Raw genomic sequence first — 57,102 nt, 5'->3', positions numbered from 1 at the left:
CACTGAAGTATCCATAAGATCTAGACTAAATAACACGAATAATAAGCTACAGGCCATAACAGCCGCGGTGCGAAGCAGTGTTTTATGATTAATAAAAAGAGCTCCAAACCCCAGTACTAGTAATAAACTATTTAGTAACCAGTCAAACTCGTTAGCCATGATCTTAAATTAACTCCATATATGATTAAAAAGGGGCGCCATTATGCGCCGCTTTTTTAGTCATCTCAAACGAGTAATTTTACGTTGTTCGGATTAGTTTTTCTAATTGATTATGAGGTGTTTCAGAGCAGCAATGAATCCCTGAGTTTCGATAATTGCATATTTTTGGCAAGTGTCGGGCTTTGACACATCTTGACACAAATAAAGTGTGTTGCGATCCAGCGCCGGAATAGGTTGTAAAATAGAGTCAAATAAAATGGGTTTTACGCCTGGTAATCCTGGCCAGTAAACGCTTTGAGTGACCATACTTAACTTCTTGTAAGTGATGAGTTGAGGCTTGGGAAATAAAATAGCGGTGAGCGCGAACACGCCAATAATAATCAGCTTTGTAAGCCCTTTTTTAGGAGGGTCAACTTGCTGTTGTTGGAGTCTATGTTGTTGTTCGAGTTGTTGTTGTCTTTTTATTTGCTGGGCTGAGAGACGACGCTTTTTATTTTTGTCGGCTTGTTGCTTTTGAAAGTCGCTTTTATTCAATAGTGATTGTTTTTTTGGATTAATTGCCATGCTTAGGTGTAGCCTTTTGGTTGCAGGACTCTATAATAGTTCTATGCTATAGATGATAGCGCATTTCTAATTACTAGCCCACGGGAAAGGATATGGAACAACAAATCTCTATTCTCATTGTTGATGATGTAGGAACTGTAAGAAGCTTTTTGCATCAGACATTGATGCATTTGGGAATTGACAATGTCAAAGAAGCGTCAACTGCTAAGCAGTGTATTGCTGCTTGTGAAGAGCGACATTTCGATATTGTCTTTTTGGATATTGAATTACCAGATGGAGATGGAAAAGAACTAATAGCTGAGCTAGCTCAGATTAACCCAGACATAAATGTCGTTATGGTCTCTGCCCATTCAACGGTTGATAATGTCAAAGATGCCATTGAGCGCGGGGCTAAAGGGTTTGTCGTAAAACCTTTCTCACCGAAAAAGATTGCCGCTATGTTGAAAAAGTTTTATCCAAAACTGGAAATTGCTTAGTCAGCGTAACCAATCTTAGATAAACAGGCATAAAAAAACCGACTTACGTCGGTTTTTTTATATCCATTTCCACAGATTATAGCGCTTTGATTTTAGCAGCTAGGCGGCTCTTATGACGAGCAGCTTTGTTTTTGTGGATTAGACCTTTAGTTGCGTAGCGGTCTAGGATTGGAGTTGCAACAGCAAATGCTTGCTGTGCAGCTTCTTTATCACCAGCTTCAATAGCAGCGATAACTTTTTTGAAGTATGTACGCATCATTGAACGACGGCTTGCGTTGTGCTGACGACGCTTTTCGCTAGTGATAGCGCGTTTTTTTGCAGACTTGATGTTAGCCAAGGTATGCTCCTAACAATCTTTTAAAAATAAGCTTAGTTTAAAGGCCGAGGACTATGCCTGTTTTATGATCCAATGTCAATAAAAAATAACCTGTCCGGCCTAAGTATTTCAGTGCGGCTCACACACATACATTGACGTCTACAAACTAATTTAGACTTAATAGTGTGCAGCCCTTATACCGTCTGTTAACCATCTCCTAAACCTTTGGCCCTCGGCTATAGTAACAACAGACTACGAATCAAAAGCTAAGTGAGCTAATGATTAATGCGCGCATTGTAGCAAAACACAGAACCCAAGCCTAGCTTTAATGTCGCTTGTTATTTCTCATCAAGGGAACAGGATTTACGGTTATTGTTCGATGTGGTCTGTGGCATACTTGCCGCAGACTGTTTATAGGTAGGATGGGTTTAGTGGCAAAAGGGTTATTTAAGTCGGGCATGATCGTAAGTGCCATGACAATGTTGTCTCGAATTTTAGGACTAGTGCGCGATGCTGTGGTAGCTAATTTACTCGGTGCAGGGCTTGCTGCGGATGTATTCTTGTTTGCAAACCGGATCCCAAATTTTTTTAGAAGGTTGTTTGCTGAGGGCGCTTTTGCGCAAGCATTTGTTCCGGTGCTGTCTGAAATTAAAGAAAAGCACGGAGATGATGAAGTCCGGATTTTTGTTGCACAGGCAGCAGGTACCTTAGGCACAATTTTACTAGGGGTGACCTTGCTGGGTGTTATTGGCTCTCCAGTTATCGCCGCGTTGTTTGGTGCAACTTGGTTCGTTGACTGGTGGCAAGGTGGAGAAAATGCCGCTAAATTTGTACTGGCCAGTGCCCTACTCAAATTGACAATCCCTTATTTATTTTTCATTTCTTTGGTGGCGTTATGTGGCGCAGTGCTCAACGTCTACAATCGATTTTCAGTGGCGGCGTTTACACCGGTATTGTTAAATCTCAGTATAATTAGCAGCGCCGTATTCCTTCATGAGCAATTTGAACAAGGGGCCTATGCACTCGCTATTGGAGTGTTTATTGGTGGTGTTATCCAATTGGCATTTCAAATTCCATTTATGGGGAAGTTGGGTGTGCTTTCTAAGCCAAAATTTGCATGGCGTGCGCCTCATATTGTCAAAGTACGCAAATTAATGCTACCAGCTATTTTTGGTGTATCAGTCAGTCAGATTAACTTATTACTTGATACTATTATCGCGGCAGCCCTGATGACAGGTTCAATAGCATGGCTTTACTACTCAGACCGCTTAATTGAGTTCCCCTTAGGTTTGTTTGGCATCGCCATTGCGACGGTCATATTGCCCACTTTATCTAAATTACATGCAACAGATAAAGCTGAAAACTTTCAACACACTATGGATTGGGGGGTACGCTTTGTTTTGTTACTCGGGATCCCCGCGATGGGGGGGCTGATGGTGATCAGTCCTTTGATCATCTCGGTTTTATTTGGCCACGGAGAATTTAAAAATAGTGATGTTGATAACATCGCAGCGGTGAGCGCAGGTGTTGCTGCATATAGTGTGGGGTTAGTGAGCTTTATGCTTATTAAGGTGTTGGCTCCTGGGTTTTACGCCCGACAAGATACTAAAACGCCCGTTAAGATAGGAATCAAAGCGATGGTTTTAAACATGGTATTTAATTTAGCCTTAGCGCCTTTTATTGGGTATCTCGGCCTTGCGCTGGCGACTTCTTTGTCTGCAACGTGTAATGCTTTTTTACTTTACCATGCGCTAAAAAGGGAGGGGGTATACTCGGTATCTAGGTTTACTCTATTTTTCGCCGCCAAGTCTGTTCTAGCGACGTTGGCAATGGTCGGTACGGTATATTGGCTGTCACAACAGCTGATTTGGCGAGATGAGGGTCTTTTCACACAGCTATGGGTGTTAGGCTTCTTATTGGTATGCGCAATGTTTATGTACTTCTTGGTGTTGTTTGTTTTTGGGGTCAGGCTCTCAACTATCAAGGAGATCCGGGCTGTAGAAGAATAAATCGGCGCGAATGAGGGGTTTCATGGCTCGCATTTCTAACTAACTTGGGTATAATCGGGCTTTTTGAAGACTCGAGCAAAGGCACGCGTTGTATGCAATTAATCAGGGGTATCCATAATATTCGACCACACCATTATGGATGTGTATTGACTATAGGGAACTTTGATGGTGTTCATTTGGGCCACACTGAAGTACTAAAGGGGCTCAAAGCCGACGCTAAAAAATACAACTTACCCAGCACTGTGATGTTGTTTGAGCCTCAACCTCAAGAATTTTTTGTCAAAAATAAAGCGCCAGCCCGTTTGACGCGGCTGCGTGACAAGCTTGCACTGTTAGCAGAAAACGGCATTGAAAGGGTCATATGCGTAAGTTTCAATGATAAGTTTTCAAACTTAGAAGCGGAATACTTCGTTCGAGAAGTACTTGATCAACGGTTAGGTGTGAAAGCACTAACGGTTGGTGATGACTTTCGTTTTGGCAAAGCCAGAAAAGGCGACTTTGCAATGTTGTCTACGATAGGCCAAGAGCTAGGCGTGCATGTCAAAGATACTCAGAGTTTTAGGCAACAAAATAGTCGAGTGAGCAGTACACTTATTCGTACAGCACTGGCACAAGGCGATCTACATAAAGCACATGAAATGTTAGGTCATACTTACGCTATCTCTGGACGAGTTATTCACGGTTGGAAAAAAGGGCGCGAGCTTGGTTTTCGAACCGCCAATGTAGCGTTAAAAAGGCAGGTTAGCCCAGTTCAAGGGGTATTTGCTGTCAACGTCTACATTAAAGATAAGATTTATAACGGTGTTGCTAATGTGGGTACGAAACCAACTTTAAATGGTAAACGTGCTTTACTTGAAGTACATCTGTTTGATTTTGACCGGGACATTTACGGTCAATTTATCAAAGTGGAGCTAATTCATAAGCTCCGCAATGAGCAAAAATTTGAGTCACTGATGCATCTGACAAAGCAAATCTCGGCAGATGTCGATGCAGCAAGAGCAGTATTTTCTAAAATTTAGGTAGCCGAGCGGGTAGTAAGTTAAATGAGCGATTACAAACATACTTTAAATTTACCGGAAACTTCATTTCCGATGCGTGGCAATTTGGCACAACGTGAACCCAAAATGCTAAAAAAATGGTATGAACAAGACCTTTACGGTCAAATACGCATTGCGAAAAAAGGTAAAAAGCCATTTATACTTCACGATGGACCTCCTTATGCAAATGGTAATATTCATTTAGGCCATTCTGTAAATAAAATTTTAAAAGACATCATCATTAAGTCAAAGACGCTGTCAGATTTTGACGCACCTTATGTGCCTGGTTGGGATTGTCATGGTCTACCAATTGAACTAATGGTAGAAAAAAAAGTAGGGAAGCCTGGCAAAAAAGTGTCAGTGGCTGAATTTAGAGAGAAGTGTCGTGAATACGCACGTAAACAAGTTGATGGTCAAAAGGCGGACTTTAAACGTTTAGGTGTGTTTGGTGATTGGGACAAGCCTTATCTAACCATGAATTTCGATTTCGAAGCCAATGCGATTCGTGTTTTGGGTCGTATTATTAAAAATGGCCACTTGCACAAAGGCGCAAAGCCTGTTCATTGGTGTACTGACTGTGGCTCTGCGCTTGCAGAAGCAGAAGTTGAATATCAAGACAAGCAGTCTCCAGCTATCGATGTGCGTTTTGTGTTCTCTGATATCAGTGCTGTAGAAAAGGCATTTTCACTCAATGAAGGTCATGAAGGCAAAGGTGATATCAGTACTGTAATCTGGACAACGACGCCATGGACTTTACCTGCAAACAGAGCAGTCGCGGTACATGGCGGTTTAGAATATGCACTAGTACAAATTGAAGACGAAGGTAAAGAGCAGCGTTTAGTATTAGGTTCAGAGCTAGTTAAAGACGCAGTTGACCGCTTTGGATTTAAGCAATATCACGTATTGGGTTACTGCAAGGGTGATGTGCTAGAAAATCTTGAAGTGGCACACCCATTCTATGATTTTAATGTACCAGTTATTTTAGGTGATCACGTAACAACAGACTCAGGTACAGGTATCGTGCACACCGCGCCGGGCCACGGTCAAGAAGACTTTGTGGCAGGACAGGCATACAATCTAGAAGTTGCCAACCCTGTGGGTGCAAACGGTGTATATCTGCCAGATACGCCTATTTTTGCCGGCCAACATGTATTCAAAGCAAATGCCAATGTCATTGAGTTACTGACAGAAAAAGGCATGTTAATGCATCACCATGCATTAACGCATAGCTACCCGCATTGTTGGAGACACAAAACTCCAATTATTTTCCGTGCGACACCTCAGTGGTTCGTCAGCATGGATCAGGCTGACTTGCGCAAAAACTCGATGAAAGAAATTGAGCAAACTCAGTGGATCCCAGCATGGGGCGAAAACCGTATTGCAAACATGGTAGAGGGGCGTCCTGATTGGTGTATTTCGCGTCAACGTACTTGGGGCGTACCAATTGCACTATTTGTAGATAAAGATACGGGTGCACTTCATCCAGATACTGAATCGCTCATCGAGAAAGTTGCTGATTTAGTTGACGAAGCGGGTATTCAGGCTTGGTATGACTTGGAGACAAGTACCTTATTAAATGAGGCTGATGCAAAGCAATATGTAAAAGTGCAAGACACGCTGGATGTTTGGTTTGACTCAGGTGTAACCCATGCTTGTGTTGTCGATGCGCGTGAAGACTTAACTGGCCCTGCAGATTTATACCTTGAAGGTTCGGACCAACACCGCGGCTGGTTTATGTCGTCTATGATGACTTCAGTTGCGATCAATGGTCATGCGCCATACAAGCAAGTGCTAACACATGGTTTCACGGTAGATGAAAACGGCCGCAAGATGTCAAAGTCTTTGGGCAATGTTATCTCACCGCAAGATATCATGAATAAGTTAGGTGCAGACATTCTACGCTTATGGGTAGCTTCTACAGATTACACTGCGGAAATGACTGTATCTGACGAGATTTTTAAGCGTTCAGCAGATCGCTACCGCCGTATCCGTAATACTAGCCGCTATTTATTGTCGAACTTAAGTGGTTTTAACCCAGAAACCGATTCGGTTGCCATTGAAGATATGGTGGAACTTGATCGCTGGATTGTCGCTCAGGCAGCTGAGCTACAAAAAGAAATCGTAGACGCATACGATAATTATCAAATGCTGGTTGTAACACAGAAATTAATGAATTTCTGTACAGGTGAGCTAGGCTCATTCTACCTAGACGTTATCAAAGATAGACAGTACACAGCGAAGAGTGACAGTCACGCACGTCGCTCATGCCAAACTGCGCTGTACCATATTGCAGAAGCAATGACGCGCTGGATGGCGCCAATTCTAAGCTTTACAGCACAGGAACTTTGGGAAGCGTTACCAGGGCAGCGTGGTGAATTTGTCTTTACAGATGTTTGGTATGAAAACATTCAAGGTGCAACTTGTGGTCAGCTAGGTAATGACTTCTGGCAGGAACTGTTAACTGTTCGTGATGAAGTGAACCGAGTATTAGAAAGCGCTCGTAAAGAAGAAGTGATTGGTGCAACATTACAGGCTGAAGTAACACTTTATACTGGTGGTGAGCTGGCAGAGAAGCTTCAAGGTTTAGAAGATGAACTGCGTTTTGTATTGTTGACGTCAAAAGCACATGTTGAGGTTGTATCAACTCAGCCTGAGGACTCTGTTGCTTCTGAGGTAGATGGGTTATTTATCAAAGTCGCAGCGACTGATGCGGCCAAATGTGATCGCTGCTGGCATCACAGCGAAGATGTCGGTACAAATGAAGCACACCCAGAGCTGTGTGGCCGTTGTATTACCAATGTTGAAGGTGAAGGCGAACAACGCAAGTTTGCATAGGAGTTGCAAGTGACAAAATTGACCGAACGAAGTGGTCTAGTGTGGTTATGGCTGAGTCTACTGCTTTTTGCAGTAGACTTCGGCACAAAAGCAGTCGTAGTAGCGAATATGAAGCTATATGAATCTATTGAGCTGCTGCCATTTTTTAATTTCACTTACATGCACAATTATGGTGCAGCTTTTAGCTTTTTAAGTGAAGCCGGCGGATGGCAGAGATGGTTTCTCAGCGGCATCGCAGTCGTGATCAGTGTGTTATTGATCGTGTGGTTGAAAAACTTGCGTGCAAATAACTGGGTCCTATGTGGTGCATATTCACTGGTATTGGCTGGTGCAATAGGCAATTTATATGATCGCGTGACATTGGGTTACGTTGTCGACTTTTTACATTTCTATTATCAAGACTGGCACTATCCCGCCTTTAACGTTGCTGATATGGCGATCGTCGGCGGTGCTGGTTTACTTCTTTTTGATGCATTTTTTGGTGATAAAACCAATACTCGGGAGACAGAGGCGTGAGTGAACAAGTCATAGGCCCAAAATCAGAAGTTCTATTCCACTATTCAATAAAGCTGGAAGATGGATCTGCTGCTGACTCAACAAAGGTAAATAATAAACCTGCGAAGTTATTTATGGGAGATGGAAGCCTCACTGAAAATTTTGAAAGCTGCTTATTGGGACTCAAAGAAGGTGACAATAAGAGCTTTAAGCTGCAACCAGAGGACGCCTTTGGTATGCCGAACCCGGACAACATTTATTATTTAGACCGTACTAAATTTGGCAGTGAAACGCCTGCTGAAGTAGGCAGTATTATCGCGTTTACTCAGCCAGATGGCACTGAATTGCCTGGCTTGATCCGTGAGGTCGCTGGTGACTCTGTAACTGTTGACTTCAACCACCCTCTGGCAGGGCAAGTGGTGACATTTGAAGTAGACATTTTAGAGGTTCATAGCTAATGGAAATTTTGTTAGCCAATCCGCGAGGCTTTTGTGCTGGAGTAGACAGAGCAATTAGCATTGTTGAAAGGGCTTTAGATATTTTTGAAAAGCCTATTTATGTACGCCATGAAGTTGTTCACAACAAATATGTTGTGAATGGCCTGAAAGACCGTGGTGCAGTGTTTGTTGAAGAGCTTCATCAAGTACCTGATGACAGTATTGTTATTTTCAGTGCGCACGGTGTATCACAGCAAGTTAGGCAAGAAGCTAAAAGACGCGAATTAAAGGTTTTTGATGCGACATGTCCACTGGTAACCAAAGTCCATATGGAAGTTACTAGAGCGAGCAGAAAAGGCACAGAGTGTATTTTAATAGGTCACAATGGTCACCCTGAAGTTGAAGGTACAATGGGGCAGTATGATAACCCTCAAGGCGGAATTTACCTTGTTGAAACGCCAGAAGATGTCGCGTCTTTGGAAGTAAAAGATGCGAGTAATCTGTTTTACTGTAGCCAAACAACGTTATCAGTTGATGATACCGCAGATGTGATCGAAGCACTTCGTATCAAATTTCCTAAGATCCACGGTCCTCGTAAAGATGATATCTGTTATGCCACGCAAAATCGCCAAGATGCAGTTCGTGACTTAGCGGATAAAGTTGATCTGTTGTTGGTGGTCGGTGCGAAAAATAGCTCAAACTCGAACCGTTTGCGCGAACTTGCAGATAAAATGGGCACCGCTGCTCACCTGATCGATGACGAAAAAAGCATTTCGCCTGATTGGTTTGAAAATGTTGAACGTGTCGGAGTGACTGCGGGGGCTTCTGCACCCGAAGTGCTTGTTCAGCAGGTCATTTCACGCTTGAAGCAACTTGGTGGTGAAACTGTTGTGGAAAACCCAGGTCAAGAAGAAAATGTGGTGTTTGCAGTGCCTGTTGAGCTAAGATAACACATGACTCCATGGGTTCATTCGGCATCGATTGACCGTGGTTTATTTAAGGCGATGCTCTCGGAGCGAGGCATTCTTGCAATGATTATTGCCTCGCAAGCAGTCGCCTTCATTTATACTCTATCGAGTGGAAAAGATTTTTGGCTGAGTTTAGGGTTAGTCAGTTTATTTACCCACGCGAACGCATTCATAACACTTGCTCTAATCGCTTTTGTCGTTAAATATTTCAAGCAACTATCTTTCAAAACTGAGTTAGGTATTGTACTTGTCTTTTTCCAATCAGTTTGTATCTTCACCAGCTTAATAGTTCAGTACACTACCTTCTCACCAGTGGAACCAATTGATTGGCAATTTGTGTTTAACAACAACGCAATTTGCGGTTTTGTTGTTATTTTGCTTTTGCACTTTATGGCAATTTACATTGATAATTTAAACACCATCGCACATGCCGCTAATGCTGAATTAGAAGCCCTTCAAGCGCGAATACGGCCTCATTTTTTACACAATGCATTAAATACCTTAGCTGAGCTTTGCCACGAAAATCCGAATGCAGCGGAGGAGGCTGCGCTTACTATGGCAAAATTAATGCAGGTTGCATTTGCCAGTGGTAAAAAACACAGTCTTAGCCAAGAGATCTCCCTTACCAAAGGATATTTGACCATTGAAAAGTATCGTTTTGAGCATCGCCTCAACGTTGAGTGGACTGTCCAAAATGTCGATTTAGATGTGCGTGTGCCAGCTCTAATTCTCCAGCCTTTAGTGGAAAATGCGGTTGTTCATGGTATTGAGCCTGCACGTTTAGGCGGCTCAATCAAAATTAAAGTGAACTGCCGTGAAGATAAATTGCTGTTTACAGTAGATAACCCATTTAATCCAGAATCAAAGTCACGTTCAGGGCAGGGAATTGCTTTGGAAAATATTCGCCGGCGCTTAGTTATTTATTACGGCGAGCAAGCGGCTTTGAAGACATCGCAAAAAAGTGGTAGATTCTTTATAAACGTGGTGTTGCCCCTAGGAGCTTTGAATGAAATATCTGGTAGTAGACGATGAACCAATTGCACGACGACGAATACAGCGACTACTGGGTGAATTTGAAGTTTTAAAATTTGTAGGCGAAGCCCAAGATGGCCAACAAGCAATAGAGTTAGTTGAGGAGCTTGAGCCAGAACTCGTTTTTTTAGACATCTCAATGCCAGGCATGGATGGAATTGAGCTTGGAAAAATATTACGTAACAAAAATGCCAATTTAAAGCTCGTTTACGTCACCGCTTATCCAGAGCACGCGTTACAAGCTTATCAAATATATGCTTCTGGCTATTTGGTTAAACCTGTAGACAGTGCGCAAATATCTGAGCTATTAAATCATCTATTCCCTGATACATTAGCTAAATTGCAATACCAAGTTGGACACGATATTCGATGGGTGAACGTGCCTGATATCCTTATTGCGCAAACGGATGACAGGTACACCCATATTTACTTTGAAGGCGGGGATGCACTTATCGATACTCCCCTAAAAAAACTTTTGTCTGACTACCCGCATCACTTTGTACAAGTGCATAGAAATACCATTGTGAAAAAGGCAAGCATCATAAAATTAGAGAGTTGCGAGGGTGCGCACCGTGTTGTACTCCAAGGTGTTGAAGAGCCAGTCCAGGTTAGCCGTCGTGCATATGCGAGCCTTAAATCAGTGTTTTAACCACTGACCCACATTGATTGACCGTTTAGTCACATGGCTATTTGGTTATACGAAAAAAGCGATACTATGTAGGGTAGATTATACGTTGAGTTTTTTTCATGGGTAGATTGTTTCCAAAAAAAAGCCAAGCTGGATTCACCTTGTTAGAGGTGGTGGTTGCTTTTATGGTTTTGAGCTTTGGCCTGCTCGGGGCAGTTGCATTGCAAGCGAAGGCGAAACAAGCCAGCTTCGATTCGATGCAGCGTGCGGCTGCTGTGGCTTTAGCTGGCGACATTATTCAACGTATTCGCTCAAATGATACCACTGCGCTAACAGACTTGTATGGTGGTTCGTTTACCAGCCAAACTCAGTTGAATACGGATACGACTTGCTTTTCTACCTTTTGCAATAATTTAGCAATTGCCAACCTTGATAAAGAACAGTGGAAGCAAGCGATCAGAGCGAAGGAAAATACAGGCTCGCTAGATGATACAACAGTATGTATCACACCTGTTAGAGATGGGGATGGTTTTGAAGTGACTGTCACGGTTTCTTGGGTAGGGCGACAGGCCATCAAGGCAAATAATACAACGTCAAATATTAACTGTGGTACGAAAGATGATTACAGAAGACTTGTTTCTTTAACCAGCTTCGTCCTAGTAAGGAGCTAACAATGCGTCAGCGTGGCTTCACTCTGATTGAAATATTGATCTCCTTGTTTATTGGAGCGATTCTCCTCGGAGGTGTGGTAGCTACCTATGTGAGCATGCGCGTAACAACAAAAGATACAATGGCGATAGGGGAGCTGCAAGAAATAGGGCGATTATCATTGACTTTATTGCGCCGAGATCTGGAGCAAATTGGTTTTTGGGGTACGTTCTACGACAAAAGTTTCAGTGCAGATAACTCCAGTGGGCCGGCAAACCCAACTGGTGACTGTTTTGGTGGTCTCAACAACGGCAGCTTTCCTGATGTAACACCAACAAATTTTCGCCCTATTTTTGCTGATTATACCGCGAACGGAAACTCTTTGGACTGTATTACTGGCGCTAAAAAAAATACCGAAGTGTTACAGCTGAAGTTTTTAGAGGGTGAGCAAATTACCAATGGTGTTGTGAGTTCAAATAAGTACTACTTTATTGCGCAACAAGAGCAAGGTGATTTTATATCGGGCCCCAACTTTGCTGGGTTGCCGAACGTGAATGCCACACTTTGGCCCTATAGCCACCATGTGTATTTTATCCAAGAACAGCAGATCACCATAGATAACGTACAGCTCACAATCCCGGTATTAAGCCGTAAACGACTGACCGTAAATGGGGATATGACTACCGAGACGGTTATTGAAGGTGTTGAGGACATGCGTTTTCTTTTTGGTATTGATCTAGACGGTGATAGCCGTGTTGATGGTTACCGTAGTGTAAAGCAAATGACAGCAGCTGATTGGGAGAGATCCGAAGGCGTTTTAACAGTTCAAGTAATTGTCTTAGTTAGGTCTTTGGAACCTGATCCTGGTATTAAATTAAAAAATCAAACATACACACTGGGAAGTGATAACGACAAAGTCGTACGTACCTTTTCAGATAGTTATCGGCGAACGGTATTTTCGACGACAGTTCAGCTATATAACATGGGGTCTTCAGCATGGTAAATCAGGCTAAGCAGCGTGGCATGGTACTTATTGTATCAATGGTATTAATCGTGGCAGTAACGAGTATTGCTGTGACTTTGATGAGCAGTAGCACCATTGATATCAAGATCACTAACGCGGCACAGGAGCGTGAGACTGCGGAAGCCTATTTGATGGGGGAAGTGCAGCGTCTCGTTAAAAATCAAAAGCAATTGTTTGGCGCCAGCAAGTTTCATTTGACCAATGGACAAATAGATGCAAATGACAATGGTGTACATACGTTTGATAACCAAAATTTAAACAACCCAGTTGATTACGAGTTAAGAAATTTAAATAGAGGCCAGTTGGAAGTGCCATGTCCTCGTATATATAGCTATACAGAGGGCGTTGTCTGTAATATGACTGAACTAACAAGTTCTGTTGAGTATGGTGATCAAGGTCGTCATACGGTCACAGTTGTGATTGGTATCGGTCAAGAAATCCAAGATATTAAGGCAAACCAATGATGTACTTTAAACGATTACTTTTTATCTGCCTTGTTATTAGCAGTGCCGTAAATGCCGAAGACATTGAACTGTATGTAAAACACGATGTGAGTGGTTCTGAGAAGTCACGTGTCATTGTTATTTTCGATACCTCAGGCAGCATGGCGTGGGATGTAGTTGATGGCAAACGCTGTTATGAATATCGAAATTGGAGGCTGCGTTCTACAGAATGCTTCGATACATCCAAAACATCTAAAACATGTTACAAATATATCAATGGCGCCTATCGCTCGGTGACTTGTGGTGATAGCCGGTTAAAAGTGGCGCAGGCTGCGATGACCTCTTTGGTAAACGATAATCCTGATTTTGACTTTGGCTTGATGCGTTTGTATTCCAGCTCTGGTGGGTATGTATTAAATGGTATTGGCGCAGATCCAAGTGTTGTCGTCAGTAAAATCAATGCTTTGAGGGCCAGTGGTAATACCCCTTTGGCAGAAACCTTGTGGGAAGCCTACTTATATCTGACTGGCAGAGCGGTAGATTATGGTTACAATGGGGGAGATGATAGGGACAAAACAATAGAGTCCAATGGGCGTTATAAGTCACCTTTTATTCCTGTTGTTGGTGAACCAGAACGCTGCGATACCTCGACAAATATTATCTTAATGACCGATGGCGACCCAACCAGTGATACGGGAAAAAACGGCGCTATTTCTGACGAACACTTCAGAGTATTCGGTTCTTACCCATCAACCACATCAAATAGCTATTTAAGCGCATTGGCAAAATTAATGCGTGGTACGTCTCAAAAACAAGTTGATTTATACCCGACAACGGCTGATAAACAAGACTTTGCGCGCGTATATACCATAGGTTTTGGCACAGGCATGTCTAATGCAGGTAAAGCGCTTTTAAAGCAAACTGGTGAAGTGGATGGCGGGGGGGCTTATCTCCATGCCAATACGGCATCTCAGTTGTCTGAAGCGCTGAAGCTAACTATTTCAAAAATACGCGAGCAAAGTGATAGCTTTTCATCTCCTTCGGTATCAACGAGTAGTTCGGACTTAAGCCGCAGTGGCGACTCGGTGTATTTCACGATGTTTTACCCAGAAACACATACTCGTTGGGCTGGTAACTTGAAAAAGTTAAAGGTCACAGGCGGGGTTGTACATGGTGTAGGCACAACCTCCAATGCGATTAATGATAAAGGGCAAATTGATAAGTCTGTTACGACATATTGGTCAAACCCCAGAGGCAAAGATGGCAATGTCGTACTAGAGGGCGGCGTAAACTATCAATTAACTGAGCGACAAACTACACGCAAACTCTATTCAGATTTTGGTAAAGGCGCTTTATACAACTTTGACTACAATACAGCATTAAATGCACATCAAGGCTCTCTTGTTAATCTGGCTGCGAAATTTGGCAGCTCCACTTCTCAAGTACAAAATACGATGTCATGGGCAAGGGGGCTGGATGTTGATGATCAAAATGGCAACCGCATCACCAATGAAAGACGCAACGATATTTTTGGGGATCCTCTGCATTCTAGACCTGTAACAATTGACTACGGTAACAATGACTTAAGGGTCATTGTAGGCACCAATGCAGGTTTCTTGCACATGTTTAAAGATAAGGGAGATACCGTTGAAGAAAGTTGGGCGTTTATCCCAGACTCACTATTGAAAGTTTTACAACCTCTGAGAAATCGTAAGCAAGATACTAAGTTATACGGTATGGATGGTCCTATTACTGTGTATTTTTGGGATAAAAACGATAGCGGGGTGGTAGATTCAGGTGAAAAAGTATGGCTGATTGCAGGCATGCGACGTGGTGGAAACGAATACTTCGGTTTTGATATTACAGAGCCTGATCGCCCTCGATTGATGTGGGGCGGACCCATAAAAGGTGGAGTTGGTGATTATACCGAGTTAGCACAATCTTGGTCTAAGCCGATAGTCTCTTTTATCACGGCACAGCCTAATAAGCCTGTGCTGATTTTTGGCGCGGGTTACGATACAAATAAAGACAACGCACTGTTCTCTGAAGACAGTAAAGGTCGAGGGATTTATATTGTTGATTTGGAAAGCGGTAAGCCAATATGGTCGTTGACACCTAGCAATGGCTTTAAAGGCAAGCACAGTATTGCTGCTGACGTCAGCGTACTCGACTCTGATTATGATGGCTTTGTAGACAGGATTTATGCCGCAGATACCGGTGGCGGTATTTGGCGAGTGGACTTACCGAGCACATCTCCGGATGATAAAGACGCGCCGTGGACACATTTCAGATTTGCCAACCTAAGTGGTGGCAATGATGATGCAAAACGTCGTTTCTTCTATCGCCCCATGATTGCCAGAACCTACTTTAGCAAGGTCACTGTAGAGATTATTGATGGTAAGCCAACAAAAGTGAGACGAGATGTACCTTATGAAGGGATATTGATCGGAAGCGGCAACCGAGCTAAGCCTACCTCCACACATGTTAAAAACTTCTTGTTTATGCTCAGAGATGAAAATACTAAAACGCAATCATTTACTTCTGAGAATACACCAGCTGTGATAAGGGCGAGTCAACTATTCAATGTTACAAACGATCCGTTTAAAGCCAATCTGAACAGCTATGAGAATTTTACGACTCAAGAAGCAGAGTTAGGTAAAGCGAAAGGTTGGAAAATTAAACTTCAATCCGGCGAAAAGTCATTGTCAGCAGCGACTGCAATTGGTGGATTGGCTTATTTTACATCTTTCTCTCCAACGACCGTTTCACAGAATCAATGTGCGATAGGGGAAGGTACAGGATATTTGTATATTGTCCACTTGCACTATGGCATGCAGGTATTCCAATTACGCCGCTATCGCACCACTGCGACACTACCTGATACACCCAGAACACATTATGATGTGTATGAAGATCCAATCACCAAGAAAAAGACAGTAAAAGCTAAAATTATTAGCCCTACAGTGATAAAAGAAGATGCGGTTGATCCGATGTTTGGTAACAACCCCGCAGATGGCATTGATCCACAACGGCTTGAGCCACCCAATGTGTATAAAAACGCAGACGGGTCTGCAAATGTGCCAAGTGTATCGCCTTTGACGATAACTTATGAAACAAGACAATTGTTTATTTATAAGAAAGAAGATAATGATGAAAAGTGATATACGGCTTCACACTGGATTTACCTTGATAGAGCTGGTAATTGTGGTTGCTATTGCTGGTATTTTAGCAACCTTAGCTTACCCAAATTACTCTAATTATTTGAAGCGAGGAGCACGCTCTGATGCCATGACGCTGTTGCTAGATGGTGCAAACAAGCAGGAGCAGTATTTTGTAGACAATCGAGAGTATACGAGTAAATTATCTGATATTGGCATACCAACAACTAGCGAAAACGGTTACTTTACCATTACGGTTGTACTTAGCAATAACGGGTATACTTTGACTGCAACTGCGGCAAGTGGCCCTGTCAGCGGCGATACAGAGTGCACTACTCTATCAATAAACAATTTGGGTATTAAGTCTGTTACAGGAACTCAAAGCGCAGATCACTGTTGGGAGCGTTAATACAAGCATCGAGAGGTATCCTTTAGCTTTGTACGTCCGGTTGTGCTCAGGGATAGAGATTTCCCAGACTTTGTACCGTCTCTATGTGTGACACAGTATGTAAATGTGCCATTTCCTAACCCCCAAGTGGTGCCTGTGTGTTTAAACGTAATGGCGTTTCTTGGATATGTAAGGTCATCGTTGGTGGCAATTTTAGAAGTTACTCGCAATATAGTGTCTCGGTTATCCAACCATCCGAGCTTGCCTCTATCAATAAACAAAGTGAGTTCCCTGTCCCAGTAACCTCGAGAGCAGCGGTTTTCGATTAACGGACATAAAGTGATCCGTTCACCTGAATATATGGCTTTGAGTCGTGCAAAGCTAACCAGTCTGTCTAAATGCATCAAAGCGTTTTTAGGCCTATTAACAATGAGAATCTCACTCATTGAAGGAATAGCTAACATGATTACAATTGCACAGATCAGCAAAGTAATAATCAGTTCTAACATTGAAAAGCCTTGTATATACCTTTTTTCTACCCACATCATTCATCCTCCGCGTTAGCGAATAATAAGTTTTATATAGCTGGGTAGAATTTAAGGGCGAACGCGTATACAACGCGTTAGCTAAGGCTGCCAGAAAATACTGAATTTATTATTTTTGTGTGTCTTTTTACGATAAAGTGAAGTGATATGAAAAGGTTAATCTTTCTCATCAATATTGACACCACCACGCGCTAAGTACACGTTTGGGTGGTGTCTCCGGTAAACAACGCTGTACCAGCTTGGGTAATACTCAGGCTTTGGTTTTGTGTGGTTGTTCCATTAGGGCAATATATAAAATTACCATTTTGCCCATTACCCAAGCGACCGCTGGAATCAAATTTTAGTGATGCTACTGGGTAATTCAGCGTATCGTTCTCGGTTACTTTTTCCATTACTCTCAGTATATTATCGGTATTCACTGTGAAGGTACCATTATTATCTCGATCTACAAAAATAACGATGCGATTGCTTTGCCAGTTTGCTAAACAAGTAAAGTCCCTGTTTTCCAATAGCAACTTTTCTAATACTGGGCAAACGATGACTATTTCATCACTCGCAGTTGCTTTTGCTCTAGCAAACGTAACGCTGCGTTTGAGCTCAAGTAAAAAACTCTGTGCACGGTTTTCATGATAGGTGGTACTAGTGAAGAAAAATGTGAGGGAGGCCAAAATGCCTAAAATGGCAACTGTCATTAACAATTCCAGTAAGCTCATGCCTTGTTGGTGTCGCATGGAAAGCTCCTAATCTAGGCTGGTGTTGATACTTTATTTTGCGCCTTTTCAATATATTATTCAACTGCTAAGTTTGCCTTGCTTGCCCCTATTGTCTAAAATCGACGCATTACCATAGGAAGCATGATAATCATGAAGAAGATTGAAGCAATTATTAAACCATTTAAGTTAGATGATGTGAGAGAAGCCCTGTCTGATATAGGCATAACCGGTATGACTGTTTGTGAAGTTAAAGGTTTTGGGCGTCAAAAAGGCCATACAGAGTTATATCGTGGTGCAGAATATATGGTTGATTTCCTACCTAAAGTGAAATTAGACATTGTATTGGCAGAAGAAGATGTTGAGCGTGCGATTGACGTTATTTTAAAAACGGCGCAAACCGGTAAGATCGGCGATGGTAAGATATTTGTCACTGAAGTTGAGCGAGTTGTTAGGATCCGTACTGGTGAAGAAGACGAAGAAGCAATTTAATGTTGCTTTCATTGCTTGTTGATCAGGCATCAGTGATGCCTGATCAAATATATTTAACGCTGATTAAGTGCTTTTGTTTTTCTCACGTTTTCACTCAATTCTGTTAACCCTAGTTTATCGTAGCTTTTTTCCATCATATCCAGCGCTTCAAGTAAATAGCTGCTCTGAGAGTAATGCTCAACAACGTACTTACCTCTGTTTGCTGCCGCAAGGTATGCTTCGCGTTCATAGTAATAGTTGGCAATTTTCAGCTCATAACGTGCCATTTTATTAAGCAACCATGCTAAGCGTTTTTTTGCTTCAGGTGTATAGCTACTGTCAGGGTAGTTTTTCACCAAAGTAGATAAATCTTGAAATGCGACACGCGTTTTACTGACATCTCGGTCTGCGCGGTCTACGCCAAAGTACTCTTGGAACGCGTTTTCATCAGCTTTGATATTAACAAGGCCACGCATGTAGTACATGTAATCAAGGTTTTTATGATTTGGATTTAAGCGAATAAAACGGTCAATGGTTGCAAGCGCCTGATCTACATTCCCAGTTTGGTAGTAGGCATAGACCAAATCCATTTGTACTTGTCTTGAATACGGGCCAAACGGATAGCGGGCATTAATTGCACCAAGCAGTTGAATGGCTCTGGCATACAAGCCAGAGTCTAAAGTGCGCTTAGCATCGTCATACAAAGCCTGTACTGACTTATTTGGTACACGTTCAATCTCTTCTTGTTCTGGTGCTGAAGAACATGCGGCTAATCCTAGTATAGATGCGCTAATAAACACTGCAGCAGCGCGTTTTCCCAACTTCATTATCATTTTATTTTACTACCTTCGTTGTCTTCGGCTAGGCCAAGTCGGTAAAACCGAGTAAACTATGCATTTATGCGATTCTAACCCAGTCGAGCGAGGCTTGCACTGGTAATTTAGGTAAAGTTACACATGTCAGAGCAAATTTCTCTACAAGCCGAAGTGCCAATCGAGTTAGGCGGTAAACGTCTAGACCAAATATTAGCGCAATTGTTCCCGGATTTTTCACGTTCAAGAATAAAAACTTGGATTTTAGATGAAAAGGTGACAGTTAATGGTCAAACATTGAGCACACCGAAAGAAAAACTATTTGGTGGTGAAGTCGTAGAGATCGAAACACAAATAGAAGCAGAGCGCGAATACGAAGCGCAAGATATTGCATTAGATATTGTTTATGAAGATGAAGATATCCTAGTGATCAATAAGCCAATGGGCTTAGTCGTCCATCCAGGGGCCGGCAATCCAAATGGCACTGTGCTAAACGCATTACTATATCATCATCCAGATATTATCAACGTGCCTCGCGCCGGCATTGTGCATCGTCTAGATAAAGACACAACAGGGTTGATGGTTGTTGCCAAAACAATTCAGGCGCAAACCCACCTAGTAAAAAACCTGCAAGCACGAACTAACTTTACCCGTGAGTACGAAGCTATCTGTAATGGTACTATGACTGCGGGTGGTGTGATTGAAAAGCCGATTGGGCGTCATGCAACTAAACGTACTCATATGGCTGTACATGAAATGGGCAAACCTGCTATCACACATTACCGTGTTGCAGAAAAATTTAGAGCTCATACGCGTTTGAGATTGCGCTTGGAAACGGGTAGAACACACCAAATCCGTGTACATATGGCTTATTTGAAACACCCTCTAATAGGGGATCAGTTATATAATGGTCGCCCTTGTCCCCCGAAAAATGCGTCAGCAGAGTTTTTAGATACGCTACGGGGTTTTAAGAGACAAGCATTGCATGCGGTTAAACTAAGTATCGCGCACCCTATTACAGGTGAAAAAATGACTTGGGAAGCGCCGATCCCTGATGATATGCAAGCGCTTACTGACATGTTACGGTCTGATACTAAAGCTAACCCACAAATTGAATATTAATCATATGATATTGCCTCAATGGCCTGTGCAACATCAAGTCGGTGCTGTATCCAGCACCCGCTTGGGTGGGTACTCTTGTGCGCCTTATGACACCTTTAATCTTGCCTACCATGTTGGTGATAACAGCGAGCATGTTGCAAAGAATCGAGCTGTCTTAGAAAGTTACCTGCCAGCAGCGCCAACTTGGGTTAATCAAGTACATGGTTGTGATATACACGTAGTTGATACCAAAACAGATGCTAGCCTGCTAGTGAATGCCGATGCCCTATACACTCGGTTAAGACGTCAGCCATTGGCCATTATGACGGCAGATTGTTTACCTGTTCTACTCGCCAGTCAGTGTGGCAGAGAAGTTGCCGCAGTCCATGGTGGCTGGCGACCACTGGCTGGGGGGATCATTGCAAAAACGACGCAGCACTTTGAGGCTTCTCCTGATAAACTTGTAGCATGGCTGGGACCTGCAATTGGCCACAATGCATTTGAGGTTGGTTCTGAAGTCAAAGATACTTTTATTGCACAGTCCCCTGAGCTGTCAGAGGCTTTTAGAGCCATTGGTAATGGGAAATACCTCGCAGATATTTTTTTAATTGCCCAGATGCAGTTACAAGCCCTTAATGTCAATAGCATCTATACCGATAAGCTATGTACATTCAGCAATAAAGAACAATTCTTCTCGTATCGACGTGACGGCCAATGTGGTCGTATGGCTACGGTAATTTGGCGTAAATAAATTCTCTTCGCCACTTGAACAAATTCGCTAAAGGACCCACTTAAAGAAGTAGTTAAGATTACTTAGGTGTGGAGTCTCATGCGTTTAGATAGATTTACCAGCAAGTTTCAAAGTGCGTTGTCAGACGCTCAGTCTCTAGCTTTAGGCAGAGATCATCAATTTATAGAACCTGTGCATTTAATGTATGCACTGTTACAGCAAACAGGTTCAAGCGTCAGGGCACTCTTTGCCCAAGCGGGTGTCAGCGCTGATGAACTCAATACCAAATTATCCCAATCTATAGAGCGGCTTTTTAAAGTCGAAGGGGTTGGTGGAGATGTTCAGCTGTCTAATACGCTCATTTCGCTTATCAATCTCTGTGATAAATATGCACAAAAGCGCAAGGATAAATATATTTCTAGTGAAGTATTTGTATTTGCCGCGTGTGAAGATAAAGGGGAACTGGGCGATATATTCCGAGCGTTGAATATAACCCAAGACAAGGTTGAAAAAGCGATTAAAGCTATCCGTGGCGGCCAAAAGGTCGACGACCCAAATGCAGAGGAAACACGCCAAGCACTCGAAAAATATACAATTGACCTAACGGAGCGGGCAGAGCAAGGCAAATTAGATCCTGTTATTGGTCGAGATGACGAAATTAGACGTACAATTCAGGTACTGCAACGACGTACAAAAAACAACCCTGTTCTCATCGGCGAACCCGGAGTTGGTAAAACGGCGATTGTTGAAGGCTTGGCTCAGCGTATAGTCAACGGGGAAGTGCCTGAAGGGTTAAAGCACAAACGTGTGTTATCGCTGGATCTGGGGGCGCTCGTTGCTGGAGCTAAATACCGTGGCGAATTTGAAGAACGTTTGAAGTCTGTTTTAAACGAGTTAGCCAAAGAAGAAGGCAGTGTGATTTTATTTATCGATGAGATCCACACTATGGTCGGCGCTGGTAAAACCGATGGCGCAATGGATGCTGGCAATATGTTGAAGCCTGCACTGGCACGAGGTGAGCTCCATTGTGTGGGGGCAACGACGCTGGATGAATATCGTCAATATATCGAAAAAGATGCAGCGCTGGAAAGGCGTTTCCAAAAAGTATTTGTCTCAGAGCCGACAGTCGAAGACACCATTGCCATTTTGCGCGGGTTGAAAGAGCGTTATGAACTGCACCATTCTGTTGATATTACAGATCCTGCAATCGTTGCTGCAGCAAATTTATCACACCGCTATATCAGCGACAGACAGCTTCCTGATAAAGCCATAGATCTGATCGACGAAGCGGGATCATCTATTCGTTTGCAAATTGACTCAAAACCCGAGCAGCTTGATAAGTTAGAAAGACGCATAATCCAATTGAAGCTGGAAGACAACGCGCTGGCGAAAGAAAAAGATGAAGCCAGTCAAAAACGCCGCACTGAAATGCAAACATTGATAGCGCAACTGGAATCTGAGTATACAGAACTAGATGAAGTGTGGAATGCTGAGAAAGCGTCATTGCAAGGCACACAAGTGATCAAAGCCGAGCTGGAACAGGCAAGACTTGATCTGGAAGTAGCGCGCAGGGCAAGTGACTTACAACGTATGTCTGAACTGCAATACGGTAGGATCCCAGCGTTAGAGCGCAAGCTAGATTTGGCTTCTCAGGCTGAAATGCAAGAAATGAGCTTGCTGAAAAATCAAGTGTCTGAAGACGAAATTGCAGAAATTTTATCGCGCTGGACGGGGATCCCAGTCGCAAAAATGCTACAGGGGGAGCGGGAAAAGCTACTCCACATGGAAGATGAACTTCACCAAAAAGTAATTGGTCAAGACGAAGCTGTTAACGCCATTGCAAATGCAATTCGTCGTTCTCGAGCAGGTCTTGCAGATCCAAATCGTCCTATCGGCTCATTCTTATTTCTGGGCCCAACGGGGGTTGGTAAAACAGAGCTGACCAAAGCACTGGCTAATTTTATGTTTGATACTGAAGATGCCATGGTACGCATCGATATGTCAGAGTTTATGGAAAAACATTCGGTTGCACGTTTAGTAGGTGCACCGCCTGGCTATGTTGGCTATGAAGAGGGAGGATACCTTACGGAAGCTGTGCGTCGTCGGCCTTATTCAGTGGTATTGCTTGATGAAGTAGAAAAGGCACACCCAGATGTGTTCAATATTTTATTGCAAGTGCTGGATGACGGGCGATTGACCGATGGCCAAGGAAGAACCGTTGATTTCAAGAATACGGTGATCATTATGACTTCAAACTTGGGCTCAGATGTGATCCAAGAGCAAGCTGGAAGTAATGACTTTGTGGCATTAAAAAGCAAATTAATGGATGTGTTAAGTACTCAGTTTAGACCCGAGTTTATTAACCGAATTGATGAAACCGTTGTGTTTCACCCTCTGGTTACTGAGCACATAAAACAGATCGCCCGTATTCAGCTAGATAAGTTGTCGGCTCGCCTTAAAGACAATGGCTTTGCATTTGAAGTCAGTGAACCGGCGCTTGAAAAAATTGCGCAAAGCGGCTTTGATCCTGTGTTTGGTGCAAGGCCTTTGAAAAGGGCAATTCAGCAGTATATTGAAAACCCGTTAGCGCAAAGTCTGTTGCAAGGGGATTTCAACGGTAACACCATGATTGCCGTGGATATTGAAGATGATAAAATTCAATTTAATGGCCGCTAAACTGAGCTTATAAGCGTTTTTGGAGGCTGTCTCTATTTGTTATGAACCCCCTAAAGAACACGATGAAGTTGTTTGGGGGGTCTTGCTTTTATATGTTAAATTTAACAACTATTTAGTCAATCTTGATGAAAATAAATGAATAAAAAATACACACAAGCTGGCGTTGTGCATTTTGGCACCGCTGATGCGCTTCAAACCCAAATTATGCCTATGCCATCACTAGAGCCTGAGCAAGTTTTTATTCGTGTTATCTCATCTTCAGTCAATCCTATAGATGTTAAAACTCGAGCTGGTTTGGGCTATGTAGCTCAATCTAAAGCCCAAGATGCATTTTTGCCTCTAGGTTATGATCTTTACGGAGTGGTAGAGGAAACTGGCGAGCAGGTTAAAGGTGTCAAGGTTGGTGATACTGTTTTAGGTATGGCCGGGTTTCCCACTAAACCGGGTTGTTATGCAAGCCATGTTACGGCACATCACAATGAGTTAATTGTGGTCGATGCGAAAGTTTCTGAGCGCTTAGCGGGTCTGAGTCTTGCGGGATTAACTGCATTACAGGCATTAGATAAGCTTGATGTAGACGGTGGCACGCTATTTATCAATGCACCAACGGGTGGCGTTGGTCATTTGGCGCTACAATTGGCATTGCGTAAAGGCTTTGATGTTGTTGCTGTAACGTCGCGCAAGGCGATTATGAAGGCAATGAACTTTGATGTTCCGGTGATGTCATACGATGAATTCTTTATGCAAGTGAGAGCTGGCCAATTACTAGATTTAGTCGGTGGAAAGCTCGCTTGCACTATGTTGTCAAATATGAAAAGTGGCGCGGCATTTGTTACGGTACCGTCAATAACAAAAGATGAGGTTATTGCGCATGCTGCATCATGTGGTGCACATGGTGAGAGCATGTTAGTACAGGCAAATCCCAACCAGCTTGATGAACTGTATCAAGCTGTCGCAACACAACAGCTACGCATTGTTGTGAGCAAAAAATTCAAGCTAGATGAGATTGCTTTGGCTCACAAGTTTATTGAGCAAGGCGAGCACTTTGGTAAAGTAATTATTGTGGCTTGAGTATTTTAAATTTGCCCCCATTGAAGGTGGCATAACTTAAGCTTGGTCCGAGCCTCGAGGTATTTTTTTGAAACACACTAATTTAGAAAGCAAGTTAGAAACACTTGCCAACACTGCGCTTGTCCCTTCTTTATCGAGCATCCAGCGTGGTATTGAACGAGAAGCTTTACGGATCCAGCCATCCGGCAAAATTGCTAAAACGTCTCACCCAAAAGGTGTGGGGCACCCGCTCACACATAATTCAATCACGACGGATTTTTCAGAGTCTCTACTTGAGTTTATTACGCCTGTTAGCACGTCGGCTGAGCAAACGTTGTCTCAACTAAGAGATCTACAGAAATACACATTGGCAAATATGGGCGATGAAATGCTCTGGCCTATGAGTATGCCTTGTTTTATAGAAGATCAAGACGATATTGTGCTGGCACAGTTTGGCAACTCAAATATCGGCAAAATGAAAACCTTGTACCGAGAAGGGTTGAAAAATCGCTATGGTAGCATGATGCAAGCTATTGCTGGTGTACACTTTAATATGTCGTTTCCAGATGCTTTTTGGGATGCACTTAAAGCCACTGAGCAAAATCAAGATACGCTGCAAGACTTTATATCAAACAAGTACTTAGGCTTGATCCGAAACTTTAAACGAGAGCTTTGGTTAATTAGCTACTTATTTGGTGCTTCCCCAGCGCTATGTCGTTCGTTTTTGCAAGGAAAGGAAAGTGACCTACCGTTTGAAGCGTCAGGTAAAGGCACCTTGTATTTGGCAAAGGGCACGGCATTAAGGTTAGGCGATCTCGGTTATACGAACAGCGCACAGTCTTCGCTTAAAGTGATGTATAACAGCCTCCCTGAATATGTTAAAGGGCTGCAAACGGCGATCCGCTGCCGCTCAGACTTGTATGAAAGTATTGATGATTATCGGGCTTCTGAACCAAAGCAACTCAATAAAAATATTCTCCAAATTGAAAACGAATTTTATTCGCCAATTCGTCCTAAACGTAATGCTAATCCACAAGAGACGCCAACACAGGCACTTGCCCGTGGTGGCATTGAGTATATAGAGATCCGTGCTCTAGATGTGAATCCATTCTCCGATACCGGGATTAGCTTAGAGCAGATCAGGTTTTTGGATGTATTTTTGACTTATTGTCTGTTAAAAGATTCTCCAGAGATGAGTTGGGATGAGCAGCAAGTTTCTGATAAAAACCTGCAAAGTGTCATTAGTACGGGGAGAGATACAGAAACTCAGTTACAGCAAGGCGACTCTGCTGTTTCGGTGGAAGCTTGGGCAAAGAGTATCTTCAGTGATTTAATTAAGGTAGCAAGTCTATTTGATAAGGCGCATGGCAACAATGCGTATTCAGATACCATAGCTACTTTGGCAGCGTGGGTAGATAACTCAGATGAAACCTTTTCAGGGAAGCTGGTAGCGGCCCTTGGTGCGCAAAGTGCTGACTCTTCTGAACAGGCTCTTGATCTTGCGAAACAGTATAAAGAGGAACATCTGCAACGAGCGTATCAGTTTTATCAAGAGGCTGAATTAAACGCACAAGCAGCCCAATCATTCATTGATGAACAAGCGATTTGTCAAAGTGACGAATTGACATTAAAAGCGTTTTTGCAAGACTACTTCGAAAAGGCATAAAAAAACGCAGCCCATGGGGCTGCGTATAAAAATATCAGGGATGAAACAATGCTAAACTGCTGCATTCAAGTACTATGACCCTAGCAAATTGAAAAAGTTCAGGTGAGTTTTAAAAAAATGAGAAAAAAAATAATATTTTTGCCTCTACTCTTAGCATTAACTGGGTGCGCGACAGCGCCACCAAAGCAACCTAATGATATTTGTAAGATTTTTGAAGAAAAAGAAGATTGGTATTACGATGCTCGAGATGCGCAAGAAAAGTGGGGATCACCAAAGCACGTCTTGATGAGTATGATGTATCAAGAAAGCTCCTTTAGACACGATGCTGCACCGCCGATGGAGTATTTTCTAGGTTTTATTCCCATAGGGCGAGCTAGCTCTGCTTATGGTTACTCTCAGGCAAAAACCATGACTTGGAGTGATTATATTCGTGAAACAGGTAACTCAGGTGCAGATAGAGATGACTTTGAGGATGCTATCGACTTCATGGGTTGGTTTGTTTATAAAACCCATAAAGTGAATGGTGTTTCCAAGTGGGATGCTTATGCTCAATACTTAAATTATCACGAAGGGTGGGGCGGATATCGCCGCGGCACTTACAAGAAGAAGCAGTGGTTAGTGAAAGTTGCAAATAAGGTTAAGCACCGAGCTTCTCGATATGGAGCCCAACTTCGTAAGTGTGAAGATGATTTGAATAAGAGTTGGTTTGAAAGGTTGTTCTCTTAAGCAGGAAAATAACCTAAATTACTTTGAATAGAAAAACGGGTTTAGTATTGCTAAACCCGTTTTTGATTAAGCTTCTTTTCGTGCTGGCTGTTGCAGTGGAAAAATTTTAACCATCTTGATCATATTTTCTTTCACTTCCATCACTTCCATTGGATAGTTTGCAATTTTTAAACTCAATTGTGACTCGGGTATATCTTCCAAGTATTCAACAATCAAACCGCTCAGGGTTTTTGGTCCTTCAGTTGGCAGCTCCCAGCCCATCTCTTTGTTCAAATCACGAATATTGGCGCTACCATCGACTAGCACAGAGCCATCGCTTTGGACTTTGACTTCATCGCTAGGGGTGGGCGTTTGGGTGGTGGTAAAGTCGCCAACAACCTCTTCAAGTATATCTTCAAGTGTTACTAAACCTTGAATATCGCCGTATTCATCAACCACTAATCCAATACGTTCTTTATTTTGCTGGAACTTTAACAACTGGGTGTTGAGAGAAGTACCCTCTGGAATGAAATAAATTTCACGAACAGCGCGTAACAGAGACGGTTTATCGAATTGTTCTTTGGTCAGCAGGCGCAGTGCATCGCGAGAGTGAATAAACCCGACAGCATCGTCGATTTGATCCCGGTATAAAAGCACTCTTGTATGCTGCGCATGGGTAAGCCGACGGGTAATGTCCTTCCAATCGTCATTGATGTCGATGGCATTGATTTCATTACGCGGGATCATGATATCTTCGACGGTAACCTGCTCAAGATCCAAAATAGACGTTAACATGTTGCCGTGATTTGTTGGCAGCATGGCACTTGATTCATTTACGACTGTTTTTAGCTCTTCTTTACTCAGACTGTGCTCTTCAATTTGTTCAGGAGACACACCAAACAGCTTTAACATGCCATTTGTGATCCAATTGACAGTGACGACAACGGGAAAAAGGACTTTTAACAATACTTTCAGTATCACAGAGCTTGGAAAGGCAACCTTTTCGGGATACAGAGCGGCAAGTGTTTTTGGCGTCACTTCTGCAAAAATCAAGATGACCAAAGTCAATGCAAAGGTTGCAACAACAATACCTGCATCTCCTAGTAGGCGCATACCAATGACTGTTGCTACTGCAGATGCAGCAATATTAACGAGGTTGTTACCGATAAGAATAAGGCCGATAAGGCGATCAGGTCTTTTTAGTAATTTATCGACCCGCTTGGCAGATTTGTTATTCTCTTTAACTAAGTGTCTGAGTCTATAGCGATTAATGGACATGATGCCAGTCTCAGAACTTGAGAAATAACCTGATATAAGTATCAGCACGCCGAGTATGATAAACAAGGCGCTGGTAGATATGTCGTCCAACAGAGGATCCCTTTTTTACTTTCGAACGGATATTAAGCGTCAGCACAGGAGCAGAGTCAAGTTCGACGCCTAATTTTTTGTATTAAAATTTGTCTAAAATGACTTCCTGGATAAATCGGCTTCCAAAATAAGCCAAAGTCACAATGCCAGAAGCGCCAATAACAGCAAAGACAACAGGCTTTCCACGCCAGCCAAATTGATGATGACCCAATGTGACAGCTGTAAAAATAGTCCATGCGATTAGAGAAAGCACTGTTTTGTGGATAGAAGCTTTGGCAAACATGCCATCTAAAAATACAAACCCGGCCAACAACGCCAAGGTTAAGAGTCCTGTTCCCACTGTAAGCAGTTGATAAAGCTGGGACTCTACTTGCATTAATGGGGGGAGGTGACTATTCATAATTGCAAGGTCTTTGCTTTTTAGACGTTTGTCGATGAAATAAAATTGGACAGCGTATAGCGTGGCGATGATCAGAATACAATAGGCCAACAGTGATAATGAAATATGTGTGACCAGGCCAATGTCGACATGGATATCATCCATAATAATGTGATGTGGAATAAACAAACTTGCAATCAATAGAATAGCTGCAAAGCCGTAGACAACGGGTAAAAGTAAAGTCGCGGGAAACTTCAATGAAACTGTTGTGACAGAAACCACAATGACCCAGCAAGTCAACAGCGCAATATTGATGGTACTCAAATCTTGCCCGTGTTGAGTAAACACCGAATTCACTAAAACCAGCATATGGCTCAAAATTGCAACCGTGCTTAGAATAACGGTTAGCTTCTGACTTGGGCCCTCTTTGTGGAATAAACGTGAAAGCACGTGTCCGGTTGCTAGTATATAAAACAGGCTCGCCAACAATGACAAAATGATGATCATGAACTTTGTGTCTACTTTCGTGGTCCTTTAATAGGCTATTGTATTTTAAGCCTCGCCGCTTGCATAGACTTTGTAAAAAGAATCTTTGTATAACTTGAATACTGTATTAGTTGCGCGCATATCAGTATAATGTTGCGTAATTACGAGATAGTGGAAGCGATACATGTTTGAGAACCTCCAAGAACGCTTAGGAAAAACGCTTAAAAACATCAGTGGCAGGGGCCGACTGACCGAAGACAATATTAAAGAAACACTACGCGAAGTGCGCATGGCTTTACTGGAAGCTGATGTGGCATTGCCTGTGGTACGCGAGTTTGTAAAGCAAGTTAAAGAGCGTGCTGTTGGTGTAGAAGTAACCAAAAGTCTAAGTCCTGGTCAGGTTTTCATTAAAATTGTTCGTGAAGAACTTGAGAAAGCGATGGGTGAAGCTAACGAAGAGCTTAACCTCAACGCACAGCCGCCAGCAGTTGTCATGATGGCTGGTTTACAAGGTGCTGGTAAGACGACCAGTGTCGGTAAACTTGCTAAATTTCTGAAAGAGAAAAAGAAAAAATCTGTATTGGTTGTCAGTGCCGACGTTTATCGTCCTGCCGCAATCAAACAGCTTGAGACCTTAGCTTCAGAAGTTGATGTTGAGTTTTTCCCCAGTGATATTTCACAAAAGCCTGTTGATATTGCAAACAATGCAGTAAGTCACGCCAAGAAAAAATTCATCGACGTGGTGCTGGTGGATACCGCTGGTCGTCTTCATGTCGATAGTGACATGATGGAAGAGATCAAAGCGCTACACGCGGCGATAAACCCAATTGAAACCCTATTTGTTGTTGACTCCATGACCGGTCAAGATGCGGCAAACACGGCAAAAGCATTTGATGAAGCGCTACCGCTGACAGGTGTGATCTTAACGAAAACTGATGGTGATGCTCGCGGTGGTGCTGCACTGTCAATCCGTAATATAACGGGTAAGCCAATTAAATTTATGGGTGTCGGTGAACGTACTGACGCATTAGAGCCATTCCACCCTGATCGTATCGCATCTCGTATTCTTGGTATGGGTGATGTTTTATCACTGATCGAGGAAGTCGAAGCAAAAGTTGACAAAGATAAAGCGGCTAAGGTTGCAGAAAAGGTATTTAAAGGGGATGGCTTTACCCTTGAAGACTTCGCTGAGCAGTTGAAGCAAATGAAAAACATGGGCGGCATGATGTCCATGCTTGAAAAGCTGCCTGGTATGAATAATTTACCGGATGCGGTTAAAGGGCAAGTTAACGACAAAACCTTTAATCAAATGGAAGCGATTATCAGCTCTATGACGCCGAAAGAGCGTGCCCGTCCTGAAATCATCAAAGGCTCGCGTAAAAAGCGTATTGCAGCTGGCTCAGGTACTCAGGTACAAGACATCAATAAGCTGCTAAAGCAATTTACACAAATGCAGAAAATGATGAAAAAGATGAAAGGCAAAGGCGGCATGATGAAAATGATGCGAGGCATGAAAGGTATGATGCCACCGGGTATGTTTGGCGGCGGTGGCCCTAAATTTTAATTTGCCAAAATGTGAAAAGGGAAGTGGTGACACTTCCCTTTTTGATCTAACGTGGCTCAATTTAGCTGAGTTTCAATTTAATCTTGAGCAGTTTCAGTGCTGGTGTTGAACTCTTTTCTGGCCAACTTAGTGAGTCTGACTAACTCCATTCTAACAGCTTGACTATCCATGCACACATTTTCAAATTGAATGTAGTAGTTTTTCTCATTGGCTCGTAGGTAACAGCCATCAGGCACTATGGTAGTCATAATAACGTGTTCCGCTTCGATCTGATGGATAAGCTTGAGCATTAGCTGGTTAGCGTCAGCATGGTCGTCATTCATATGCTCAACCATTCTTTTTTCATCTTCTAACGTCCATTCAGGCTCTTGCGCGTCCCACTCATTTTGTTCTATCCAGAAGATATGGCCAAAACCACCAATGTAGCGAACGCGTTTTACGTCCATACGCCATAGCTGGAAATCATGGGCCTGCCGGTAAGAAATAGCTTCCGGATATTGACGTTCATAACGCTCTAGCAGTGCGTCTGATTCCTCGGCTGGCACTGGTGCGGCATCACCGACGATAGTCACGCGTGCGTGGGCATTTTGGTCACCTTGTTCAGCAGCGTCAAAAACCGTGGCACACATGCGGCTGTCTTCAGTTAGGTTGCGCGAGTGCTGAGCGATGCCGGCAATATAAAATACCAGCCTACCTTGGCTGTCCGTCATAAAAGGAGACACAGATCCAAAAGGGTAGCCCTGTAGGTTTTTAGAAAGGGTTGAGATCACACAGACAGATGACTGTCTTACTAGGGTGCGTGCTTCAAAAGCGGCTTGTTCACGCATTGGAGGCTCCTGTTAGCGGTTCTGAAAAAATCATAGGGATTTCAAAGCTGGGGTGCAAGTTAATTTGCATGCCAGCACGATAGATAGGCTGTAATACTTCTGGGCGCAATACGTCTTGCGGTTTTCCGTCATGGTAAATAATGCCATGATGTAGCAGTAAAATTCTATCAGCATATAATGATGCGAGGTTCAAATCATGCAAAACGGCAATCACGGTATTGCCTTGTTCAGCAAACGATTTGGCTTTGCTCAGGGTAACGTGTTGATGGTGAAGATCGAGCGCAGATGTCGGTTCATCTAGCAACATTAGTTTACCTGTAGTTTGAGTGTTATGTGCATTTAATTGTGCAATACAACGCGCAAATTGTACGCGTTGAAATTCACCCCCAGACAACACTGTGACATCTCTATCAGCCAAAGCTTCAAGAGACATTTGCGTAATAATATCGTTGACAACGTCCGCTTGTGCTTGCGCTGTTTCATGGTAAGGGTAGCGACCCATAGCAATCAGTTCTGCGGCACTAAATGCGAAGTTGACTCGGTTGTTTTGTAGTAGCATTGCTCGCTGGGTTGCGAGTGTTTGAGGGTCAAGGACGTGAATCGACTGCTCATTCAATAATACCTCACCGCTGTAGTACAAATCATCGCATATTGCACTCAACAAGGTTGATTTACCCGCGCCATTTTCCCCCAGCAAGACAATAAATTCACCTTGATGGGCAGTAAACGAGAGATCGTGAATAATACGCTTGGTACCACGAGTAATGCTAATGTTTTTGCATTCAAGCATGTGCACCTCGCTTTTGTTTGATTAACTGGTAGATAAAAAATGGTGCGCCAAATAAAGCGGTGACTATGCCAATTGGCAATTCAGATGGCGCAACAATTAAGCGTGCAATCCAATCAGCCAAGAGCATGAGTAAGCAGCCTAAGAGCATGCTTAGTGGTAACATTTTGCGTAGGTCGGGGCCCACCAATAAGCGCGCGATATGTGGCACAACTAAGCCTACAAAGCCAATCATACCAGCCATTGCTACGGCGCCACCAACGCCCAAAGCAACCAAGAATACTACTTCGGTTTTAAGACGTTTAACGTTGACACCTAGATGTCTCGCATCTCGCTCTCCTAGCATCAACGCGTTGATTTGACGCTTTTTCAACAGCAACGTAATTGTACTGATGATGATCAATGGCGCACCATAAGTCATTGCTGACCAGCTAGCCCCCCCTAGAGAGCCCATTTGCCAGTATGTCATTAGGCGCAATGAACTGTCGTCCGCAAAAAAGCTAAACAAGCCTATAATTGCCATGGCTATGGCATTGATAGCTACGCCAGCGAGTAACAAAGTGGTAATTTGCACTTGCCCTTGATGATTCGCTAGACGATATATGACAGAGGTAATGGTTAATGCGCCTATAAATGCGGCAGGTGCAACCATAGCTTCATTTATAAAACTGGCCTTGGGGGCCAGTGCTATCACAGCAATAGCTGCTACCGCTGCACCGCCAGTGACACCCATAAGGCTTGGATCGGCCAATGGGTTTCGGCAAAGAGCTTGGGTTGCAGCACCGCTGCAGGCAAGTACCGAGCCGACTAAAATGGCAAGCATGAGCCTTGGTAGTCTAATTTGTGACACAACGCTTATATGTAGGTCATTAATGTCGGTTGTCATTGAATTTGGTAGCAGCCATACGATGGGCATTTTCCAATCCCAGCCAACAGGGCCACTGCTTAGTGACAGCCAAGCTAGGCTAAGCAGCAAAAAAATGCTTAGCCAGTACCATTTTAAATGTTGTTTTGAATTTAAAATAGGGAGCGTAATATTACTCATAGTGCCTGCTTACGGTGAAATGCGTCTAGTTTGGCAATGGCTTCAGGTAAGCGTGTGGTCATACCTAATGCCATTAATGAATCCATAACTAAAAGACGACATTCCTTCGCAGCGGGGATCAAAGCCAGTGCAGCTTGATTGCAAAACTTTTCTGGACCACCGGCTCCGTATACAACGTGGCTGGGCGCGATGATAAAATCGGGGTTGGCGACGAGCATAGACTCTCGATTAATTGGCTTAAATCCGTTATGTGTCGCAATGTTTTTAATGCCTGTGTAGTTAAACAGCACCTCAGGTACAGTTTCTTTACCTGCGACCATCACACCACGCTCACCTGCGGAGAGAATAAATAAGGCTTTAGTATTTGAAGGCTTAGGCTTCTCTGGTAGCTGGGACTTGAGCGATTTAATCAATGTAGCCGCCTGGTGCTCTTTTTTTAGCTCTTTTGCGACTTGGTTAATTAAAGTGTAAAGGTCGTCAACTTTATCTGGCTTGTCATAATGATGAACCGGTACACCTGTACTTTTTATTTGTGTAAGCACTTCTGGGCGACCAGCACCTTCTAAAGTCAAAATCATGGTCGGTTTTTGCGACAAAATACCTTCGGCAGCGAGATCTCTATAGTAGCCAACTTTAGGTAGGGCAGCTGCTTTAGGAGGCCAAGTACTTGAGGTGTCTACGGCAACAACTTTGTCACCAGCATTTAGCGCATAAACGATGTCAGTAATTGTACCGCCTGCAACAACTAAACGTTCTGCGTTAGCCATAAAGCTGTTTAGCATCAGTAAAATACCGATAAAAAAGGTATGTTTCATTGTTCTTCTCACGTTTTGATACTTGAGTATTTGACCCAAAACTGCGCTGCAATTGCCTCAGTTTGAGCGACTAGCAAATCCCTTATGAGTACATGTATCCAATAACGGCAATAATACATTCTACAGAAAATAAAATCTATATGATTATAGAAATGCAAATAATTATCGTTTGCGATCAGGTGAAAATACCTTTATAGTGCACAGCGAAAATTATTCATTCTTCCTGTTTGAGGTTAAAAGATAATGTTTAAAAGAACTACTCTTTCGCTAGGTATTGCGGCAGCAGTCTTTACTGCGCCTAATGTTGTTGCTGAACAATTTGAAAAAGATAGCGAAGTAATCGTAGTATCAGGGTCGCGTATTGAGCAAAAGCTTGAAGATGTTGCGGGTACTGTAAATGTTGTCACCGAACAAGAGATTGAACGTGAGTTAGCAGTTGACTTAAATACCGCATTTAAGTTTCAAACAGGGATTACAACTACGGGCTCTACAGGTGAAGCCCAAGCGCTCAATATTCGTGGTATCGGTGGAAACCGGGTGGTGTATGTCAAAGACGGTCGCCGTTTAAATGATGCTTACGCAGGGGGCGGTGGCTTACTTATCGGCCGTGGTTACTTTGACGTGGACAATGTTAAGCAAATCGAAGTTGCCAAAGGTGCTGCGTCGTCGCTATATGGTTCAGATGCGCTTGGCGGTATTGTTGTGATTTCGACAAAAAATCCGTCTGATTATTTATCGGGTAATGATACGTACGCGCAAGTTGGTCTTGGGTATTATGGCGTGAACGCAGAAAAAAGTGCGACGGCGACATTCGCCAAGCAACTGAGTAATTCTAACGCGACATCGATTCAGGTCACACGTCGAGATGGTGAAGAAACCCAAAACTATGCGGAAGATTTGCCCGGTTTTGACTACACATCAAATGCACTGCTACTCAAATCTGAATTCATAATTACTGACAATGAACGTATCTTGGCGACAGTGGACTACTTTGACCAAGATGTTGAGCAAATTGTTACTGAAAATGCTTATGAAACAAGAGATGATAATGAAAGCATTTCATTCTCTCTAGAGTTTGATACAGCGAGTGCAACCAGTTTTTACGATAATCTAAGCGCACAAGTTTATTACACAGACTTTGAGCAATTAAGCGATCAGATCCGCGCAAATGATGGCAGCCGCAGTCGCACTGGTCCATATACTGACTTCAATGACTATCGCTTTGAGCAATCTATTTTCGGCACGCGTTTAGTCCTTGATAAGCAGCTTGAATTTGGCTCTTTGTCTCATCAATTGGTTTACGGCTTTGATTACGATAGCTATGAGACGGCTCGTCCTCGCTATAAAACACGAATTGATACACAGGGAAACAAAACCCTAGATAGAGAAGGGCAAAAGACGTTCCCTGGTGCAGACACAACTATGCTAGGTTTATTTGTTCAAGACAATATTACCTTGATACCTGATACACTTAAGCTCAATGCTGGCCTACGCATAGACCGCTATGAGATGGATGCTAAACAAAGCGAATTATACGCGGGCACAGAATTTGGAGACATCAGTGAAACGGCTCTGTCGCCAAAACTGGGCGTGGTTTACTCTGTGTCAGAAAACTTGAACGTTGTTGCTCAGTATTCTCGTGGTTTCAAAATTCCACCTCATGATCTTGCATACCAAAGTCACGGTGTTGAGCCATTTTATCAAATTCTACCGAACTCTGAGCTAGATCCAGAAACAAGCGACAGCGTTGAATTCGGCGTTAAAGGTGATTTTGAGTCGAAACAGTTCTCTGTCACGGTATTTAATTCAAAATTTGATGATTTTATCTCAAACAAAATTGTGCGTGTTGAGCCAAGCCAAATTCCAGGTATGCCTCCTAAGACTTATTATCAGTACCAAAATATTGCAGAAGTAGAGATCAAAGGACTAGAAGCTGACTTCACTATTTGGGTGAATGACAATGTGTCGTTTAATTCTGGTTTTTCCTATGTACAGGGTAAAGACAAAGAAACTAATGACTATATTAGTACTATTAGCCCGCTAAATGGTTTTGTAAAGGCACGCTATGAGTTAGACAACTGGTCCGTTACTGCGGCATTTAAAGCTGCCAAACGTATGACTAAGGTACCAGCTGATGACAAGGTCAAAACAGCGGGTTGGGGGACAGTTGATCTCTTCGCTGAATACGACTTTGGCAACTTTAGACTTAATGCGGGCGTCTTTAACTTATTGGATAAGGAATACACGCCATATGAGAGCGTCGCTGGGCAGTCGGCTGACGCAGCGCTAGGACAGTATACGCAACCAGGGCGTAATTTTGCACTAAATGCGAAATATACGTTCTAAGGTTTAATGCCTCCCTGCGAGCAAAGTAATTAATGCTTTGCTTGAGCTTTTAAACGGGTGCTTTTAACTGCACCCGTTTCTTTATTTTGGCGTGTGCGAAGCCAAACAATGAGTGCGTTTTAGGTCCAAACTGACCTAGGTATGTCAAGATTGAGAATTAAATCCAAAACATGCTTGCATTGTTGAGAAAAACTCGTACAATTCCCCAGCTTCCCGTAGTGGGAAGTTATATCTTATTAATGAAAACAGTCAATCTATGTAGAGGACGGTATGGTAACTATTCGTTTGCAACGTGGCGGCGCTAAAAAGCGTCCATTCTATCAAATCGTGGTTGCGGATAGCCGTTTCTCGCGTGACGGTCGTTTCATCGAGAAAGTAGGTTTCTTTAACCCAATCGCTTCTGGTCAGGAAGAAAAAATTCGTCTAGATCTTGCTCGTGTTGATCACTGGGTAGGTCAAGGCGCATCTCTTTCAGATCGCGTAGCTAAGTTAGTTAAAGACGCTCGTAAAGCGGCTTAATAGGCGTAAGTGTAACCATGAGTCAAGATAACACCTCGACACTTGTTGTCGGCAAATTAGGTGCCCCTTATGGTATTAAGGGTTGGCTTAAGGTGCATTCATTTACTGATGATCCCCAAGGGATCTTCGATTTCAGCCCATGGTTGATAGGGCAACAAGGTAAATGGCAAGCACTTGAAGTGAGCGACTGGCGTCGCCACAACAAGGGTTTCATCGCTAAATTTGCAAACATTAACGATAGAGATGAAGCAATGGCTTATACCAATGCTGAAATCGCCGTTAATAGTGAGCAGCTTCCTGAATTACCTGAAGGGGAGTTTTATTGGCGAGACTTAATTGGTATGACGGTTGTAACTAATAAAGGTTACAACTTAGGTCATGTCGATGACCTGATGGAGACTGGCTCAAATGATGTTTTGGTTGTGAAAGCAAACAAAAAAGATGCATTTGGCCAGACTGAGCGCTTAATTCCATTTTTGACAGATTCTGTCATTATTGAAGTTAAGCACGATGAACGTGAAATTACGGTTGATTGGGATCCTGCATTTTAATGAGTGATCAGCAAAAACTATGGGTAGGCGTTGTATCGCTGTTCCCTGAAATGTTTGATGCAGTTACTCAGCAAGGTGTAACTGGTCGAGCTGTGAAAAACGGCTTGATTGAGTTCAATTGTTGGAACCCTAGAGCGTATGCTACTGACAAACATCGTACTGTAGATGATCGTCCTTATGGCGGTGGTCCAGGTATGTTGATGATGGTAGAGCCGCTTGAAAAAGCCATACTTGATGCAAAATCTGCAGCAGGTGATGGTGCAAAAGTAATTTATATGTCTCCACAGGGACGCAAACTGGATCAAAAAGGCGCTGCTGAATTAGCACAGTCTGAAAAATTGATTCTAGTTGCGGGTCGATATGAAGGTATAGATGAACGGATCATTGAGTCTCATGTAGACGAAGAGTGGTCCGTTGGTGATTTTATTCTCAGTGGTGGCGAATTGCCCGCTATGACGCTTATCGATGCAGTTGCTCGATTAGTGCCTGGTGTGCTTGGTCACAATCAGTCTGCTGAGCAGGACTCATTTTCGGATGGCCTGTTAGATTGCCCTCACTATACTCGGCCTGAAATATTGGATGGAAAGCAGGTCCCTGCTGTATTACTCAGTGGGAACCACAAAGAAATTGCAAAATGGCGCTTAAAGCAGTCATTAGGCAGGACTTGGCTACGCCGTCCGGACTTGTTGCGTAACCTAGCTCTGACTGAGGAGCAAGCAAAGCTCCTTGCTGAATTTCAGCAAGAACATGAAGCTTGTGGCTAGAAGACAGTTACTCCTAGGAATGTGAGAAATAAAATGGCAAAAGTAAACCAAAATATTATTAAAGCGCTTGAAGAAGAGCAGCTTAAAACAGACGTACCTGCGTTCGGCGCTGGTGACACAGTTGTTGTTCAAGTACGTGTTAAAGAAGGTAACAAAGAGCGTCTACAGGCCTTTGAAGGTGTTGTAATCGCTAAGCGTAACCGTGGCCTTCATTCATCTTTCACTGTTCGTAAGATCTCAAGCGGTGAAGGTGTTGAACGTGTTTTCCAAACACACAGCCCACTGGTTGACAGCGTTACAGTTAAGCGTCGTGGTGCGGTTCGTCGCGCTAAGCTTTACTACTTACGCGAGCGTTCTGGTAAATCTGCACGTATTAAAGAGAAACTTAACTAATACGCGCATACTACCTATGCTTAACAAACAGGCCGCTTTATGCGGCCTGTTTGGTTTCTCCCCTCATATTTCAATTCATTGATTGTCTGCTATCTTTTGTCTTAATACTCACCTACTGACACGTAAATTTAAAACCCATTGGTTTGTACCTTATAATTTCATGAAGTAACGAAATGTTACTTTCTTAATAAAATTCGTCCTGTTAGACTAGGTGTAATTAAATATTTACTGGTGTAAATTAAGGTTTACGGTATGGGAATGAGAGATAATTTGAGTCTAGATGAGCTGCGTGTCCAAATAGATCGCTGTGATAGTGAACTGGTTAGCTTGCTTGCTGAGCGCAGAAAACTAACAGAGCAGGTTGGGCAAATTAAGCAGCAACAGGGCGCAGCACTGCACGCTCCAGACAGAGAAGCGGTTTTAATCGCGGCACGTCGTCAGCAAGCACAAGAGAAGGGGGTGAACCCTGAGTTGGTGGAAGATATTTTGCGCAGAATGATGCGTGAAGCATACGAAAATCAGCAAAGTAAATTAGCGTGTACAGCACCCGAGCTTTCGCCAATTGTGATAGTCGGTGGTGAGGGGGCAATGGGCCAGTTATTTGCGAAGCAGTTTAGACGTTCAGGTTACGAAGTTAAAGTGCTCGATAAAGGCCATCAAGAAGATGCCGCAGATATTTTGTCCGGTGCAAAGCTCGTGCTTGTGAGTGTGCCTATAAATAGTCTAGAACAAGTTATCGAAGATTTACCTGCGCTGGATCCCGAATGCATTTTGGCGGATATTACATCTGTAAAGCAAGCCCCACTTAAAAGCCTACTCAAAAAACACCCGGGCCCTGTGGTTGGCCTACACCCAATGTTTGGCCCAGATATCTCTCACTGGGTTAAGCAAACTGTGGTAGCTTGTCACGGGCGAGATCAAGCCGCATATGATGGTTTATTGAAGCAACTTCAAATCTGGGGATGTCATATTGTCTCTATGGAAGCGAAAAAGCACGACCAAGCGATGCAAATCATTCAGGTCATGCGGCACTTGACTACATTTGTTTATGGCCAGTTTTTAGCAAAACAGTGTCACACACTGGAAGAGCTTCGCAGTTGCTCTTCACCTATCTATCAATTGGAGTTGATGATGGTTGGCCGTTTATTTGCACAGTCCCCCGAGTTATATGTCGATATAATGCTTGCTCAGTTTGACGACGTTGAAGGGTTGCTCGCCAGCTATCAGGATACCTTTGCACAAACACTTCAAAACTTGAAACAACGTGACAAAAAAGCATTGATAGAAGGGTTTGATAAAGCGCAGACCTATTTCTCTGACAGTGCCCATACCTTCTTAGCACAGAGTAGAGGTATTTTAAATAAGGCTAATGATGCCAAAGTGCTCGACGAGCTAGCTTCATAAGCTGTGCGTTAATGCGCTACATTGGTAGCGCATATTACTCTGAAGAAACAGTGCGTACTAAGTTAAGAGGAGCGCCCAGCTCCATAGCTGGGCTTATGGCATCAGATAGGTTCCACTGCTTTGAGTGACTCACTTTGGTAGCAACCTAAAATTCTGACCGTTTGAGTATGTTCTTTGAGTGCTTCTAGCGCTTTTTGCACTTGAGGGTCTGCAATATTTGCCTGTAAGTCTACGTAAAAGACTTCTTCCCACGGATTGCCAGGAACAGGACGCGATTCAAGTTTTGTCATGTTAATGCTGTTTTCTTTGAATACCATCAATGCATCTGCAAGGGAACCGACATGCTGTTTTGTCGCCATGATAAGACTGGTTTTCGTAGGGATTTGGGTAGATACCTGAAGCGGTTTTCTTGCGACCACAATAAAGCGACTGTGGTTTTCAGCTTGATTGGCAAGTTCACTTTTGATGACTTCCAAGCCCTGTGAACGTCCAGCTTGTGCTGAGCCAATCGCCGCGCTTTGGTCACACTCCGCAGCAGCTTTGATAGCACTTGATGTAGAGTCACATGTTTCATGGGTAACGTCTGCAAGGCTTTGTAAGAAACGGCTGCACTGTGCGAAGGGTTGCGGATGGGCATAGATTTTTTTCACATCTTTAAGCTCGATACCGGATTTGGCGAGTAGACAGTGCTCTACACTGTGAGTGACTTCCCCAACGATAGAGACTTGAGCGTGCTGCATTAAGTCAAATACTTCATTAATACTGCCTGAGCTGGTATTTTCGATTGGTAAAATACCAAAATCGGCCTTGCCTTTTTCAACTGAATTGGTGATATCTTCAAATGACTGGCAGCCCATTTCAACGACTTTCCCAGGGCGGCGACTAAAATACTTGTGACAAGCCAACTGACTATATGAACCTTGTCCACCTAGGTAGGCAACTCGATGAGTATCATTGACGGTATCGGGGTTCAAGCTTTTTTGCAGAAGTGCCTGCTGATTGAGTACAGAGTCTTCCAAAATTACCTGAAAAACATTGTTGATGTAAAATTGATCTAGCCCTAGAGACTTACCGTATCGTATTAGCTTTTCTAATAGGGCAAGCTCTCGCTCTTCATCTCTGATCGGTTTATTGTTGTTAATCTTATACTCCAATACCCCGTGACTAATACGTCTACGCTTTGCCAAAAGTACTAATAACTCAGAGTCAATCTCATTAATCTCTGTCCTCAATGCATCTAAAGTATCTTGCGTCATGGTCCTCACTCCCATTGTGCCAAAAAAAAAGCCTCCCAGATGGTGGGAGGCTTAGCTATTCGTTTTTACGCGCAAACAGTTAAGCCTCTTCACCTAAAGAAGCTAAAAAAGAAAAAATAACGGCGCGTGAAAAAGTTCATAATCTGTTCGTATCTAAAAATCAGTATTGGCAGTATTATTAACACAGATATTGAACCAATTACAACTAGGTATTTTAAATTATACTCTAATTGCATTGGCTACGAATTACGTGATCTGATATATTCAGGTCAATATATGAAAAAAAACATAACAGGGTAAAGGGTTTATCGTGGGCAACCGTCGTCCTCCTTCGCGTTTTGGTGCTAATTCTCTAAGTGTGAAATTATCAATTTTAATTTCCGCTGTGTGTGTCATTGCTGGTGTATTTGCAGCCGCGTTGATGTTGAAATCTGAGGAAAAGCATCTTGTTGAGGCTGAATTTGTCCAATTACACGGCTTAAGTGAGCAAGTATTACAGCAGTTTTCTCACTATTTAGAGCTTAAGAAGAGCCTTGCTCAACAAACTAATGCCGTTGTTTCAAAAAAGCTTCTATCAGCAACAGAGATACCGCTAAATACCGAGTTACCCCTTACTACAAGCAATGGCAGAATGCACAGCGTTGCCGCTAATGGCATGTCGGCAGCTTATATCTTGAAAGAGACCTTAAGTGAAAGCGATCAAGCTTTATTTCAAAAGTCAGAAAACCTTTGGAATATTCTGTCACCTATTTTACTTCAAGATTTTTTCAATTTTTATATTTACACGACAGAGAACTTTGTACGAATAGCGCCACCTAACTCGGTCCTGTTGGACAGTGCACAAAATAGACAGGCTAATATTCACGCTCAACCGCTGTTACGAGAGGAGTTAAACCCTACCAGAGAAGCTGTTTGGTCTGATGTACATCATGATCCAATTTGGAGCAAATGGGTTGTGAGTATTTTAGTTCCGCTATATGAAGGCGATGTGTATCGAGGCTTTACAGGAAGTGATTTAGAGTTAGAAACCTTACTTTCTAGGTTACCAAAGCCGACCGCAGAGCAAAGTTACATTATTTTTGACAAACAGGGCCGGATTATATCTGCGCCAAACTTGCTCAAAGATACCGAGCGTTCCGAACTGTTAACAAAAGACGTATTACCGAGCCCAATACAACGCGTTATAGACACTGCGCTTAAGGTGAACTTACCTAGCTATCAAGATGAGTTTGTCCATGATAAAGCAGGCCATATCGCAAATGTGATGCATTTAGGGGAACTTGATTGGTATGTCGGTATGTACAAGCGCCGAGATACGGCTTTGCACGCGCTTGAAGAACTAAAGGTCAAGTTTTTCGGCTTGTTTGTTCTCTATGCTGGTTTTGTCGCCATGCTACTACATCAAGTCATTTACCATTTGATTTTGAAGCGTATTAATCAATTAGTTAAAGTGCTAATCAGTTTTGGCAGAGGTCAATGGGATCATCCAAAACTCGCAGATAGTGATGATGAAATTGGTCTATTGAATGCGTCATTCAATGACATGAGTGACGATATAAAAAAACTCGTCAATGGATTGAATCAACGTATCAATGAAAAAGAAATTGCAGAGAAGGCGGCAAATCGGTTATCCAAAGCGGTTGCCTTTTCAGGTACCGGGGTGGTGATCACCAATGAGCGATTCAAAATTGAATATGTGAATCCAAAAATGGTTGAAATGACCGGGTTTTCTGAATCTCACTTTTTGGATGCGCCACTGCTAGATATTATCTCTAGCGAGATGGCTATTTTAATCGATGATATAGATTTTGACCTCAAAAGTCGCAACTACTGGCGTGGTGATACTTTGCTGCAAAGTAGCAACAATGATCAAATTTGGGTGAGTTTGAGTATTTCTCCAATTCGGGAAAATGGTGGACGCATTTCAAGTTATGTCGCATCAGCACAAGACATTTCATTTGTAAAAGAAAGTCAAAGGAAGATGGAAGAGCTGGCCTATTTTGACACTTTAACAGGTTTAGCTAATCGTACATTTTTCCGCATGCAACTGCGTAAATCTATGGCATTGGCCTCTCGTGGACACTACGCGTTTGCGCTATTTTACTTTGACCTCGATGAATTTAAACGTATTAACGATACACTCGGCCATGATGCCGGAGATCGGTTACTCGTAGAGGTTGCCGACAGACTAAAACAGCGATTAAGAGCTGAGGACACAATTGCTCGACTAGGTGGCGACGAATTTGCTGTGTTGTTAAGTGGGATAAGTACTCGAGACAACGCAATGGATGTTGCACACACTATACAAAAAACTCTGAGCCAACCTATTTCGCTAGGTAACAACGAGGTCATTGTCAGTGCCAGTATTGGTATCACTTTGGCACCGTTTGATAGTCAAGAAGAAGAGCAATTATTAAAACACGCTGATTTGGCCATGTATGAAGCCAAAGCTAAAGGGCGAAATACCTTCCATTTTTACTCTCAAGAGCTAAATGCGGCAGCGAATGAGCGCTTGCATATAGAAAATGAATTACGACAGGCGATTAAGAGCCAACAATTTTCATTGCAGTATCAACCCCAAATAGATAGTCGAAGTGGGAAAATCGTTGGCTATGAGGCGTTAATTAGGTGGAACCACCCAACTGAAGGAGGGATCCCGCCGACTAAGTTTATCCCTATTGCGGAGGCGACGGGACTCATTGTTGAAATAGGTACGTGGGTTTTGAAAGAAGCTTGTCGATTCTCATCTGTGCTCAAATCAAAAGGGTATACTGCGGATATTTCTATTAATTTGTCTGCGAGACAGTTTAAGGATGCAAATCTAATAGAGACGATTTCTCACACATTGGATGAAGTAGGCCTACCACCTTCAATGCTTCACCTTGAGTTGACAGAAAGTATGTTAATGGGTGATGTTGAGGCAGCAATAGAACAGCTCAAGGAGATGAAAAAATTAGGTGTATCTCTATCAATTGATGATTTTGGAACGGGCTACTCGTCACTCAGTTATCTAAAGCGTTTCCCTGTCGATGTACTCAAAGTGGATAGGTCTTTTGTAAAGGATATTCCAGAAGATAGTAATGACATGGAAATTACTGCTGCAATCATTGCGATGGCGCAGAAGCTAAGTATGAAGGTGGTTGCTGAAGGGGTGGAAACAGCAGAGCAAGTCGCTTTTTTACAGCGGAACAATTGTCATATTGTACAAGGCTATTACTACAGCGCACCGCTGACAGAGCAACAAGTATTTGCTCAAGAGCCAAGTATTATGAGAGTAGCAGGGAATTAACCCCCTGCTATTTTGACTTTGAATCCTTGAGCAATTAATAGACCTTTTAGCTTTTCACGATCATCGCCTTGAATCTCAATCACACCATCCTTTACAGCGCCACCTTGCCCCATTTTACTTTTCAGTACTTTAGCTAATTTTTTTAGATCATGCTGCTCAGGATCAATGCCGACTACCAGCATCACGCCTTTACCTTTTCTTCCTTTGGTTTGACGTTCAATACGAATGTGGCCGTCTTTAAAAAGCTTTACTTCTTGTTGCGGCTGTTCATCTTGCTGTTTAATTCTTCCCAGCTCGGTAGAATATACTAAACGACCTTCTGACATGGCTTACTCCAAACTAGTTTTATCACCTTGGATACTAACAAAAAGTGTTTTGTGCTGTTATATTTTTTTGGCGAAATTACGTAATACGATTATATTTAAAACATAAAGATGGATAACAATACCAAATTCAAAGTAGGAGCTTGCAATGAGCCTGAGCAAAAATGCTTCAGCCGACGGAAAGACCTTAACAATTCAGATTAAAGGGAAGTTTGACTTTAATTTAGTACAATCATTTCGCCAAGCCTATGCAGAGGTGAACGCCGAAACAGAAAAAGTAGTTGTAGATTTACGTGATACGGACTACATGGATAGCTCGGCTTTAGGCATGCTATTAAATATGAAAAAGACTCTTGGTGACTCTGTCGGAAGCATACAGATCAGCAACTGTCGACCACAGTTAAAAAAGATCTTACAAATATCTCGGTTTGATAAAAAGTTTGAAATTGACTAACTGAGTTCAGTCGAATGCTTATTTTAGTGGTTGATGATCAGCCTCTTAACTGCCGATTGCTCACTGCCATGTTAGAGCAACAACACTATGATGTATTAGTTGCAAACAATGGGCAAGAAGCGCTGGACTTACTGCAGCAGCACGAGGTAGATATTGTGTTGCTTGATGTCATGATGCCCGTTATGAACGGGTTTGAAACGGCACCTAAGATCAAGGAGTACGCAGGGGATGTGTACTTACCTATTATTTTTATAACCGCGCTTGAAGATCATGCAAGTTTTGAAAAGTGTCTGCGAGTTGGCGGGGATGATTTCATCCATAAGCCTTTTGACAGAATTATTCTTTCTGCGAAAATTCGTGCTCATGCCCGTACAAGAAAGCTTAGCAAAGAAGCAAACGAACAAAAGAAACAGCTTCAATATCATTACAATCAAACTGAAAGAGAGCATGAAATTGTAGAGCATATATTCAGAAATGCCCTGTCAGGCCAAGAAAGGTTTGATACGCTGTGCGACTTTCATCTCTCTCCTGCCTCAATGTTCAATGGCGACATGTTTTTAATGGCCAAAAGCCCTATTGGCGGTTTTTATTGTTTGTTGGGCGACTTTACCGGTCACGGCTTAGCGGCTGCCGTTGGGGCCCTGCCAGCCTCAAAGATTTTTTACACTATGGTACAAAAGGGAATGGCTGTAGGAGATATTGCAACGGAGCTAAACAGCTCTTTATATACCTTGCTACCAGGCCATATGTTTTGTGCCGCAGCAATTATTGAGCTGAGTAGCTCAGGTAAAAATATTTCTGCTTGGTTGGGTGGATTGCCAGACATTTATTTGATCAATGAGCAGGGTAAGGTATTAAAAACCGTTGAGTCACAGCACATGGCGCTGGGGATTTTGGACGATGAGGAATTCGAGCGAACCATTTTGCACTTTGAGGTAGAGCGTGGCACGCGGTTGGTGATGGCCACCGACGGGATCATCGAAAGTGAAGGGCCAGATGGCGAAATGTTTGGTGAAGGGCGCTTCATCGATACTTTGCAAAGTAAACATGCTATTACAACTCAGGAAGTGATAGACACGGTAAGAGGGTTTGCTCAACATGCGGAGCAACAGGATGACTTGAGTATTGCAATCGTTAACTGTTTGGCTGCCGAGGTAGAGAGTTCAAGTGAAACACATTATTCTTGTTTGCCCTTTGATGTGTCCGTTTCTTTAGACGCCCAGCAAATGAAAGTAACGGATCCTGTATTGGAAGTGGTCAATGTATTAAGCAATGTTGAGGGAGTGGATGCGCATAGGTCCAATATATTCCTGTTATTGTCGGAAGCATACAATAACTCTTTAGACCATGGCGTATTGGGGATAAGCTCTGAGCTGAAAAACCAAGAAGATGGGTTTTTAGAATATTATACCCAGCGAGCCGAGGCATTGGCTGAACTGAACAATGCAACGATTCAAATATCGGCCTCTTATTCTCCCGAAAAGCATTCGATTACCTTTGATATTAAAGATTCTGGTAGCGGATTTATGCAGCCAGAAGTACAACACGACAATTCTCTATCTAATGAGCATGGGCGTGGTGTTCAATTGCTCTCAGAGATTGCGGATAGTGTGAGCTACAATCAAATTGGTAATGAAGTAAGGCTTGTTTACTCCCTCGATTAGTCGCCTGAGACATTGAAATTTTTTTTCACTTATTCCTTTCTATTATCCCTCAAAATAAAAAACATGCACTTTCCTATAGTCAACGGCATAATTGCGTGTTAAATTTGGTTTAGATATATAGATGTTTGGATGGCTAAATGATTTCTGCATACTTAGATAAAACAATAACCCCAGTAGAACCTTCATTGGTGAAGTTGCAACTAGACTCTCTTGAAACATTTTTGGCAGGTAACCAAGCCAAACCGGTATGGTCTTATCAAATTCCAGAGCTTGGCGAAGGAGGAAGCTGTAGCTTGTTTGGCCATCTACAAGAAGCACCTTTTGAATTGAATTCTTATATTTCACAAAGTGACAAAAACGCAGAGCTGCTAGCTAAACTGCAAGCTATTGTGGAGTTTGTTACCTATAAAACCGGTGTCGATTGGTTTGGTATCTATCAGTCGAGATCAATAGACGGTGAAAATCAGCTCTTGAAATTGGCTTACAATGGTGCGCCAAGTCGTCCTCTCTTTCCCATAAATGAACAATTCGCAGCGACTTCAAATAACATTCAAACTGTATTGTCAGAGAAATCCCGTATTATCAATGATATTCCCGAATATATTGCAACAGGCGGTGAGTATTATACCTGTGATCCAAAAGTTCAAGCCGAGGTTTGTATTCCATTGCTAAACGACAGTTTTGAGTGTGTAGGGATCATTGATGCAGAGGCATTTAGTAAAGACTTTTTTACTCCTGACAATTTATCTGTACTGGTTGCCGCTTGCATGAAAATAACACATTACCTTCCTGAGTGAGAGGGCTCGTGTTCTCGTTAAATTGTGTTAGTATTATGGCAACTATAACCCCCACGATTGCTACGTATTATCGAGTTGAATACTTAGAGAAATGAAGGTGAGCTTGAATACGCTTGAGCGAATTTTTGCGGCCTTGTGTTTTTGCGTACTAGTTTTAATAGGAAAAAAATACACATGTTTTCAGAACTAAAACCACTTCCTACAGACCCAATTCTGGGCCTAATGGCAGCTTATAAGCAAGACGATAACCCTAAAAAGATAGATTTAGGTGTTGGTGTATATAAAGATGAGCAAGGTGCTACTCCGGTTTTAAAAGCGGTTAAAAAAGCAGAAGCATTTCGATTAGAAAACGAAACCACAAAATCGTACATTGGGTTAGCTGGTAACTTAGATTTTTGCGCTAAGATGGAAGAGTTGTTACTAAGCAATAGTCACACTACATTACTTGCCGATCGTGTGCGTACGGCGCAGACTCCTGGAGGCACAGGCTCTTTGCGTGTAGCTGCTGAGTTCATCAAGCGTTGTAATAAAGATGCGACGGTTTGGGTGACTACTCCAACTTGGGCGAACCATATTAGCCTATTTGAAGCTGCTGGCTTGACTGTAAAAGAATACCCTTACTACGACTACGAGAATAAAGGGCTACTTTTTGACGAGATGATTGATACGCTGAAGCAAGTGCCAAAAGGTGATGTTGTTTTAGTTCATGCATGTTGTCACAACCCAAGTGGTATGGATCTGAATGCCGAACAGTGGCAAATTTTTGCGGATCTTGCAAAAGAAGTTGGCTTTACGCCACTGGTAGACATTGCTTACCAGGGTTTTGGTACCAGCCTAGATGAAGATGCTAACGGTCTACGTTTGCTAGCTCAAACAGTGGAAGAGATGATCATTTGTTCTTCATGCTCTAAAAACTTTGGTCTTTACCGTGAGCGTATCGGCGCATGTTCTGTAATTTCTAAAGATGCAGCAAACGCAGATGTTGCTAACTCAGTTTTATTGAGCGTAGTACGTAGTATCTACTCAATGCCACCGGCACACGGTGCCGATATTGTAAATACGATCCTTTCAAGTGATGAGCTAACGCAAGAGTGGCATCAAGAGCTTGCTGAAATGCGTGATCGTATTAACGGTTTACGTAGTCTTGTGAAGGATAGCTTAGCGCAGAGAAATACTGGACATGATTTCTCATTCATTGAGCGTCAGCACGGTATGTTCTCATTCTTAGGTATTAATAAAGAGCAAATTAACCGCCTACGTGAGGAGTACTCAATCTATATCGTGGGTTCTAGCCGCGTAAATGTTGCGGGTATTAGCCAAAGCAATATTGATTACTTTGCTGATGCAGTGGCTGCTGTTTTAAAATAATCGCTACGACGATTATATAAAACTAAAACGCCGAACTATATCAATAGTGCGGCGTTTTTGCGTTTTTGGAACGAATAAGCCAGTAAAGGTAATATAGAATTATGCTTGCTTAATAGCAGTGACCTTATCTTCGGCGGCTTCGTCAGTAACTTCTTCGGCTTTCTTGGACGTCTTTTTATTGTCTTTTTCTGCTGATGGTTTACTGCCTTTGAGTACAGAAATAAAATCGTCTTTATACTTTGCCATTTCTAGAGCAAGTGATTCAACTTGTTGCTCGCTAAGTGGTACATCAACCTTATCTAGCATTGCTTCAAGCGCTTCTGCAACATCCAGCATTTTATCGTAGGCATCCGCCTCTTTTTTGCTAGTAAATGTCATTCGCTCTACTCCGTTTCTTTCAACCACATACTTTACTATAACAGCCATGATGACCCTCCATAAAACACTGTTTTTTTATACAGTAAACTGTATTTGTTATTAATGCAACTTAAAGGCACTTCATTAGACGATCCATATGAAAAAAACACAATGAAAATATTAGTAAGTATTTTACAAAAGTAATCGTTAAATCTTATGGTTAGATAGCTTATTAAGTATTTTTAAGCAGTGTTAGTTTCATAAAATTTTAAGGAAAATTAAATGCGAAGACATACATGGATTCTTGGACTTGTAGTAGCGGTACTTTTGTTGAGTAATTTGGTTCAGGCACAAGATGTAAACCCGTCTGAACAAGTGCCATTGGTTGTAAATGTAAACACAGCGCAAGTTAACGAGCTAATCCTGCTACCTGGGATTGGCGAGGCAAAAGCGCAGGCAATTGTCTTGTCTAGGGAGCAAAATGGTAGATTTGTGGATGTGCAGGAATTAGAGAGAGTGAAGGGGATAGGCAAGGGCCTAATTGAAAAGCTAAAAGCTCACGTCGTATTTGAGTAAGTCAGTACCTCGCAGAGCCTATGTTTGGCTCTGCTTAAACTGTTCAAGCGCTTGGTCTATATTTTTTAACGCAAACTGTATTTCGATTGGCGCAGTGAGCAGTGGGTAAGCGAGGCCCGCTACTAAAAGTACAGGTAACAGTGCCCATCCTTCAAAGTATGCCAATGCCATAAAAAGAGGTGTTAACAATGTCAGCTTACATACTGCTAAAAATACCTTACTTTTCGCCGACAACATCGACAATGCAATTGCTTTAACTTTCTGTTTGTCACGTAACGACAGGGTTGAAAGTTCAGTAACCTGACTCAGTCTAAAAATCATATTTCTCTCAAATTTACTTCTTAAAAATAATCAATGGCGCAAAGATTAGAAAGCTAATCGCATACACTGCAAATACCACAGCCATCCAGCCAGGCATTGATAAACCAGCAAACGACCAGTCTATACTAGAGCAGCTGCCTGTCACAGCGAAAAACGATGGGATCCATTCGTGCAAAGGAACTGGAAAATCTGGTTCAAAGGCACACGTAAAGGCAAAAGGATCAGTCGTGGTTTGCATAGAGATGTGTTCACGTGCGAGCAGCCAGCCCCAAATAGAGGAAACACCCCAACCAGCTGTCGCCACGAGCCGGACTATATAGTTACCTTTGCTACACAGGCCAATCAAAGCAGCAATCATAACGCCTAACATAGCTGTACGTTGATAGATACACATCACGCAAGGTTCTAAACCCATAGCATACTGAAAGTAAAGAGCGACAACTTCAAGAGTAAATGCACTCATAAACAGAAGGGCCCAAGCTGTGGTGGAACGAGAAAAGCTCGCGAGTCTATCAAACATGTATGTCTCCTTTTTTGGTCGCTATTATGGCTATCTAGTGTTAAGGCATCAAGATATTTACGATTCGCGTCGCCTTAAAAAAGCTATGCGATACTAATTCATGTACTTATATCGCTGTAAATGCAGAGAGTTAGGCTGTGAGCTTGTCATTAAGTTCCCATTTTTATTTGGATTGACTTTAAGTACGAGTTACTTTGTAACAGGGGTTTCATTGTGGTGGTGTATGCTGGTAAAAGCAGGAAGTGCACTCTCATGGAAAGTAGACGAGTGCTTTAGGGTGATAATTGTCAATAACGACATCATCAATTTGCAGTTGCGCTTGTTACTTTATATCCATCTGGTACAATCAGTAGATTAACGAGTTGCAGTATCATGCTCCGCCTGCTTTCGAGAGTCGCTTGCGTTGAATGTATCTGGCCTTAGGTTGTAAATTAAGTGGTGCTAAATGAGAATTTTTAAAGCCAAGAGCCCAGCGGGATTCGCTGAGGAATATATAGTTGAATCGATTTGGAATGGAGAGTTTCCACCAGGGTCTATTTTACCGGCTGAGCGTGAACTATCAGAGCTAATCGGTGTGACTCGCACAACCTTAAGAGAAGTTTTACAGCGATTGGCCCGTGATGGATGGCTAACAATCCAACATGGTAAGCCAACCAGAGTTAATAATTTTTGGGAAACGTCAGGCCTTAATATTCTAGAAGCTCTGGCACGACTTGATGAAGACAAAGTCCCTGAGTTGACAGATCAGTTGTTGTCAGCCAGAACCAACATTAGTGCTATTTATACACGTGCGGCGATCAAGCTGAACCCAGAAAAAGTGATCGAAATACTAGCGCAATACGCAGAGTTACCAGATACAGCAGAAGCCTTTGCGGATTATGATTATCAAGTGCATCATCAGCTTGCCATTGCTGGTGGGAATAAAATTTATGTCCTTATTCTGAATGGCTTTAGAGGTTTGTACTCGAAAATCGGATGTCATTACTTTTCAGAGCCAAAAATTCGAAAAATCACCAGAGAGTTTTATCGTGATCTAACAGAACTTGCTCAGCAGGGCGATCATGATCGCGCGATATCACTGATACGTAAATATGGTCATCAGTCAGGTGAACTTTGGCAGCATATACGTGCAGATATGCCAAATGATATTATGGACTAATTCAGAAAAAGCCCCGCAAGGGGCTTTTTTTATGTCTAAAGTTTAACCTCATCGAATTTTTAGATTGTACCTATCGGATAATTCGATTGTTATTTTTCTCCAGAGCTGAATAAACTTAGGCAAATTTTTTCAAGGGGTTGTTTTTCTTAAACAGCGCCTCAATAATTAGAATCAAATTACAAAATGATTTGTATATTGGAACTAAACCTAACTATTTGGAGAAAACAATGGGTGTATTAGTTGGCCGTCAGGCTCCTGACTTTACAGCAGCAGCAGTACTAGGTAATGGTGAAATCGTAGATAGCTATAATCTACATGAGCGTATCAAAGGTAAAAAAGCGGTTGTATTCTTTTACCCACTAGACTTCACTTTTGTTTGTCCTTCAGAGCTTATCGCGTTCGACAAGCGTTTTGAAGAATTCCAAAAGCGTGGCGTTGAAGTTATCGGTGTTTCTATCGATTCTCAATTCTCACACAACGCATGGCGTAACACACCAGTAAACGAAGGCGGTATCGGTCCAGTTAAATATGACCTAGTTGCTGACGTTAAGCACGAAATCTGTCAAGCATACGACGTTGAGCACCCAGAAGCTGGTGTTGCTTTCCGTGGTTCTTTCCTAATTGACGCTGAAGGTAACGTTCGTCACCAAGTAGTTAACGATCTACCTCTAGGTCGTAACATCGATGAAATGCTTCGCATGGTTGACGCACTAGCGTTCCACGAAGAGCACGGTGAAGTTTGTCCTGCAGGTTGGACTGAAGGTAAATCAGGTATGGACGCAAGCCCTGAAGGTGTTGCTAAGTTCCTATCTGAAAACGAAGGCGAGCTATAATTAGCATTTGCGTCCATCGTTTAAAAACCCGCCTTGTGCGGGTTTTTTGTCTTCGTCAATAACCGCTTCATCAAGTTCTCTCCGCAAACCATTTATGACTGATCATCTTAATGGTTTCTATTGAAAAATAAGCCAGCAATAAGCTCACTACTGGCATCGCTAATAAGCTAATCAATGTTACTTCACTAAACATATTAGTTTTCCTTTTGAACCTGCTCAGTTTCAGGTTGAGTGGTTTTAATGTCCTTATTTGTACGGATGAAACTATCTACTAGTGCCTTTTTAGTATTAAGCTTTAACTCAACTAGGCTCGATTGAATATTCTCACTCACTCGATTTTGTACATCACTTAGCATATCACTGGTCATGGTGTTCGCATTTGCTGACGCAGATATTCCAATGAAAAGGCTGGTAGTTAGTAATTTAGTAAATAAGTTCATGGCGTTGTTCCCTTTGATTGTTTAGACGTAATAACTATTACAAAGGTTGTGCCAGCTTGAATATTTATTTTAAGTGTTTGATTTTATTGCGGTTTTAAGTTTGTGTTCTAATTGGCCAAAAATCAATTTGGTGTTTTTGGCCAAGGGAAGTGGTTAAAATAACTAATATATAGTTAATTTTGTTCAAGCATTTGATAAATGAGCTGTTTAACGATATTTGGCTCAAATGGTTTATCACACATAGCATTGACACCTGATTGTGCGACGTTGGCAAGGTGTGTCTCGTTTGCTTCAGAAGTCACCATGAGTACAGGAACGTGGGCATGCTCGTCTGAGCGGCGAATGGCTTCAGTAAGTTCTTGTCCGTTTACTTCTGGCATATTGTAGTCTGTTACTATGAGATCGAACATACTCTGCTGTAATACCGCTAGTGCCTGCGCGCCATTCTCTGCTTCACTGATCCGTGTTGCCCCCAAGTTTTGCAAAACCCGTTGTATGTGGTTGCGGGCCAACTTGGAGTCATCTACCACCAAAATTCTCAAATCTTGAATGTCATATAGCTCAAGCTCAAGTTCCTGTGGCGACAACAAATCAAGCGTTGCATTGATTGCTTTGCCTAAATGCTCCTTTGTAAATGGCTTAGGTAGAATTGCAACCACTCCAGATTGTTTGTATGCCTCAAGCTGCTGTCTGCGAGTTTCACTTGAGACCAACATAAAGGGCAGCTGATGATCGCTAAAATGTGTGTGCACGTGGTCGAGTAATTTAAGTGCATCTCCGTCAGCAAGGTACAGGGTAGAGATGATCAAGTCGGGGAGGTTTTGGTTCAATGCGTCAATTGCTGTGCTAACAGAGTCAGCAAAATCAATATTTTGCACGCCTTCTTGTTGGAGCTCATGGGCAATAATCTTTCTTTGGGTAACTGAAGGTTCGACGAGTAATATCGTCAAATCTGTACTGAGTAAATCGTTCATTTTAAGCCTGAGGGTAATAGCAGAAACTAAATGTACAAGGCCCGCGTTTTTATGTAGCACCCGTTGTGGGTACGATCTTCCCGCTGACTTCGTATTGTTCAGCTAATATAGCTTATTTGTAAATCTCAGGCTAGCTTGGTTGAGTAACTGCGTTAATAGTTGTTAACGATTATCTACGAAACTCTAAATTTTGTGGCAAATCAACCAAGATTAAAATCGCCCCTTTTCCACCATATTCCAGTGGAGCTTGATGCATCGCAAGAATGTCGGGGTGTTGGACTAAATAATGTGGAACTTTGTGTTTTAGAATACGCTCACCTATGCCATGTACAATGCATGCGCAGCTGACGTGCTGTTTTTTACATGCATGAATGAGAGCTGCGAGTTCATCTTTAGCTGTTTCTTTATTCATACCGTGCATATCTAAGATCAATTCGGGCGCGTAATCCCCACGTCTTAGCTGTTTTGCAAGGTATTTATCAGCACCAGGCCTGACGTAGTTAACGGTTCCGTTGGTATCAATATCGGGCACGTATTCGTCGGAAAAGTAGAACTCGGCTTGATGCTGCTTTTTTTGTTCTGCAATTACTTCGCCTTTGAAGCGCGTTGCTTTCTGTTTGTGTACCACGGTGTCTTGTTTAAGTGGTTGTGTTCCGGAAATTGCATCGCGGAATAAGTCAAAGTCGTCAGAGGCCATAGCTACTTCAGGGTATTCTCTAGTCATTTACGTATTTTAAATAAAAAAAGCATAAAAACCTAGCCTAAAAACCGCTACAATGCCGCTATCTACATAGTGTGAGAATTATCATGAGTGAATTATCAATAACCAACGAAATCGCCCAAGAGGCTTATGAAGATTTGGTAACGATACAAGATTGGCTGCGTTGGACTGCAAGCCAGTTTGTTTCAAGTGGACTATTTTTTGGTCACGGTACCGATAACCCTTGGGATGAAGCGGTGAATTTACTCTTACCTACCCTTAATCTACCTATTGATTCACCTAAAGATTTAATGCAAGCCCGACTAACAGGTACGGAGAAAAGGCGTTTAGTTGAGGTGATAAAGCTTCGCATTGAACAGCGAATTCCAGTGCCTTATTTAACAAATCAAGCGTGGTTTGCAGGTATGCCTTTTTATGTGGATGAGCGAGTATTGGTGCCTCGATCACCATTTGCAGAGTTAATTACAAAGCAGTTTCAACCTTGGGTGCAAGCACCTGAAGAGGTAACTCGTATTTTAGATATGTGCACAGGCTCGGCGTGTATTGCGATTGCTTTGGCAAAATACTTTGAAAATGCACAAGTAGATGCGGTAGATATTTCATTTGATGCGTTAGCCGTAGCCGAGATGAATATTAACGATCATATGATGGATGATCGTGTATTTGCAATTCAATCAGACGTCTTTAGTGGTGTGCCGGGTCAGAAATACGATTTGATTGTCGCAAATCCACCTTATGTTGACGCCGAAGATATGGCCGATTTACCAGATGAATTCCACCATGAGCCAGAATTAGGTCTTGCATCTGGCGATGATGGTCTCGATGTTACACGTATATTGCTCCGAGATGCGGCTGAACACTTAACGGAGAGTGGTATTCTATTTGTCGAGGTGGGTAATTCTATGGTACATATGGAAGCATTATATCCAGGTGCACCATTTACTTGGCTCGAGTTTGAACACGGCGGTTTAGGCGTGTTTATGATCAGTAAACAAGAGTTGGTTGCCTATTTTAACGATTAACCTTTGCGGTACATTGCTTGACCGTGGACGATATCCATTGTTGGTTTGGTACGGCAAAGGGAGATGCGCAGAGAAATTTGTCGAATATTCGGGGGATGTTTACCCCACATAGGTTCAGATGAACCAAAACCGTAACGAGGAATGAGGAAAGTTAATGGCAGGCAATAGCATAGGCCAGTTGTTTCGGGTCACGACATTCGGTGAAAGTCATGGTACAGCACTTGGTGGTGTTGTCGATGGTGTACCGGCAGGGCTTGAAATCAATGAGGCAGATTTACAGGTTGATCTAGACAGAAGGAAACCCGGACAAAGCCGCTACACGACACAGCGTCGTGAAGGGGATGAAATTAAAATATTATCCGGAGTATTCGAGGGAAAAACCACAGGAACTAGTATTGGATTGTTGATTGAGAATACCGATCAACGCTCAAAAGATTACAGCAAGATCATGGATGTATTTCGTCCTGGTCACGGTGACTATACCTATTGGCATAAATACGGGCATCGTGACTATCGTGGTGGGGGCCGCTCATCTGCACGTGAAACGGCTATTCGTGTAGCCGCGGGCGGTATTGCTAAAAAGTACTTAAAGCAAGTTCATGGTATTGAAATTCGAGCATGTTTGTCTCAACTAGGACCGATTAAAGCTGAATCTTATAATTGGGATAGTGTTGAGCAAAACGCTTTTTTCTTCCCC

Annotated in this window: 59 protein-coding genes (2 of these 59 cut by a window edge); 38 read left to right on the top strand and 21 right to left on the bottom strand. The window is 42.6% G+C overall.

Translation table 11 applies throughout. The features are described 5' to 3' along the window. Positions 1-159 carry the 5' portion of a hypothetical protein gene (locus tag QNM18_RS05675; protein WP_247687276.1) on the bottom strand. 81 nt of this gene lie to the left of the window's left edge, so only the first 159 of its 240 coding nucleotides appear in the window; it begins with the start codon at positions 157-159; its stop codon lies beyond the left edge, outside the window. A gap of 102 nt (positions 160-261) precedes the next feature. Continuing rightward, positions 262-723: a hypothetical protein gene (locus tag QNM18_RS05670; protein WP_284136625.1), complete on the bottom strand. Its 462-nt coding sequence runs from the start codon at positions 721-723 to the stop codon at positions 262-264. A 92-nt stretch (positions 724-815) separates the two neighbouring features. Here QNM18_RS05670 and QNM18_RS05665 point away from each other — a divergent pair, with 92 nt between their 5' ends. Continuing rightward, positions 816-1,199: a response regulator gene (locus tag QNM18_RS05665; RefSeq protein WP_023396984.1), complete on the top strand. Its 384-nt coding sequence runs from the start codon at positions 816-818 to the stop codon at positions 1,197-1,199. Positions 1,200-1,275: 76 nt separating this feature from the next. Here QNM18_RS05665 and rpsT read toward each other — a convergent pair whose 3' ends face one another. Next, entirely contained in the window at positions 1,276-1,536 is a 261-nt protein-coding gene (rpsT, locus tag QNM18_RS05660; protein ID WP_010382487.1) for a 30S ribosomal protein S20, read from the bottom strand. A gap of 410 nt (positions 1,537-1,946) precedes the next feature. Between rpsT and murJ the strand changes: the two genes are divergently transcribed. The 13 genes from murJ to QNM18_RS05595 all read left to right on the top strand — a co-directional run bounded on the left by murJ (position 1,947) and on the right by QNM18_RS05595 (position 16,638). After that, positions 1,947-3,524 carry a murein biosynthesis integral membrane protein MurJ gene (gene murJ, locus QNM18_RS05655; protein WP_284136624.1) on the top strand — a complete coding sequence of 526 codons (1,578 nt, stop codon included), beginning with the start codon at positions 1,947-1,949 and terminating at the stop codon, positions 3,522-3,524. Between the two features lie 92 nt (positions 3,525-3,616). Next, complete coding sequence (gene ribF, locus QNM18_RS05650) at positions 3,617-4,543, top strand: bifunctional riboflavin kinase/FAD synthetase (RefSeq protein WP_023398593.1); 927 nt, start codon at positions 3,617-3,619, stop codon at positions 4,541-4,543. A gap of 24 nt (positions 4,544-4,567) precedes the next feature. Next, the gene (ileS, locus tag QNM18_RS05645; RefSeq protein ID WP_211009685.1) at positions 4,568-7,396 is read left to right on the top strand and encodes an isoleucine--tRNA ligase; all 2,829 of its coding nucleotides are present in this window, start codon (positions 4,568-4,570) and stop codon (positions 7,394-7,396) included. Positions 7,397-7,405: 9 nt separating this feature from the next. Beyond that, on the top strand, positions 7,406-7,912 hold the full coding sequence (gene lspA, locus QNM18_RS05640) for a signal peptidase II (RefSeq protein ID WP_211009684.1): 507 nt from the start codon (positions 7,406-7,408) through the stop codon (positions 7,910-7,912). Then, positions 7,909-8,349 carry an FKBP-type peptidyl-prolyl cis-trans isomerase gene (gene fkpB, locus QNM18_RS05635; protein ID WP_023398596.1) on the top strand — a complete coding sequence of 147 codons (441 nt, stop codon included), beginning with the start codon at positions 7,909-7,911 and terminating at the stop codon, positions 8,347-8,349. Before lspA ends, fkpB begins: the two co-directional genes overlap by 4 nt. Further along, complete coding sequence (ispH, locus tag QNM18_RS05630) at positions 8,349-9,278, top strand: 4-hydroxy-3-methylbut-2-enyl diphosphate reductase (RefSeq protein WP_211009683.1); 930 nt, start codon at positions 8,349-8,351, stop codon at positions 9,276-9,278. The genes fkpB and ispH overlap by 1 nt, the downstream gene beginning before the upstream one ends. Positions 9,279-9,281: 3 nt before the next feature. Continuing rightward, a complete protein-coding gene (locus tag QNM18_RS05625) occupies positions 9,282-10,328 on the top strand; it encodes a sensor histidine kinase (RefSeq protein ID WP_284136623.1) in 1,047 nt (348 codons plus the stop codon). Next, positions 10,303-10,977: a LytR/AlgR family response regulator transcription factor gene (locus tag QNM18_RS05620; protein ID WP_211009681.1), complete on the top strand. Its 675-nt coding sequence runs from the start codon at positions 10,303-10,305 to the stop codon at positions 10,975-10,977. The genes QNM18_RS05625 and QNM18_RS05620 overlap by 26 nt, the downstream gene beginning before the upstream one ends. Before the next feature lie 98 nt (positions 10,978-11,075). Continuing rightward, on the top strand, positions 11,076-11,627 hold the full coding sequence (gene pilV, locus QNM18_RS05615) for a type IV pilus modification protein PilV (RefSeq protein WP_284136622.1): 552 nt from the start codon (positions 11,076-11,078) through the stop codon (positions 11,625-11,627). Between the two features lie 2 nt (positions 11,628-11,629). Continuing rightward, positions 11,630-12,607 (top strand): PilW family protein, encoded by a 978-nt coding sequence (locus QNM18_RS05610; RefSeq protein ID WP_284136621.1) that lies wholly within the window; start codon positions 11,630-11,632, stop codon positions 12,605-12,607. After that, positions 12,601-13,092, top strand: a complete 492-nt coding sequence (locus QNM18_RS05605) for a pilus assembly protein PilX (RefSeq protein WP_211009678.1) — start codon at positions 12,601-12,603, stop codon at positions 13,090-13,092. Before QNM18_RS05610 ends, QNM18_RS05605 begins: the two co-directional genes overlap by 7 nt. Continuing rightward, a complete protein-coding gene (locus QNM18_RS05600; RefSeq protein ID WP_349774887.1) occupies positions 13,089-16,232 on the top strand; it encodes a pilus assembly protein in 3,144 nt (1,047 codons plus the stop codon). The genes QNM18_RS05605 and QNM18_RS05600 overlap by 4 nt, the downstream gene beginning before the upstream one ends. Continuing rightward, positions 16,219-16,638 (top strand): type IV pilin protein, encoded by a 420-nt coding sequence (locus QNM18_RS05595; protein ID WP_284136620.1) that lies wholly within the window; start codon positions 16,219-16,221, stop codon positions 16,636-16,638. The genes QNM18_RS05600 and QNM18_RS05595 overlap by 14 nt, the downstream gene beginning before the upstream one ends. Here QNM18_RS05595 and QNM18_RS05590 read toward each other — a convergent pair. Both QNM18_RS05590 and QNM18_RS05585 read right to left on the bottom strand, forming a co-directional pair. Next, complete coding sequence (locus QNM18_RS05590; protein ID WP_284136826.1) at positions 16,635-17,162, bottom strand: GspH/FimT family pseudopilin; 528 nt, start codon at positions 17,160-17,162, stop codon at positions 16,635-16,637. The two genes, QNM18_RS05595 and QNM18_RS05590, sit on opposite strands and share 4 nt — an antisense overlap. Positions 17,163-17,353: 191 nt before the next feature. Beyond that, positions 17,354-17,893: a GspH/FimT family pseudopilin gene (locus tag QNM18_RS05585; protein WP_211009677.1), complete on the bottom strand. Its 540-nt coding sequence runs from the start codon at positions 17,891-17,893 to the stop codon at positions 17,354-17,356. 132 nt (positions 17,894-18,025) lie between these two features. Here QNM18_RS05585 and QNM18_RS05580 point away from each other — a divergent pair, with 132 nt between their 5' ends. Further along, complete coding sequence (locus QNM18_RS05580) at positions 18,026-18,364, top strand: P-II family nitrogen regulator (protein ID WP_023398607.1); 339 nt, start codon at positions 18,026-18,028, stop codon at positions 18,362-18,364. 53 nt (positions 18,365-18,417) lie between these two features. Here the strand turns inward: QNM18_RS05580 and QNM18_RS05575 are convergent, their stop codons facing one another. Continuing rightward, the gene (locus tag QNM18_RS05575) at positions 18,418-19,176 is read right to left on the bottom strand and encodes an outer membrane protein assembly factor BamD (protein ID WP_023398608.1); all 759 of its coding nucleotides are present in this window, start codon (positions 19,174-19,176) and stop codon (positions 18,418-18,420) included. A gap of 123 nt (positions 19,177-19,299) precedes the next feature. On the opposite strand from QNM18_RS05575, the gene rluD reads away from it, so the two are divergent. The 6 genes from rluD to QNM18_RS05545 all read left to right on the top strand — a co-directional run bounded on the left by rluD (position 19,300) and on the right by QNM18_RS05545 (position 27,104). After that, positions 19,300-20,277, top strand: coding sequence for a 23S rRNA pseudouridine(1911/1915/1917) synthase RluD (gene rluD, locus QNM18_RS05570; RefSeq protein WP_211009676.1), 978 nt, complete (start codon positions 19,300-19,302; stop codon positions 20,275-20,277). 4 nt (positions 20,278-20,281) lie between these two features. Continuing rightward, positions 20,282-21,007 (top strand): peptidoglycan editing factor PgeF, encoded by a 726-nt coding sequence (pgeF, locus tag QNM18_RS05565; protein WP_284136619.1) that lies wholly within the window; start codon positions 20,282-20,284, stop codon positions 21,005-21,007. 78 nt (positions 21,008-21,085) lie between these two features. Continuing rightward, a complete protein-coding gene (clpB, locus tag QNM18_RS05560) occupies positions 21,086-23,662 on the top strand; it encodes an ATP-dependent chaperone ClpB (RefSeq protein WP_211009674.1) in 2,577 nt (858 codons plus the stop codon). A 135-nt stretch (positions 23,663-23,797) separates the two neighbouring features. Continuing rightward, on the top strand, positions 23,798-24,733 hold the full coding sequence (locus tag QNM18_RS05555) for an NADP-dependent oxidoreductase (protein WP_211009673.1): 936 nt from the start codon (positions 23,798-23,800) through the stop codon (positions 24,731-24,733). Between the two features lie 67 nt (positions 24,734-24,800). Beyond that, positions 24,801-26,378, top strand: coding sequence for a glutamate--cysteine ligase (gshA, locus tag QNM18_RS05550; protein WP_284136618.1), 1,578 nt, complete (start codon positions 24,801-24,803; stop codon positions 26,376-26,378). Positions 26,379-26,495: 117 nt separating this feature from the next. Beyond that, positions 26,496-27,104, top strand: coding sequence for a transglycosylase SLT domain-containing protein (locus QNM18_RS05545; protein ID WP_023398615.1), 609 nt, complete (start codon positions 26,496-26,498; stop codon positions 27,102-27,104). A gap of 66 nt (positions 27,105-27,170) precedes the next feature. Here the strand turns inward: QNM18_RS05545 and QNM18_RS05540 are convergent, their stop codons facing one another. Together QNM18_RS05540 and QNM18_RS05535 are read right to left on the bottom strand one after the other, a co-directional pair. Further along, positions 27,171-28,451 carry an HlyC/CorC family transporter gene (locus QNM18_RS05540; RefSeq protein WP_211009671.1) on the bottom strand — a complete coding sequence of 427 codons (1,281 nt, stop codon included), beginning with the start codon at positions 28,449-28,451 and terminating at the stop codon, positions 27,171-27,173. Positions 28,452-28,533: 82 nt separating this feature from the next. Continuing rightward, positions 28,534-29,337 (bottom strand): cytochrome C assembly family protein, encoded by an 804-nt coding sequence (locus QNM18_RS05535; protein WP_023398617.1) that lies wholly within the window; start codon positions 29,335-29,337, stop codon positions 28,534-28,536. Between the two features lie 163 nt (positions 29,338-29,500). On the opposite strand from QNM18_RS05535, the gene ffh reads away from it, so the two are divergent. Next, complete coding sequence (gene ffh, locus QNM18_RS05530) at positions 29,501-30,880, top strand: signal recognition particle protein (protein ID WP_023398618.1); 1,380 nt, start codon at positions 29,501-29,503, stop codon at positions 30,878-30,880. Positions 30,881-30,957: 77 nt separating this feature from the next. Here ffh and QNM18_RS05525 read toward each other — a convergent pair whose 3' ends face one another. Genes QNM18_RS05525 through QNM18_RS05510 form a run of 4 tightly spaced genes read right to left on the bottom strand, consistent with a single transcriptional unit; the run spans position 30,958 to position 34,354 of the window. Then, on the bottom strand, positions 30,958-31,707 hold the full coding sequence (locus tag QNM18_RS05525; RefSeq protein ID WP_284136617.1) for a HugZ family pyridoxamine 5'-phosphate oxidase: 750 nt from the start codon (positions 31,705-31,707) through the stop codon (positions 30,958-30,960). Beyond that, entirely contained in the window at positions 31,700-32,497 is a 798-nt protein-coding gene (locus QNM18_RS05520) for a heme ABC transporter ATP-binding protein (protein ID WP_211009669.1), read from the bottom strand. The genes QNM18_RS05525 and QNM18_RS05520 overlap by 8 nt, the downstream gene beginning before the upstream one ends. Next, positions 32,490-33,539: a FecCD family ABC transporter permease gene (locus QNM18_RS05515; protein WP_284136616.1), complete on the bottom strand. Its 1,050-nt coding sequence runs from the start codon at positions 33,537-33,539 to the stop codon at positions 32,490-32,492. The genes QNM18_RS05520 and QNM18_RS05515 overlap by 8 nt, the downstream gene beginning before the upstream one ends. Further along, positions 33,536-34,354 carry a heme/hemin ABC transporter substrate-binding protein gene (locus QNM18_RS05510; protein ID WP_211009667.1) on the bottom strand — a complete coding sequence of 273 codons (819 nt, stop codon included), beginning with the start codon at positions 34,352-34,354 and terminating at the stop codon, positions 33,536-33,538. The genes QNM18_RS05515 and QNM18_RS05510 overlap by 4 nt, the downstream gene beginning before the upstream one ends. 243 nt (positions 34,355-34,597) lie before the next feature. Between QNM18_RS05510 and QNM18_RS05505 the strand changes: the two genes are divergently transcribed. The 6 genes from QNM18_RS05505 to tyrA all read left to right on the top strand — a co-directional run bounded on the left by QNM18_RS05505 (position 34,598) and on the right by tyrA (position 40,331). Then, positions 34,598-36,700, top strand: coding sequence for a TonB-dependent hemoglobin/transferrin/lactoferrin family receptor (locus QNM18_RS05505; RefSeq protein ID WP_284136615.1), 2,103 nt, complete (start codon positions 34,598-34,600; stop codon positions 36,698-36,700). Positions 36,701-36,970: 270 nt separating this feature from the next. Beyond that, positions 36,971-37,219 (top strand): 30S ribosomal protein S16, encoded by a 249-nt coding sequence (gene rpsP / locus QNM18_RS05500; RefSeq protein ID WP_023398624.1) that lies wholly within the window; start codon positions 36,971-36,973, stop codon positions 37,217-37,219. 17 nt (positions 37,220-37,236) lie between these two features. Further along, on the top strand, positions 37,237-37,770 hold the full coding sequence (rimM, locus tag QNM18_RS05495) for a ribosome maturation factor RimM (protein ID WP_023398625.1): 534 nt from the start codon (positions 37,237-37,239) through the stop codon (positions 37,768-37,770). Continuing rightward, positions 37,770-38,534: a tRNA (guanosine(37)-N1)-methyltransferase TrmD gene (gene trmD, locus QNM18_RS05490; protein ID WP_211009665.1), complete on the top strand. Its 765-nt coding sequence runs from the start codon at positions 37,770-37,772 to the stop codon at positions 38,532-38,534. Before rimM ends, trmD begins: the two co-directional genes overlap by 1 nt. Positions 38,535-38,567: 33 nt before the next feature. Beyond that, entirely contained in the window at positions 38,568-38,927 is a 360-nt protein-coding gene (gene rplS / locus QNM18_RS05485) for a 50S ribosomal protein L19 (RefSeq protein ID WP_023398627.1), read from the top strand. 258 nt (positions 38,928-39,185) lie between these two features. After that, positions 39,186-40,331 carry a bifunctional chorismate mutase/prephenate dehydrogenase gene (gene tyrA / locus QNM18_RS05480; RefSeq protein ID WP_284136614.1) on the top strand — a complete coding sequence of 382 codons (1,146 nt, stop codon included), beginning with the start codon at positions 39,186-39,188 and terminating at the stop codon, positions 40,329-40,331. A 101-nt stretch (positions 40,332-40,432) separates the two neighbouring features. On the opposite strand, the gene pheA is transcribed toward tyrA, so the two are convergent. After that, on the bottom strand, positions 40,433-41,587 hold the full coding sequence (gene pheA / locus QNM18_RS05475; RefSeq protein WP_211009663.1) for a prephenate dehydratase: 1,155 nt from the start codon (positions 41,585-41,587) through the stop codon (positions 40,433-40,435). Positions 41,588-41,897: 310 nt separating this feature from the next. On the opposite strand from pheA, the gene QNM18_RS05470 reads away from it, so the two are divergent. Beyond that, positions 41,898-44,876, top strand: coding sequence for an EAL domain-containing protein (locus tag QNM18_RS05470; protein WP_211009662.1), 2,979 nt, complete (start codon positions 41,898-41,900; stop codon positions 44,874-44,876). Here the strand turns inward: QNM18_RS05470 and QNM18_RS05465 are convergent. Beyond that, complete coding sequence (locus QNM18_RS05465; RefSeq protein WP_211009661.1) at positions 44,873-45,202, bottom strand: SUI1 family translation initiation factor; 330 nt, start codon at positions 45,200-45,202, stop codon at positions 44,873-44,875. The genes QNM18_RS05470 and QNM18_RS05465 overlap by 4 nt on opposite strands. A 145-nt stretch (positions 45,203-45,347) precedes the next feature. Here QNM18_RS05465 and QNM18_RS05460 point away from each other — a divergent pair, with 145 nt between their 5' ends. The 4 genes from QNM18_RS05460 (at position 45,348) to QNM18_RS05445 (ending at position 49,482) form a co-directional block, all read left to right on the top strand. After that, the gene (locus tag QNM18_RS05460) at positions 45,348-45,653 is read left to right on the top strand and encodes an STAS domain-containing protein (RefSeq protein WP_023398632.1); all 306 of its coding nucleotides are present in this window, start codon (positions 45,348-45,350) and stop codon (positions 45,651-45,653) included. A 14-nt stretch (positions 45,654-45,667) separates the two neighbouring features. Next, entirely contained in the window at positions 45,668-47,317 is a 1,650-nt protein-coding gene (locus QNM18_RS05455; RefSeq protein WP_284136613.1) for an ATP-binding SpoIIE family protein phosphatase, read from the top strand. Between the two features lie 137 nt (positions 47,318-47,454). Beyond that, positions 47,455-48,114, top strand: a complete 660-nt coding sequence (locus QNM18_RS05450; protein WP_284136612.1) for a GAF domain-containing protein — start codon at positions 47,455-47,457, stop codon at positions 48,112-48,114. A 174-nt stretch (positions 48,115-48,288) separates the two neighbouring features. Then, entirely contained in the window at positions 48,289-49,482 is a 1,194-nt protein-coding gene (locus tag QNM18_RS05445; protein ID WP_211009658.1) for an amino acid aminotransferase, read from the top strand. 99 nt (positions 49,483-49,581) lie between these two features. On the opposite strand, the gene QNM18_RS05440 is transcribed toward QNM18_RS05445, so the two are convergent. Further along, positions 49,582-49,908 carry a YebG family protein gene (locus tag QNM18_RS05440; protein WP_211009657.1) on the bottom strand — a complete coding sequence of 109 codons (327 nt, stop codon included), beginning with the start codon at positions 49,906-49,908 and terminating at the stop codon, positions 49,582-49,584. Positions 49,909-50,121: 213 nt separating this feature from the next. Between QNM18_RS05440 and QNM18_RS05435 the strand changes: the two genes are divergently transcribed. Next, positions 50,122-50,415, top strand: coding sequence for a ComEA family DNA-binding protein (locus QNM18_RS05435; RefSeq protein WP_284136611.1), 294 nt, complete (start codon positions 50,122-50,124; stop codon positions 50,413-50,415). Between the two features lie 18 nt (positions 50,416-50,433). Here QNM18_RS05435 and QNM18_RS05430 read toward each other — a convergent pair whose 3' ends face one another. After that, complete coding sequence (locus QNM18_RS05430) at positions 50,434-50,736, bottom strand: hypothetical protein (protein WP_211009655.1); 303 nt, start codon at positions 50,734-50,736, stop codon at positions 50,434-50,436. 13 nt (positions 50,737-50,749) lie between these two features. Next, a complete protein-coding gene (dsbB, locus tag QNM18_RS05425) occupies positions 50,750-51,256 on the bottom strand; it encodes a disulfide bond formation protein DsbB (protein ID WP_211009654.1) in 507 nt (168 codons plus the stop codon). A gap of 445 nt (positions 51,257-51,701) precedes the next feature. Here dsbB and fadR point away from each other — a divergent pair, with 445 nt between their 5' ends. Both fadR and QNM18_RS05415 read left to right on the top strand, forming a co-directional pair. After that, positions 51,702-52,415, top strand: coding sequence for a fatty acid metabolism transcriptional regulator FadR (gene fadR / locus QNM18_RS05420; RefSeq protein ID WP_211009653.1), 714 nt, complete (start codon positions 51,702-51,704; stop codon positions 52,413-52,415). 227 nt (positions 52,416-52,642) lie between these two features. Beyond that, positions 52,643-53,248, top strand: a complete 606-nt coding sequence (locus tag QNM18_RS05415; protein WP_211009652.1) for a peroxiredoxin C — start codon at positions 52,643-52,645, stop codon at positions 53,246-53,248. A gap of 70 nt (positions 53,249-53,318) precedes the next feature. On the opposite strand, the gene QNM18_RS05410 is transcribed toward QNM18_RS05415, so the two are convergent. The 4 genes from QNM18_RS05410 to smrB form a co-directional block, all read right to left on the bottom strand. Further along, entirely contained in the window at positions 53,319-53,441 is a 123-nt protein-coding gene (locus QNM18_RS05410; RefSeq protein WP_284136610.1) for a hypothetical protein, read from the bottom strand. A 1-nt stretch (position 53,442) separates the two neighbouring features. Next, positions 53,443-53,688: a hypothetical protein gene (locus tag QNM18_RS05405; RefSeq protein ID WP_211009651.1), complete on the bottom strand. Its 246-nt coding sequence runs from the start codon at positions 53,686-53,688 to the stop codon at positions 53,443-53,445. A 173-nt stretch (positions 53,689-53,861) separates the two neighbouring features. Then, entirely contained in the window at positions 53,862-54,662 is an 801-nt protein-coding gene (locus tag QNM18_RS05400; RefSeq protein WP_284136609.1) for a response regulator, read from the bottom strand. 169 nt (positions 54,663-54,831) lie between these two features. Next, positions 54,832-55,386 (bottom strand): endonuclease SmrB, encoded by a 555-nt coding sequence (smrB, locus tag QNM18_RS05395; protein ID WP_023398645.1) that lies wholly within the window; start codon positions 55,384-55,386, stop codon positions 54,832-54,834. An 83-nt stretch (positions 55,387-55,469) separates the two neighbouring features. Here smrB and prmB point away from each other — a divergent pair, with 83 nt between their 5' ends. Both prmB and aroC read left to right on the top strand, forming a co-directional pair. Further along, entirely contained in the window at positions 55,470-56,405 is a 936-nt protein-coding gene (prmB, locus tag QNM18_RS05390; RefSeq protein WP_211009649.1) for a 50S ribosomal protein L3 N(5)-glutamine methyltransferase, read from the top strand. Positions 56,406-56,559: 154 nt separating this feature from the next. Continuing rightward, positions 56,560-57,102: the 5' end (the start) of a chorismate synthase gene (gene aroC / locus QNM18_RS05385; protein WP_211009648.1), read on the top strand. 558 nt of this gene lie beyond the right edge of the window; 543 of the gene's 1,101 nt are visible here — the first part of the coding sequence; it begins with the start codon at positions 56,560-56,562; the stop codon falls past the right edge of the window.

This window comes from Pseudoalteromonas obscura, assembly GCF_030135505.1.
GTDB lineage: Bacteria > Pseudomonadota > Gammaproteobacteria > Enterobacterales > Alteromonadaceae > Pseudoalteromonas > Pseudoalteromonas obscura.
The sequence above is the reverse complement of the archived record's forward strand: the minus strand, read 5'-3'. Positions and strand labels throughout refer to the sequence as shown.

Bases quoted from the DNA above. Each gene is read 5' to 3' on its own strand.
- QNM18_RS05670 (WP_284136625.1), bottom strand. From the start codon at position 723: ATGGCAATTAATCCAAAAAAACAATCACTATTGAATAAAAGCGACTTT.
- QNM18_RS05665 (WP_023396984.1), top strand. From the start codon at position 816: ATGGAACAACAAATCTCTATTCTCATTGTTGATGATGTAGGAACTGTA.
- ribF (WP_023398593.1), top strand. From the start codon at position 3,617: ATGCAATTAATCAGGGGTATCCATAATATTCGACCACACCATTATGGA.
- ileS (WP_211009685.1), top strand. From the start codon at position 4,568: ATGAGCGATTACAAACATACTTTAAATTTACCGGAAACTTCATTTCCG.
- ispH (WP_211009683.1), top strand. From the start codon at position 8,349: ATGGAAATTTTGTTAGCCAATCCGCGAGGCTTTTGTGCTGGAGTAGAC.
- QNM18_RS05625 (WP_284136623.1), top strand. From the start codon at position 9,282: ATGACTCCATGGGTTCATTCGGCATCGATTGACCGTGGTTTATTTAAG.
- QNM18_RS05620 (WP_211009681.1), top strand. From the start codon at position 10,303: ATGAAATATCTGGTAGTAGACGATGAACCAATTGCACGACGACGAATA.
- pilV (WP_284136622.1), top strand. From the start codon at position 11,076: ATGGGTAGATTGTTTCCAAAAAAAAGCCAAGCTGGATTCACCTTGTTA.
- QNM18_RS05610 (WP_284136621.1), top strand. From the start codon at position 11,630: ATGCGTCAGCGTGGCTTCACTCTGATTGAAATATTGATCTCCTTGTTT.
- QNM18_RS05605 (WP_211009678.1), top strand. From the start codon at position 12,601: ATGGTAAATCAGGCTAAGCAGCGTGGCATGGTACTTATTGTATCAATG.
- QNM18_RS05600 (WP_349774887.1), top strand. From the start codon at position 13,089: ATGATGTACTTTAAACGATTACTTTTTATCTGCCTTGTTATTAGCAGT.
- QNM18_RS05595 (WP_284136620.1), top strand. From the start codon at position 16,219: ATGATGAAAAGTGATATACGGCTTCACACTGGATTTACCTTGATAGAG.
- QNM18_RS05590 (WP_284136826.1), bottom strand. From the start codon at position 17,162: ATGTGGGTAGAAAAAAGGTATATACAAGGCTTTTCAATGTTAGAACTG.
- QNM18_RS05585 (WP_211009677.1), bottom strand. From the start codon at position 17,893: ATGCGACACCAACAAGGCATGAGCTTACTGGAATTGTTAATGACAGTT.
- QNM18_RS05580 (WP_023398607.1), top strand. From the start codon at position 18,026: ATGAAGAAGATTGAAGCAATTATTAAACCATTTAAGTTAGATGATGTG.
- QNM18_RS05575 (WP_023398608.1), bottom strand. From the start codon at position 19,176: ATGATAATGAAGTTGGGAAAACGCGCTGCTGCAGTGTTTATTAGCGCA.
- rluD (WP_211009676.1), top strand. From the start codon at position 19,300: ATGTCAGAGCAAATTTCTCTACAAGCCGAAGTGCCAATCGAGTTAGGC.
- pgeF (WP_284136619.1), top strand. From the start codon at position 20,282: ATGATATTGCCTCAATGGCCTGTGCAACATCAAGTCGGTGCTGTATCC.
- clpB (WP_211009674.1), top strand. From the start codon at position 21,086: ATGCGTTTAGATAGATTTACCAGCAAGTTTCAAAGTGCGTTGTCAGAC.
- QNM18_RS05555 (WP_211009673.1), top strand. From the start codon at position 23,798: ATGAATAAAAAATACACACAAGCTGGCGTTGTGCATTTTGGCACCGCT.
- QNM18_RS05545 (WP_023398615.1), top strand. From the start codon at position 26,496: ATGAGAAAAAAAATAATATTTTTGCCTCTACTCTTAGCATTAACTGGG.
- QNM18_RS05535 (WP_023398617.1), bottom strand. From the start codon at position 29,337: ATGATCATCATTTTGTCATTGTTGGCGAGCCTGTTTTATATACTAGCA.
- ffh (WP_023398618.1), top strand. From the start codon at position 29,501: ATGTTTGAGAACCTCCAAGAACGCTTAGGAAAAACGCTTAAAAACATC.
- QNM18_RS05525 (WP_284136617.1), bottom strand. From the start codon at position 31,707: ATGCGTGAACAAGCCGCTTTTGAAGCACGCACCCTAGTAAGACAGTCA.
- QNM18_RS05520 (WP_211009669.1), bottom strand. From the start codon at position 32,497: ATGCTTGAATGCAAAAACATTAGCATTACTCGTGGTACCAAGCGTATT.
- QNM18_RS05515 (WP_284136616.1), bottom strand. From the start codon at position 33,539: ATGAGTAATATTACGCTCCCTATTTTAAATTCAAAACAACATTTAAAA.
- QNM18_RS05510 (WP_211009667.1), bottom strand. From the start codon at position 34,354: ATGAAACATACCTTTTTTATCGGTATTTTACTGATGCTAAACAGCTTT.
- QNM18_RS05505 (WP_284136615.1), top strand. From the start codon at position 34,598: ATGTTTAAAAGAACTACTCTTTCGCTAGGTATTGCGGCAGCAGTCTTT.
- rpsP (WP_023398624.1), top strand. From the start codon at position 36,971: ATGGTAACTATTCGTTTGCAACGTGGCGGCGCTAAAAAGCGTCCATTC.
- rimM (WP_023398625.1), top strand. From the start codon at position 37,237: ATGAGTCAAGATAACACCTCGACACTTGTTGTCGGCAAATTAGGTGCC.
- trmD (WP_211009665.1), top strand. From the start codon at position 37,770: ATGAGTGATCAGCAAAAACTATGGGTAGGCGTTGTATCGCTGTTCCCT.
- rplS (WP_023398627.1), top strand. From the start codon at position 38,568: ATGGCAAAAGTAAACCAAAATATTATTAAAGCGCTTGAAGAAGAGCAG.
- tyrA (WP_284136614.1), top strand. From the start codon at position 39,186: ATGAGAGATAATTTGAGTCTAGATGAGCTGCGTGTCCAAATAGATCGC.
- pheA (WP_211009663.1), bottom strand. From the start codon at position 41,587: ATGACGCAAGATACTTTAGATGCATTGAGGACAGAGATTAATGAGATT.
- QNM18_RS05465 (WP_211009661.1), bottom strand. From the start codon at position 45,202: ATGTCAGAAGGTCGTTTAGTATATTCTACCGAGCTGGGAAGAATTAAA.
- QNM18_RS05460 (WP_023398632.1), top strand. From the start codon at position 45,348: ATGAGCCTGAGCAAAAATGCTTCAGCCGACGGAAAGACCTTAACAATT.
- QNM18_RS05455 (WP_284136613.1), top strand. From the start codon at position 45,668: ATGCTTATTTTAGTGGTTGATGATCAGCCTCTTAACTGCCGATTGCTC.
- QNM18_RS05450 (WP_284136612.1), top strand. From the start codon at position 47,455: ATGATTTCTGCATACTTAGATAAAACAATAACCCCAGTAGAACCTTCA.
- QNM18_RS05445 (WP_211009658.1), top strand. From the start codon at position 48,289: ATGTTTTCAGAACTAAAACCACTTCCTACAGACCCAATTCTGGGCCTA.
- QNM18_RS05440 (WP_211009657.1), bottom strand. From the start codon at position 49,908: ATGGCTGTTATAGTAAAGTATGTGGTTGAAAGAAACGGAGTAGAGCGA.
- QNM18_RS05435 (WP_284136611.1), top strand. From the start codon at position 50,122: ATGCGAAGACATACATGGATTCTTGGACTTGTAGTAGCGGTACTTTTG.
- QNM18_RS05430 (WP_211009655.1), bottom strand. From the start codon at position 50,736: ATGATTTTTAGACTGAGTCAGGTTACTGAACTTTCAACCCTGTCGTTA.
- dsbB (WP_211009654.1), bottom strand. From the start codon at position 51,256: ATGTTTGATAGACTCGCGAGCTTTTCTCGTTCCACCACAGCTTGGGCC.
- fadR (WP_211009653.1), top strand. From the start codon at position 51,702: ATGAGAATTTTTAAAGCCAAGAGCCCAGCGGGATTCGCTGAGGAATAT.
- QNM18_RS05415 (WP_211009652.1), top strand. From the start codon at position 52,643: ATGGGTGTATTAGTTGGCCGTCAGGCTCCTGACTTTACAGCAGCAGCA.
- QNM18_RS05410 (WP_284136610.1), bottom strand. From the start codon at position 53,441: ATGTTTAGTGAAGTAACATTGATTAGCTTATTAGCGATGCCAGTAGTG.
- QNM18_RS05405 (WP_211009651.1), bottom strand. From the start codon at position 53,688: ATGAACTTATTTACTAAATTACTAACTACCAGCCTTTTCATTGGAATA.
- QNM18_RS05400 (WP_284136609.1), bottom strand. From the start codon at position 54,662: ATGAACGATTTACTCAGTACAGATTTGACGATATTACTCGTCGAACCT.
- smrB (WP_023398645.1), bottom strand. From the start codon at position 55,386: ATGACTAGAGAATACCCTGAAGTAGCTATGGCCTCTGACGACTTTGAC.
- prmB (WP_211009649.1), top strand. From the start codon at position 55,470: ATGAGTGAATTATCAATAACCAACGAAATCGCCCAAGAGGCTTATGAA.